Genomic DNA, 56,758 nt, shown 5'->3' with positions numbered 1-56,758 from the left:
CTCATCTGCCTCGCCCGACGCCGCTGCGACGTCCTATACGCCATGCTCCGCGACAAGATCCCCTACCAACCCCGCCCCACCAGCCCCGTCCCCGCTTGACGAAACCCATAGGGACACCCCCCCCGCAAGATCGTGCTCGAACCTGGTTGTAGTGGTATCCGTCGTTTCGGAGGCCACTACAACCAGGAAACAGTGCGATCTTGCGGCGCGGGGTGTGGGCGCTCGGCCGGAGGGCGGCCCCGGTCCGGACGGCAAGCGGAGTGGAGAGACGCCGGGGCGCGGTGAGCCGCCAGGTGCCGAAGGTGAATAGCGGCCGGAAGGCGGCCGACGAGCGGCCGAAACGGAAGTTTTATGGCTTGGTGTCCGGATTTGGATCACCAATGGGTGACGTTGCCAACTCTCTCCGTTCGGGGGGTTTGATCATGAGTTCTTGACCGATCGGCCTTCCGAGACCTAGCCTCGCCATACAGGCTCACTTTGCCCGACCAGCGCAGGCTAAGCGCACAACATAGATCTCGTAACAGAACAGCATCACTTTGGCCAGCTCCACCGGCCTTGACGGTCGTTCCGGACAGCCGGTCCGGAGCCGACCCGACAACTGCACCCGGCTGTCGGCGATGCCGCATGGGCACCGCCGACGGAGAGCTATCCCCACGGCCAGCCGCTCGGTCGGGCGTCCAGAGCCGCAGAGGTGCGTGCCCGTCGGCACGGTTCCCCTGCGGCGTAGACGTTTGGGGAGGCACGACCATGGCGGGTCGGCACAGGGACCGGGGGTCCCCAGCAGGCGGTGGCGAGCGCGGGTGCGCCGACGCGGTGTGGCGGCCCACCGGCCCCGGTGACGGGACACCGGCATGAACACCTTCGACGTGGTGCTCCTGATCGTCGTCGGGGTCCTCGCCCTGGTCGTGGTCGGCGCCGTCCTGATCGGCGTACGGGCGCTGCGTCGCATCGGTGCCGCCCCCGCCCCGGAGGACCCCGCCTTCATCGCCGAGAAGGACCGCCAGGAACAGTCCCTGGCCGCCCTGCGGACCGCCGCCGACGAGGTGAACAGCACCATCGACGTGGCGAAGTCCGCCGCCTCCGCAGCCCGTGCCGAGGCGGCCGGGGCCAAGGCGGAGGCGAAGTCGGCCCGGGCGGAGGCCCGCCGGGTCCTCGACGACGCCCGTGCCGAGGCGGACACCGTCCTGGAACGCGCCCACAAACAGGCCGAGGCGGACGCGGAGCAGCTGCGGGCCAGCGCCCGGCGCAGCGGTGAGCGTGAGGTGGCGGTGCTCGCCGCGACGACACGGGAGCAGGCGGCCGAGGTGGAACGCCGGGCCGCCCGGATGGACGAGCGGGAGCGGCTGCACACCGAGGAGGTGGAGCGGCTGGCCGAACGCGAGCGGCAGCTCACCGCCGCCAGTGCCGCGCTGGCCGAGCGGGAGGCGGCGATCAGTGCCCGGGAGGCCGCGCTGACCGTGGCCGAGGAGCAGCGCCGGCGGGAGCTGGAACGCGTCGCCGGGCTGACCGCCGAGTCGGCCCGCACGGAGCTGATCGAGGTGATCGAGACCCAGGCGAAGCGGGAGGCGGCGCTGCTGGTGCGGGACATCGAGTCCGACGCCCGCAACACCGCCGAGCAACGTGCCCGGCACATCGTGGTGGACGCCATCCAGCGGGTGGCCAGCGAGCAGACCGCCGAGAGCGTGGTCAGCGTCCTGCACCTGCCGGGGGACGAGATGAAGGGGCGGATCATCGGCCGGGAGGGGCGCAACATCCGCGCCTTCGAGTCGGTGACCGGAGTCAACCTGATCATCGACGACACCCCCGAGGCGGTGCTGCTGTCCTGCTTCGACCCGGTACGCCGGGAGGTCGGTCGGCTCACCCTGGAGAAGCTGATCCTCGACGGGCGGATCCACCCGCACCGGATCGAGGAGGTGCACGACCTCGCCCGGCAGGAGGTGGAGGAGCTGTGCCACCGGGCCGCCGAGGATGCCCTGGTGGAGGTGGGCATCACCGAGATCCACCCCGAGCTGGTCACCCTGCTCGGCCGGCTGCGCTACCGCACGTCGTACGGGCAGAACGTGCTCAAGCACCTGGTGGAGACCGCGCACATCGCCGGGATCATGGCCGCCGAGCTGCGGTTGGACGTGCCGACCATCAAACGGTCGGCGTTCCTGCACGACATCGGCAAGGCGCTCACCCACGAGGTGGAGGGCAGCCACGCCATCATCGGCGCCGACCTGGCCCGCAAGTACGGCGAGAGCGAGGACGTGGTGCACGCCATCGAGGCGCACCACAACGAGGTGCCGCCGCAGACCATCGAGGCGGTCCTCACCCAGGCGTCCGACGCCTGCTCGGGCGGGCGGCCCGGGGCCCGGCGGGAGAGCCTGGAGGCGTACGTCAAGCGGCTGGAACGGATCGAGGAGATCGCCGCCGGCAAGCTCGGCGTGGAGAAGGTCTTCGCGATGCAGGCGGGCCGGGAGATCCGGGTGATGGTCAAGCCGGACGACGTCGACGACATCGGCGCGGCGGTCCTCGCCCGGGACGTGGCCAAGCAGATCGAGGAGGAGCTGACCTACCCGGGGCAGATCCGGGTGACCGTGGTCCGGGAGTCCCGGGTCACCGAGATCGCCCGGTGACCGGCCACCGGATGGCGGCACCGGCCGCACCGGGCGACGAGGGGAACCCGCGACCACGGTGACCACCGAACGACACGGCACGAGGGCCGGCCCGGATCTCCGGGCCGGCCCTCGTGCCGTGCGGGGTGGTTCAGATGCCGCCCGCGCCCTCCGCCTGGGAGGTGAGCGCGGCGGCCGGGGGCGGCGGGGCCGCCTTCCCGACGGACTTGCGGCCCCGGGACAGCCGCCGCTGGACGAACTGGGCCAGCTTGGACAGCGAGTAGTTGGCCAGGATGAACAGCGCGGCGATCACCACGTAGACCTGGATCGGGTTGTCCAGCACGCCGATGAGCTGCTTGCCGATGTTGAGGGTCTCCTCGTAGCTGATGATGAAGCCCAGCGAGGTGTCCTTGAGTACCACGACGAGCTGGCTGATCAGCGCCGGCAGCATGATCCGGAACGCCTGGGGCAGCAGGATCATCCGGGTGGTCTGGGCGGGGGAGAGGCCGATCGCGGCGGCGGCCTCGGCCTGCCCGCCGGGCAGCCCCTCCATGCCGGAGCGCAGGATCTCGGCGATGACCACGGAGTTGTAGACGGTCAGGCCGATGACCAGGTACCACAGCGAGTCGAAGGAGATGCCGAACTCGGGGAAGCCCCGGGCCACGAAGAAGATGGTGAGCACCACCGGCAGGCCCCGGAACACCTCGACGCAGACCCGGGTGACCGCCGAGAGGGTGGCGCTGAGCCCGCGCAGCAGGTAGGCCACCGGGGTGGCCATCCCGGTGAAGCGTCGCCGGGTGAGGCTCTTGAGCTGGATGCGGAGGATCGCGAGCAGGGTGCCGACCACCAGCGACGCGACGATGGCCAGCACGGCGGCGGTCAGGGTGTTCTTCAGCCCGAAGCCGATCCGGTCCCACACCTGGGAGAAGTTCTCGTGGGAGGGGTCGACCAGCGGACCCCACAGCTCCATCGAGAACTGACCCTTGTCGTCCAGCGGACGGTAGATCAGGAAGTACGCGCCGACGGCCAGCAGCACGGTGGCGACGATGCTGCTGATCAGGGTGATCCGGCGTTGGCGCGGGCCGGGGACGTCGTACAGGACGCTGGTCTGCTGACTCATCGGGCCACCGCCTGTCGCTTCTCCAGCCGGTCGAGCAGTGCGCCGAGCGGCACGGTCATGATCAGGTAGCCGATCGAGATGCCGATGGCGACCGGGATGAAGGCGTAGCCCTCGGCGGAGGTGAGCTGGTCGGCGCTCTGGGACAGGTCGCCGACCACGCCGAAGAAGCCGACCAGCGCCGAGTTCTTGATCATCGCGATGATCACCGAGCCGAGCGGCACCACCGACGCCTTCCAGGACTGCGGCAGCACCACGTGCCGCAGGTTCTGGCCGAAGGTCAGGCCGAGCGACCGGGCCGCCTCGGCCTGACCCGGCGGCACCGCGTTGACCCCGGAGCGCAGCGCCTCACAGACGAACGCGGCGGTGTAGAGCACCAGGGCGATCAGCGCGAACCGGAAGTACGGCAGGTCGGTGCCGAGCCGGGTGAACAGCGAATCCAGCACGGGGATGCGCAGGAAGTCGGCGTTGGAGCCGAGCGCCGGCAGGCCGAATGCGGCGAAGAACATCACCACGGTCAGCGGCATGTTCCGGAAGATGTTCACGTACGCGGTGCCGACGGCGCGTAGCGGCGGCACCGGCGAGATGCGCAGCACCGCCAGGACGGCACCCAGGATCAGGGCGCCGACCGCGGCGAGGACGCAGATCTGGAGGGTGAGCCAGAAACCACCCGCGAAGACGTCGAACTTGTCGATGAGCACACTCACGGGCCGGTGTTCCTCCCCACCCTCCAGATCGAGGTCAGATCAGTAACGGTTGACGGTGGGCGCGGTGCCCAGCTCCGCGCCGAACTTGCCGGCGGTGTCGTCCCACGCCTTCTTCCAGCTGCCGTCGTTGAACGCCTTCTCCAGCGTGTCGTTGACGAAGTTGCGGAAGTCGTTGTCCTCCTTCTTCACCCCGATGCCGTACGGCTCCTTGGTGAAGTTCTCGCCGGCCAGCTTGAACGACGACTCGTCCTTGGCGATGTAGCCGAGCAGGATCACGTTGTCGGTGGTGACGGCGTCGACCTGGCCGCCCTTGAGGGCGTCGCGGCACTTGTCGTACGTGTCGAAGAGCACGAGCTGGGTGCCGACGTCCTTGACGTACTTCTTGATCTCCTCGGCCGGGGTGGACCCGGTCACCGAGCAGACCTTCTTGGTGCCGTCCTTGAAGGAGTCCGGCCCGGTGATGGTGGCGTCGTCCTTCTTGACCAGGATGTTCTGGCCGGCCTCGTAGTACGGCCCCGCGAAGGCGATCCGCTCCTTGCGCTTGTCGTTGATCGTGTAGGTCGCCGCGACCAGGTCGACGGTGCCGTTGACGATGACGTCCTCGCGGACCTTCGACGGCGTCTCGACGTACTCGATCTTGTCGGCGGGGATGCCCAGCTCCTTGACGATGAGCTTGGCCACCTCGACGTCGAAGCCCTCCGGCTTGCCCGACAGGCCCTTCTGGCCGAAGCCGGGCTGGTCGAACTTGGTGCCGATCTTGATCTTCTGCGCCTTGTTGAGCTTCTCCATGGTGCTGCCGGCGGCGAAGGACTTGCTGCCGGAACCGGTGCCCTCGTCGGCGTCGTCGCCGCCGCAGGCGGCCAGGCCGAGCGCCAGAGTAGCCGCCGCGGCGACTGCCGCCACGCGCTTCATACGCATACTGATCTCCTTCTTCGTCGGAATGCACCGGTGACCGGCACGCTCCACTACGGACGCCTAGTGCGTGAGGATCTTGGAGAGGAAGTCCCGGGCCCGCTCGCTGCGCGGGTTGGCGAAGAACTCCGTCGGCGGGGCGTCCTCGACGAGCTGCCCGTCGGCCATGAAGATCACCCGGTTGGCGGCGTGCCGGGCGAAGCCCATCTCGTGGGTCACCACCACCATGGTCATGCCCTCGCTCGCCAGTGAGGTCATCACATCCAGCACCTCGCCGACCATCTCCGGGTCGAGGGCGCTGGTCGGCTCGTCGAAGAGCATCGCCTTGGGCTGCATGGCCAGCGCGCGGGCGATCGCCGCCCGCTGCTGCTGGCCGCCGGAGAGCTGGGCCGGGTACTTGTCGGCCTGGTTGGCGATGCCGACCCGGTCGAGCAGGGCCAGGCCGCGCTCGCGGGCGGCGGCCGGCTTCTCCTTGCGGACCTTGACCGGCCCGAGGGTGACGTTCTCCAGGATGGTCTTGTGGGCGAAGAGGTTGAACGACTGGAAGACCATGCCGACCTCGCTGCGCAGCTTCGCCAGCGCCCGCCCCTCGGCCGGCAGCGGCTGGCCGTCGAAGGTGATCGTCCCGTCGTTGATCGGCTCCAGCCGGTTGATCGTCCGGCAGAGTGTCGACTTGCCGGAGCCGGACGGCCCGATCACCACCACGACCTCGCCCTTGCCCACCGAGAGTGACACGTCGTCGAGCACGTGCAGTGGGCCGAACCACTTGTTGACCTTGTCCAGCACGATCAGCGGTTCGCCGGTCGCCACGTCGTCCACCGTCCCTGTCGTCGTACCGGAAAGCGGGGTCGGTCGACCCCCGGTTGGGCCACTGTAGGCGGGGCGACGTGGCGGATCGCAACCCAACGGGTCACGGAGAGGTAACACCGGTGTCGGGTGTGCTCCGGCGTCCGAATTTCGGCACCCGACGGGCCGGTCGGGTGGCGGGTGGACCGGGTGACGGAGATCATGGGGCGATGACCGAGCGGATCCGGCTGACCGAGTACGCGCGTGGTGGCGGCTGCGCCTGCAAGATCCCACCGGGGGAACTGGAGGCGATGGTCGCCGGCCTCGGGCCGGCCACCGGCACCGCCGAACTGCTGGTCGGTCTCGACCACGGCGACGACGCCGCGGTGGTCCGGCTGGACGAGCGGACCGGCCTGGTCACCACCGCCGACTTCTTCACCCCGGTCGTCGACGACGCCTACGACTGGGGGCGGATCGCCGCCGCGAACGCCCTCTCCGACGTGTACGCCATGGGCGGCACCCCGCTGGTCGCCATCAACCTGCTCTGCTGGCCCCGGGACACCCTCCCGCTGGAGCTGGCCCGGGAGGTGCTGCGCGGCGGTCAGGACGTGGCCCGGGAGGCCGGCTGCCACCTGGCCGGCGGGCACAGCGTCGACGACGACGGCCCCAAGTACGGGCTGGCCGTGACCGGGCTGGTCCACCCCGAGGAGCTGATCACCCTGGACGCCGGGCGGGCCGGGCTGCCGCTGTCGCTGACCAAGCCACTCGGCGTCGGGGTGCTGAACACCCGGCACAAGGCCACCGGTGAGGTGTCCGCCGAGGCGGTGGCGTCGATGACCACCCTCAACCGGGACGCGGCCCGCGCCGCCGTCGCGGCGGGTATCCGCTGCGGCACCGACGTGACCGGTTTCGGGCTGCTCGGGCACGCCTCGAAGCTGGCCCGGGCGAGCGGCCTGACGGTGGCCATCGACGCCGCCCGGGTGCCCTACCTGCCCGGTGCCCGCCAGGCGGTGCGCGACGGGCACGTCAGCGGCGGCACCCGCCGCAACCTGGACTGGGTGGGCCCGTGGACCGGGTTCGGGTCGACCGGGGAGGCGGACCGGCTGCTGCTGGCCGACGCGCAGACCTCCGGGGGGCTGCTGCTGGCCGGCGAGGTGCCCGGCGGCACGGTGATCGGCGAGCTGCTGCCCCGGGGCGAGTCGATGGTCGTCATCCGCTGACGCGTGCCGTTGATGCCTAACCGCTGACGGCTGACCGCCGCCCCCTGACCGCTGACTGCCGCCCCCTGGCGCCGGTGGCGGGCCCGGGCTTCCGACGCCGCGCCGGGTGGGCTGGGCCGTCGGTCGGCCGGTTCGGCGGGGCACCGTACCCGATAAACTGTCATCTTCCCGCTACTCCGGGCAATGCGGCGCTAGGAAATTTTGCCCGGAATGGTCACAGACCGGTAACTTGCCCCCGGCCGTGGGCAAATGCCCCCCACCATCGTGAGTAAGGCCCGATCCGGAGGCCGGTGGGACTAACGCAGCGAGGAGGCGGCATGACCGAGCTGTGGAACTGGAGAATCGACCGGGCCGCACCCGTGGAGGTGTACCCGGCCCTGGCCGAGGCGCTCGGACGGGTGGTGATGCCCCTGGCCGTGGCCGACCCGGCCCGGCTGCCCACGTACGCGGTGATCTGCGACGTGTGGGAGGCCCCGGGGGAGTTCGGGACGATCGTCGACTGCTACGGCGTACCCGAGTCGCTGCACGAGCTGAGCGCGGTCGCCGCGCTGGCCCGGCTGCTCGACCGGGACTGCCTGCTGGCCGACGACACCCTCGACGCCGGCCGGCACCTGCTGGTCGCCCCGGGAGGCACGATCCGCCCGGTGCACTTCGAGGTCACCGAGACCGACGACGGTGAGGTGCTCTCCGCGCGCCGGCTCTGCACCCTGGCGCACCCGGGCTGTCGGGGCTGGTCGCGGTGCTGCCGTTCGCGCTGGGCACCCGACTCGGTCAACCCGGCCCTGGCCGCCGCCTGACCGACCCCCGCCCGACGGCCCGTGCACCCAGGGCCACCGCCCGGTCCGTGGCGGTGCGGCCGGGGCCCGGCGGGTCAGACGGCGACGGCCCGGGGCCCGGTGGGTCAGGGGGCGACGGCCCGGGGCGCGGCGGGTCAGGGGGGCGACGGCCCGGGGCCCGGCTGTCAGGGGGCGACGGTGGGGCGGGTGCCCCGGACCTGCAACTGGTCCAGCAGGGTCGCGGTGGCGGCGGTCACCGCGCTCACCGCCGCCTCGAACGCCGCGGCGTTGTGCGCGGCCGGGGCCCGGAAACCGGACACCTTGCGGACGTACTGCAACGCCGCCGCCTCGATGTCGGCCGGCGTGACCGTCGGGACGTACGGCTCACGCAGGGTCTTGATGCTCCGGCACATGGTTCCTCCTCGTCGGGGTCTTCCCGGTCGGCCCCGGTCGGGCGGCCCGGATACGCTGTGCGTGTCATGACTACCGCAGCCGTGGGCAGCCCGCGCACCTACCAGGTGCGCACGTACGGCTGCCAGATGAACGTGCACGACTCCGAGCGCATCTCCGGCCTGCTCGAACAGGCCGGTTACGTGCGGGTCGCCGACGCCGACGACAACCCGGACGTGGTGGTGTTCAACACCTGCGCCGTCCGGGAGAACGCCGACAACCGGCTCTACGGCAACCTCGGTCACCTGCGCCCCGTCAAGGCCCGGCACCCGGGGATGCAGATCGCCGTCGGCGGCTGCCTGGCCCAGAAGGACCGGGGCGACATCGTCCGCAAGGCACCCTGGGTGGACGTGGTGTTCGGCACCCACAACATCGGCTCGCTGCCGGTGCTGCTGGAACGGGCCCGGCACAACACCGCCGCCGAGGTGGAGATCCTCGAATCCCTCGACGTCTTCCCGTCCACCCTGCCGACCCGGCGCGAGTCGACGTACGCCGGCTGGGTGTCGATCTCGGTGGGCTGCAACAACACCTGCACGTTCTGCATCGTGCCCGCCCTGCGCGGCAAGGAGAAGGACCGCCGCCCCGGCGACGTCCTCGCCGAGGTGCGCGCCCTGGTCGCCGAGGGCGTGCTGGAGGTGACCCTGCTCGGGCAGAACGTCAACTCCTACGGCGTCGAGTTCGGTGACCGGTACGCCTTCGGCAAGCTGCTGCGCGCGACCGGTGAGATCGACGGGTTGGAACGGGTCCGGTTCACCAGCCCGCACCCGAAGGACTTCACCGACGACGTGATCGCCGCGATGGCCGAGACCCCCAACGTCTGCCACTCGCTGCACATGCCGTTGCAGTCCGGCTCGGACGACGTGCTGAAGGCGATGCGCCGGTCGTACCGGTCGGAGCGCTACCTCGGCATCATCGAGAAGGTCCGGGCGGCGATGCCCGACGCGGCGATCACCACCGACATCATCGTCGGCTTCCCCGGCGAGACCGAGGCCGACTTCGAGCAGACCCTCGACGTGGTCCGCGCGGCCCGCTTCTCGTCGGCGTTCACCTTCCAGTACTCCAAGCGCCCCGGCACCCCGGCCGCGACCATGCCCGACCAGCTGCCCAAGCAGGTCGTGCAGGAACGCTACGAACGGCTGGTCGCCTGCGTCGAGGAGATCACCTGGGCGGAGAACAAGCGTCTGGTCGGCGAGACCGTCGAGGTGCTGGTCGCCGTCGGTGAGGGCCGCAAGGACGACCGCACCGGCCGGCTCTCCGGCCGGGCCCGCGACGGCCGACTGGTGCACTTCGCCACCGGGGCGGCCGGTGAGCCGGGCGCGGCCGGCACCATCCGACCGGGCGACATCGTGCACACCACCATCACCTACGCCGCCCCGCACCACCTCAACGCCGACGGTGCCCCGCTGGCACACCGCCGCACCCGGGCCGGTGACGCCGCCGAGGCCGGCCGCGCCCCGCGTACCCCCGGGGTGCTGCTCGGGTTGCCCACGGTCGGTGCGCCGGCCGCGACGCCCGCGCCGACGACCGGCTGCGCCGCGCACTGACCTCCCGGTCGGGGCCCGCCACCGGCGGACCCCGACCGGTGCGCGGTCAGACCGAGATCCGGCCCGCGCCGGCACCCGCCGTCACGATGGACTTCACGCTGCTCGCGCTGTCCAGGGTGTACTGGTACGGGATGCCGGCGACGCTGCCGCCGGTCTGCCCTGCGGGCGAGTTGACGAAGTGGTTGTTACGGGCCACCAGGCTGCCCGGCCCGGAGTCGGCCTCGCCGAGGTGGTAGGTGTCCTTGACGTTCTCGAAGTAGTTGCCCTCGACGAGCACCCCGGCGCTCATCGTGGACGCCACGCCGTAGCCGGCGTTGTTGTAGTAGTAGTTGTTGTAGACGTGCACCGGGTTGCCGAAGCGGACCCGGGGGTTGCGCTGCTTGCTGCCGTCGTACCAGTTGTGGTGGTAGGTCACCCGCAGGTGCCCGATGTCCTGGCTGCCGTTGTCGTCGCTGTGCCCGAGCAGCATCGTCTTGTCGTGGCTGTAGACCCGGTTCCAGGAGACGGTGACGAAGTCCGAGCCGCGCTTGATGTCGACGGTGCCGTCGTAGCCGTTGCTGAAGGTGTTGTGGTCGATCCAGATGTTGGTGGCGGAACTCTCCACGTTGATCGCGTCGTCGCTCCAGTTGCGGAACGTCAGGTTCCGGATGATCACGTTGCGGTCGCCGTTGACGGTGAACCCGCAGCCGACGATCGTCGCCCCGGCGTTGCCGAGCACGGTCTTGTTGGAGCGGACCCGCAGCATGCCCGAGCAGTTGATGGTGCCGGAGACCCGGATCACCGCCGCGCCGGTGGCGTTCAACGCGCTGGTCAGCGCCGAGGCGGTGGAGACGGTCGTCGCGCCCGCGCTGCCGCCGCCGGTGGTGCCGCCGTTCTGGGTGGCCCAGCCGACCAGGCCGGTCTGCGGCACGCTGGGCGGCGGGGTGGTCGCCGGGGGCGTCATCGGCGGGGGTGTGGCCGACGGCGGGGTGGTCGGCGCACCGGTGGGGGCGGTGCTCCCGGTGCAGGTCACCCCGTTGACGGTGAAGCTGGTCGGGACCGGGTTGCTGGAGTTGTTCCAGGTGCCGTTGAAGCCGAACGAGACGCTGCCGCCGGTCGGCACGCTCCCGTTGTAGCCCACGTTGGTGGCGGTCACCGTGCTGCCGCTCTGGGCCACGGTGGCGTTCCAGGCGTCACTGACCGTCTGGCCGGCCGAGTACGACCAGCGCAGGCTCCAGCCCGACAGCGGGTCGCCGAGGTTGCTGATGGTGATGTTGCCGGTGAATCCGCCCTGCCACTGCCCGCCGACGGTGTAGCTGACCGCGCAGCCGGGGGCGGCGTGGGCGGCGACGGCGGTGAGCGTACCGGTGGCGAGCAGGGCGACGGTGGTGGCGGCGATCAGCGTCGTACGACGCCGGGGTGTGCGCATGCTGCGTCCCTTTCGGGTGGGACAGGCTGCCGTCGACGGGAGAGCCACCGGTGGATGCCGGTGACCCGGGACGTCGCCGATCGGCCCCTGCCGAGGGGGTCAGGTCGGTACGAGGTGGATCCCGTGCGGTGCGCCCGCAGCCCGGACAAGCGCTTTCCCGAGCAAAGCATAGACAGTGGCAGATGTAAATCGGCGTGCCGGACGCGCGGCGGCGGTGATCCGGCAGGCGGGTCGCCGGTCGACGGGCAACGTCGACCGGCGACCCGCCGGTGGCCACTACGGACGGTCCCCGCTCAGCAGGCGGTGCCCTTGAGCTTCACCGTGGCCGGGGCGGCGGCCGTACCGTTGGCGGTGAAGCCCACGGTGACCGACGCGCCCGCCGCCAGCGACGGCGCGTAGGCCGGCCCGGCGGCGGTCACCGTCGTGCCGGACTGGGTGACGGTGGCGTTCCAACCGCTGACCAGGGTGACCCCGGCCGGCCAGGCCCAGGTCACCGACCACGGGTTGACCGCCGACGAACTGGTGTTCTTCACCGTCAGCTCACCCTGGAAACCACCCTGCCACGCGCTGACCTGCTTGTAGGTGGCGGTGCAGCCACCGGTCGGCGGCGGCGGGGTGGTGGTCGGCGGGGGCGTGGTGGTCGGCGGCGGCGGAGTGGTGGTCGGCGGCGGCGTCGTCGGGCCGGTGGTGGTCGGCGTCGGCGTCGGGGTGCCGGTCGGGTCGGTCCCGCCACCCACCGGCGGGATCAGGTACGGCTGGAGGATCGCCTGCTTGGCGGTGTTGACGTTGGTCCAGTCGTCCAGCGCGATGCCTCCCGTGTCACCCGAGTTCGGGTTCCACGACCAGTAGGTGAAGGACATCCCGTTGACCCCGGTGCCGGTGTATGCCATCAACTTCTCCAGCCACACCTTGTCCCGGGGGTCGGCCAGGGTGCTGCCGAACTCGCCCATCATGATCGGGGCGATGTTCTGCTTGTAGAGGTAACCCCAGTACCTGTCCCAGATCGCCGGCAGGTTCGCCGGGAAGTCGGCGGCCTTGAACCAGTTCTGCTCGTAGACGCTGGTGGCGTACTCGTGTGGCGAGTAGACCAGCCGGTTGGCCACGTTCAGCCGGACCGGGAACTGCCCGGCCTTGGACAGGTTGCCACCCCACCAGCCGCAGTCCTCGTCGTTGCTGGTGTCGTTGTCCCAGACGTTCGACAGGCCACCGCTGGGGCAGCTCACCCCCTCCACGAAGATCAGCCAGTTCGGCTGCACCCCGAGGATGGCGTTACCGGCCCGCTCGGCGGCCAGCCGCCAGTCCCGGGTGGTGTCGCCGCAACCCCAGCAGGCGCCGGTCGCGGCCGGGTTGGTGCCCTCGGCGTGCGGCTCGTTGTGCAGGTCCGCGCCGATGACCGTGGTGTTGCCGGCGTACCGCTGGGCCAGCATCTTCCAGTCGGCGAGCCAGGTCGCCTCGGAGACCGTCGGGGTGTACCAGAGCGGCGACTGCCCGGCCGCCGTCGGCCGGTGCCGGTCCAGGATGACCCGCATGCCCTTGCTGCCGGCGTAGGCGATCACCTTGTCGAGGATCTGCAACGGCGAGAGCCCGACCAGGTCGGGGTTGACGAAGTCGTTGATCCCGCTGGCCGTCGCGCCCGGCTTCACCGAGTCGTTCGAGTACGGGACGCGCAGCGTGTTGTAGCCCAGGCTGGCCATCTTGTCGAGCTGCCCGCGCCACGGGTTGTTCGACCACAGGCCGTGGAACGTCCGGTTGTCGGTCTCCATGCCGAACCAGTTGATGCCGGTCAGCCGGACCGTCGCGCCGGTCGCGTCGACGATCTTGCTGCCGTTCGTGTGCAGGTAACCGGTGCCGGTGCCGCCGACTGCGGCGGCGGCCGGCGTGGTGCTGACGGCCGTGGCGACGAGCACGCCGGCCGCGGCGGTGGCGAGCGCGGTGAGCGCGGCGCCGACGATGCGGGGTCGGTACATACGGGCTCCACTTCGAATGCCCGGCGTCGCGACGGCGACGCGGGCGGAAAACCAGGGATTCACCGGCCGCCGCCCGCCCGTCCCGCTCCTGCGGGGGTACGCGGACAGTGCGCGGCACGCCGGGTCACGTGGACGCGGCCACTCGCTGCGGTGCACCGGCGACTCCCGACGACGGTGTCCGTCGTCGGTGCCCTCGCGCCGGCGGGATCGACCTGGCTCTGCCGCCCATTCTGATCAGCCGGCCTCGATGCGTCAACCGCAGCCCCTGCGCTCACCACCGGGCGGGCGTGCCGGTACCCGACCTGGTGGGGCTGAGCCCGGTTGTGCTGGTGGGCCTGATCCTGGTTGTAGTGGCATCGCATCGTCGGGATACCACTACAACCACGATCGAGCACGATCTCGCCCGCCGGGTTCGGCGGGCGTGCCCGGCGGGGGCCGCCCGGCGGGGTGGGCCGTGCCCGGCGGGGTGGGGCGTGCCCGGCGGGGCGGGGGTGCCCGGCGGGGCGGCGGTGCCCGGCGGGGCGGGGGTGCCCGGCGGGGCGGGTGGGGTGGGCTCGGGTGGGGTGGGTTTCCGGGGTGGGGCATGGGGAAGCCCCCGGTCCCGAGGGGAGCGGGGGCTTCCGGGGCGTTCGGGGTCAGCCGGCCTGCTCGGCGAGCTGAAGGAACTGCCGCTTGGAGGCGAGCGCCTGCTCGGCCTCCTTGACCCGACGGGCGTCCCCGGCGGCCTGGGCCCGGGCGAGCCGCTCCTCGGCCTCGGCGACCTGCGCCCGCATCTGCGCGAGCAGCGGGTTGTCCTCCTTGGTGGTCCGCCGCCAGGCCGAGTCCATCACCTCGCGGACCTTGTCGTCGATGGCCCGCAGCCGCCGCTCCAGGCCGGCAGCCGCCTCCCGGGGCACCCGGCCGGCCTCGTGCCACTGGGCCTGGATCTCCCGCAGCTTGGCCTGGGCGCCCTTCGGGTCGCCGTCGACGTCCAGCGCCTCGGCCTCGACCAGCAGCGCCTGCTTGCGCTCCAGGTTGGCCCGCTGCTCGTTGTCCCGGGCCGAGAAGACCTCACTGCGCCGGCTGAAGAAGGCGTCCTGGGCGGCGCGGAACCGTTCCCAGAGCTTCTGCTCCGACTCCTTGGAGGCGCGCGGGGCGGCCTTCCACTGGTTCATCAGCTCCTTGAGCTGGTTGGCGGTGGCCGCCCAGTCGGTGGAGTCGGAGAGCTTCTCAGCCTCGGCGACCAGCTCTTCCTTGGCCGTGTGCGCCTGCTTGCGCTGCTGGTCGAGGGAGGCGAAGTGGGCGCCCCGACGCCGGGTGAAGCCGTCCCGGGCGGCGGCGAACCGCTTCCACAGCTCACCGTCGGCCTTCTTGTCGACCCCCCGGATGGTCTTCCACTCGTCGAGGATCTCCTTGAGCCGGTCACCCGCGGTCTTCCAGCCGGTCGACTCGGCGGCCAGCTGTTCGGCCTCCTCGACCAGGGCGGTCTTGCGGGCGAGCGCTTCACCCCGGGCGGCCTCCCGGGCGGCACGCGCCTCGGCGGCCTTCTCCTCGGCCACGACGGCGAGCTTGTCCAGGCGCGCGGCGAGGGCGTCGATGTCCCCGACGACGTGCGCCTCGGCCAGCGAGCCACGGATCCGCCGGACCGTGCTCAGCGAACCACCCGCGTCGGCGGCACCCGAGTTGAGCCGGGCCTCGGTCAGGTCCACCTCGGTGACCAGGTCGGCGAAGCGACGGGCGAAGTGGGTCAACCCCTCCTCGGGGGCGCCCGCCTGCCAGGATCCGACCACCCGCTCGCCCTCGCTGGTCTTCACGTACACGGTGCCGTCCGCGTCCACCCGTCCGAAGGCAGTCCAGTCGCTCATGTGCACATCCTCGTTCTCCCGGCGTCGACGGGAAACCCCGCACGATCGCCGCCACGGCGCAGCCAACTTGCTCCCGGCATTGTCACAGGTCCGCCCCCGTCCGCGTCGAGCGCCTGTCTCTGACCGTGACCATACGGTGTCCTAGCACCCACACACAGACTCCGTGGGGGGAGTGTCGCATTCCGCCGTACGCTGTACGGTAGGCCGTACGAGATGCTGCCGCCCTATCGACGGGCGGACGAGGAGGAGCAGGATGACCCAGTCCCACACCCGGATGACGCCCCCGGCCGACCCCGGTTTCGTGCCCGACGCGGCCGATCTCGCCGAGCTGGACGCGTGGTTCCGCCACTACGACGCCCTGGCCGAGGCGGGTGACGTCGCCGGCACCGCCGAGCTGGCGATGTTCCCGCTGAACACCGTCACCGACGACGCCTCGGGGGAGGGCTCCGCCCGCCAGCTCGACCGGGCGGCCTACCTGGAGATGATGGGCGGCGTGCTCGGCAGCGGTGGCGACCTGCGGATGGAGAGCCGCCGCACGCCCTACTTCCTCACCCGGAGCCTGGCCGTGGTGCTCACCGAGGCCGAGTTCACCCTCGACGGCGAACGCCAACGGGTGCGCTACGCCGACCTGATGGTCCGCACCGGCGGGCGGTGGCGGTTCCAGACCATGGTCCAGGGCGGCTGGGGCGGCCCACCGGCCTGATCCCGCCCCGCGGCCTGCCGAACCGGCTGGTTCCGGCGTCGGACGCCGGGCGGGTCGCTCCCGGTGTCGGGCCGTCGGCCGGGTCGTCCCCAGGCTGCCGACCGACTCGGTTCGGCGGTCAGCCTGCTGGGGCAGGCGGGTTGGGCGGTGCCGGGGCGCTGAGGTCGGGCTGCTGACCGACTCGGTTCGGCCGTCGGGCTGCTGCAGTGGTGGGGCAGGCGGGTTGGGCGGTGCCGGGGCGCTGAGGTCGGGCTGCTGACCGACTCGGTTCGGTGGTGGGGCTGCCGTAGTGGTGGGGCAGGCGGGGCGGGCGGTGCCGGGCCGCTAACGTTGCCTGGTGCCTCTGGTCGCCGCCGCCGTCTGCCCGCACCCGCCGCTGATCGTGCCCGAGCTGGCCGGGGCCGCCGCGCCCGAGCTGGCGGAGCTGCGCGCCGCCTGTACCGCCGCCGTCACCGCCCTCCACACCGCCGGGGCGGGCACCGTCGTGCTGGTCGGCGCCGGAGAGCTCACGGTCGAACTGGACCTGCCCCGCCAAGGCAGCTTCGCCCCCTGGGGCCTGCCCCTGGCGGTACGCCTCGGCGGGGGACCGGCCCCCGCCGACCCCGGCAGCGGCGACGATCGGCTGCCGCTGAGTCTGCTGGTCGGGGCCTGGCTGGTCGACCGGGTCGTCCCCCCGGCATCGGTGGCCTGGCGGATGGTGAGCATCGGGTCCGACGAACCGGTCGACCGGTGTGCCGCCCTCGGGGCCGGCCTACGGGTGGACGGGCCGTGGGCCCTGCTGGTGCTGGGCGACGGCTCGTCCTGCCACGGGCCGAAGGCACCCGGCTACGACGACCCGCGCGCCGGGGCGTACGACGAAGGGGTTGCCCGGGCCCTGGCCGACGCGGACACCGACGCGCTGCTCGGCCTGGACCCGGTGGTCTCGGCGCAGCTGGGGGCCGCCGGCCGGCCCGCCTGGCAGGTGCTGGCCGGCGCGGTGAGGGAGGCCGGCGGCGACTGGCGCGGCGAACTGCGCCACCACTCGCATCCCTACGGGGTGGGCTACCTGGTGGCCTCCTGGTCCCGGCCGGCCGGGACGGGCGGGGTGGGCACGGGCGGGGCGGCGCGGTGAGCGGCACGGTCGTCGCCGTGGTCGGGCCGACCGCGGCGGGCAAGTCGGCGCTGAGCATCGCCCTCGCGCACGCCCTCGGCGGGGAGGTGGTCAACGCCGACTCGATGCAGCTCTACCGGGGGATGGACATCGGCACCGCCAAGCTCACCCCGGCGGAGCGGGACGGGGTGCCGCACCACCTGCTGGACATCTGGCCGGTCACCGAGCCGGCCAGCGTCGCCGAGTACCAGCGGCTGGCCCGCGCGGCGGTCGACGACATCCTGGCCCGGGGGCGGGTGCCGCTGCTCGTCGGCGGCTCCGGCCTGTACGTGCGGGCGGTGCTCGAACAGTTCGAGTTCCCCGGCACCGACCCGGCGGTACGCGGACGGCTGGAGGCGGAACTGGCGCAGCTCGGCCCGGCCCCGCTGCACGCCCGACTGGCCGGGGCGGACCCGGTCGCGGCGGCCGGCATCCTGCCCGGCAACGGCCGACGCATCGTCCGGGCCCTGGAGGTGATCGAGCTGACCGGGGCGCCGTTCACCGCCTCGCTGCCCGACCCGACCCCGTACTACCCGGCGGTGCAGCTGGGCGTCGACCTCGACACCGCGCTGCTCGACGAGCGGATCGCGGCGCGGGTCGACCGGATGTGGGCCGACGGGCTGGTCGCCGAGGTCCGTACGCTGTGCGGGCACGGCCTGGCCGACGGCCGGACGGCCAGCCGGGCCCTCGGCTACCAGCAGGTGCTGCGGTTCCTGGCCGGGGAGACCGACGAGGCGCAGGCCCGCGACGAGACGGTCCGGGCCACCCGGCGGTTCGTCCGACGGCAACGCTCCTGGTTCCGCCGTGACCAGCGCATCCAGTGGCTGGACCCGACCGCGCCGACGTTTGTCGACACTGCGCTGCAGGTCGTCGCCGGGCATCGGCCATGATGGGGGCGTGGAGTTCACCAAGGGGCACGGCACCGGCAACGACTTCGTCATCCTGCCCGACCCGGACGGCGCCCTCGACCTGACCCCCGACCTGGTCGCCGGGCTCTGCGACCGACGGCGCGGCCTCGGCGGCGACGGCGTGTTACGGGTGGTACGCGCCGCGAAACACCCCGACGGGGTGGCCCTCGCCGATGAGGCCGAGTGGTTCATGGACTACTGGAACGCCGACGGCTCGTTCGCCGAAATGTGCGGCAACGGGGCCCGGGTCTTCGTCCGCTACCTGCTCGCGACCGGCCTTGCCGCCCCCACCGGCGGAACCCTGCCGGTGGCCACCCGCGCCGGCCTGGTGCGGGCCCGGGTCGACGGCGACACCATCGCCGTCGAGATGCGCCGCCCCCGGTTGTACGACGCGTCGCATGCCGCCCTGAGCGGGCTCACCCTGCCCGGCACGGCGGTGGACGTCGGCAACCCGCACCTGGTCTGTGCCCTGCCGGCCGGCATCGACCTGACCGACCTGGACCTGACCCGCGCGCCCGAATTCGACCCCCGGGTCTTCCCGCACGGGGTGAACGTCGAGTTCACCACCCCCGGTGCCCCGCTGGACGGCACCGACGGCCACGTGCTGATGCGGGTCTACGAACGTGGCTCGGCGGAAACCCTCTCCTGCGGCACCGGCGCCTGCGCGGTCGCCGCCGTGGCGCTACGCGACGCCGCCCGGGACACCGGCGTCGTGGCGGTCGACGTCCCCGGTGGCCGCCTCACGGTCACGGTGACCACCGACTCGTGCTGGCTCGCCGGCCCCGCCATCCTCGTGGCCACCGGCACCCTCACCCTCCCCTGACCCCACCCCCACCGCCCACCCCACCCCGCTCTGCCTCGCCTCACCCCGTCTCGTCTCGTTGATCAAGAGGTTTGCGTCAGAACCGGCGTGGCAGATGACGTAAACCTCTTGATCACCCGGTCCTGACGAGGTGACGTGCGGTGATCAAGAGGTTCGGGTCAAAGATGGCGGGCGGAGTGACGTAAACCTCTTGATCACCGGGGCCGGGCGGGGAGGGTGCGTGGTGATCAAGAGGTTTGCGTCATGGGTGGCGGGCGGATTGACGTAAACCTCTTGATCACCGGGGCGAGCCGAGCCTGGGGCGAGCCGAGTCGGGCCGGCCGGCCGGCCGGGGAGTGGGGCTCGCGGGGGAGGGGAGGGGGTCAGGGGGTGGCGCTGGCGGTGGCGGCTACCTCGGGGAGGTCGGCGGGGCCGGGGTCGGCGGCCGGGGGTGGCGTCGCAGCCGGGTTCTGGGCGGCGGCGCGGACTGCGGCGGCGACCGCCGGGGCGACCCGGGAGTCGAAGACGCTCGGCACGATCACCGTCGGGTTGATCTTGTCTTCGCCGACCACGTCGGCGATGGCCCGGGCCGCCGCGATCGCCATCTCCTCGGTGAACTCCTCGGCGTGCGCGTCGAGCATGCCCCGGAACACGCCCGGGAAGGCGAGCACGTTGTTGATCTGGTTCGGCTGGTCGGAGCGGCCGGTGGCGACGATCGCGGCGTGCTTGCGGGCCTCCCGGGGGTCGACCTCCGGGTCGGGGTTGGCCAGCGCGAAGACGATCGCGTCCTTGGCCATGGTGGCGACGTCGTCGCCGGTGAGCAGGTTGGGGGCGCTGACCCCGATGAAGACGTCCGCGCCCCGGACCGCACCGGCCAGGTCGCCGGCGTAGTTGTCCCGGTTGGTGTTCTCGGCCAGCCACTGCCAGGCCGGGTTGAGGCCGGTCAGCCCACGGTGCAGGGCGCCCTGCCGGTCGTACGCGATGATGTCGCCGACGCCCTGGCGCAGCAGCAGTTTCATGATCGCGGTGCCGGCCGCGCCGGCCCCGGAGACGACCACCCGGACGTCCGCGAGCTGCTTGCCCACGACGCGCAGTGCGTTGGTCAGCGCGGCCAGCACGCAGATCGCGGTGCCGTGCTGGTCGTCGTGGAAGACCGGGATGTCCAGCAGCTCCCGCAGCCGGGCCTCGATCTCGAAGCAGCGCGGCGCGGCGATGTCCTCCAGGTTGATCCCGCCGTACGCGGGGGCGATGGCCTTGACGATCGCCACGATCTCGTCGGTGTCCTGGGTGTCCAGCACCACCGGCCAGGCGTCCACCCCGCCGAAGCGCTTGAACAGCGCCGCCTTGCCCTCCATCACCGGCAGCGACGCCGCCGGGCCGAGGTTGCCCAGGCCGAGCACGGCCGAGCCGTCGCTGACCACGGCGACCGTGTTGCGCTTGATGGTCAACCGCCGGGCGTCCGCCGGGTTCTCCGCGATCGCCATGCAGACCCGGGCCACCCCCGGGGTGTACGCCCGGGACAGCTCGTCGCGGGTCCGCAGCCCGACCTTCGAGTGCACCTCGATCTTGCCGCCGAGGTGCAGCAGGAACGTCCGGTCGGACACCTTGCGCACGTCCACCCCGTCGAGCGCGGTGAGCGCCTCGACGACCTGGTCGGCGTGGCCGGCGTCGGCGGTGTCGCAGGTGAGGTCGACGATCACGTGGGTCGGGTCGGAGTCGACCACGTCGAGCGCGGTGACGATCGCCCCGGCCTCGCCGACCGACGTGGTCAGCCGGCCGATCGAGGAGGCGTCCGCGGGGACCGCGATCCGGATCGTGATCGAGAATCCGGCACTCGGCAGTCTGGTGATGGCCACGGAAATACCTCCGTCGTCGCTGGCGGCTCGTCGCCATTTCTACTCGCCCACCGGGCCACGGCGGCAGCCGCCCCCGCGTTCGGCGACCTCCACCACGGGCATATAGCAGTCGCGTTCCGCGTTGACCCGTGTCAGGATTACTCGGTACATGCACAGAACGGACAGGAGACGCAGCTTGCGCGACCAGGAGACCCACACCCCCTTCTCGGACGACGACCTCGACGCCACGACCGGTGAGTACGAGCTGTCGGAGCGGCAGGCGTTGCGGCGGGTCCCCGGCCTCTCCACCGAGCTGACCGATGTCACCGAGGTCGAATACCGCCAGCTCCGGCTGGAGCGGGTCGTCCTCGTCGGCGTCTGGACCGAGGGCACCCAGCGCGACGCCGACAATTCGCTGACCGAGCTGGCCGCCCTGGCCGAGACCGCCGGTTCGCAGGTGCTCGAAGGGCTGATCCAGCGCCGCAGCCGCCCCGACCCGGCCACCTACGTCGGCCGGGGCAAGGTCGACGACCTCAGCGCGGCGGTGCTCTCCACCGGGGCCGACACGGTGATCTGCGACGGTGAGCTCTCCCCGTCCCAGCTGCGCAACCTGGAACAGCGCACCAAGGTCAAGGTGGTCGACCGCACCGCGCTGATCCTCGACATCTTCGCCCAGCACGCCAAGAGCAAGGAGGGCAAGGCGCAGGTCGAGCTGGCCCAGCTCGAATACCTGCTGCCCCGGTTGCGTGGCTGGGGTGAGTCGCTGTCCCGGCAGAGCGGTGGCTCCGGGCGCGGCGGCGGCGCCGGTGGCGGCGTGGGTCTGCGTGGCCCCGGTGAGACCAAGCTGGAGACCGACCGGCGGCGCATCCGCCACCGCATCGCCCGGTTGCGCCGGGAGATCAAGGCGATGAAGACGGTACGCCAGACCAAGCGCGCCCGTCGGTCCCGTAACGCCGTTCCCGCGGTCGCCATCGCCGGTTACACCAACGCCGGCAAGTCGAGCCTGCTCAACCGGCTCACCGGCGCGGGCGTGCTGGTGGAGAACGCGCTCTTCGCCACCCTGGACCCGACCACCCGCCGGGCCACCACCTCGGACGGGCGGCTCTACACGCTGTCCGACACGGTGGGTTTCGTCCGGCACCTGCCCCACCAGATCGTCGAGGCGTTCCGTTCGACGCTGGAGGAGGTCGCCGAGGCCGACCTGGTGGTGCACGTGGTCGACGGCACCCACCCCGACCCCGAGGAGCAGGTCCGCGCGGTGCGGGAGGTGCTCTCCGAGGTCGGCGCCGACCGGCTGCCCGAGCTGCTGGTGGTCAACAAGACCGACGCCGCCGACGAGGAGACCCTGCTGCGGCTCAAGCGGCTCTGGCCGGACGCGGTCTTCGTCTCCGCGCACAGTGGGCGTGGCCTCGAAGGGTTGCGCGAGGTGATCGAGCAGCGGTTGCCGCGTCCGGCCGTGGAGGTCCGCGCGGTCCTGCCGTACGACCGGGGTGACCTGGTTGCCCGGCTGCACCGGCAGGGTGAGGTGCTGAGCACCTCCCACCTCCCGGAGGGCACCCTGCTGCACGTGCGGGTGGGGGAGGCGCTCGCCGCCGAGTTGACTCCGTTCGTGGCGGCGGGTGACCCTGCGGTGGCCGGCAGTCGGTGAGCGCTGCGGTGTGACCTGAGGTTCATGGCGGCATGCGACACTGACGCCATGCGCCGCGCTGTCTCCTCGGTCACGGTTGCCCTCGCCCTGTTCGGCGTGGCCGTGGCACCCGCTGCTGCCGCAGCGGCACCGGTCTCCGCTGCCACCTCCGGGGCGGCGTCGGTCCTGGCCACCCCCGTCGGGACGGTGCCGCTGGCCGGTGCGGTGCCGTTGACCGGTGCGGTGCCGTTGACCGGTGCAGTGCCGTTGACCGGTGCGGTGCCGTTGGTCGGGGTGGCGCCGTTGGCCGTCGCCGGCAAGAAGAAGTGCACCGTCACGGACGAGCGGCTGCGGGAGCTGTCCGGCCTGGTCGCCACGAAGACCGGCTATGTCGTGATCAACGACGGCACCCTCCAGGAGAGCCGCAAGCGGGTCTTCTTCCTCGACACCAAGTGCAAGATCGCCAGGGAGCCGGTCAAGTTCTCCGGTGACGGCCCGTTCGACACGGAGGACCTGGCCCTCTCCCCGGACGGCAAGACGCTCTGGATCGCCGACACCGGTGACAACGTGACCAGCAGGGAACGGCGTACCCGGGTCGCGGTCTGGACGATGCCGGTGACCGGGTCGAAGCAGCCGGTGCTGCACCGGCTGTCGTACCCGGAGCGCAAGCCGCACGACGCCGAGGCGCTGCTGATCGGCGCGGACGGGTCGCCCCTGGTGATCACCAAGGTGCCCAGTGGCAAGGCGGAGATCTTCACCCCGGAGACGAAGCTCGACAGCGGCGGCAACGCCGATCCGGTGCCGATGAAGAAGGTCGGCGAGATCACCCTGCCCAAGACCACCACCGACAACCCGCTCAACATCATCGGTCGGGTGGCCATCACCGGGGCGGCCCGCTCGCCCGACGGCAGCCGGGTGGTGCTGCGCACCTACGCCGACGCCTTCGAGTACGACGTCAAGGGCGACGACATCGTGGCCGCGTTGACCATCGGCACCCCCCGGGTCACCCCGTTGGCGGACCCTTTCGGCGAGGCCATCTCGTACACCCCGGACGGCACCGGGTTCGTCACCGTCTCCGACGGCGGGGAACTCTCCCCGGAGGACCCGATCGACATCCTCGGCTACACCCCGTCCACCAAGGGCGCGGAGGCGGTCGAGGGCGCGGCGGGGGCCAAGCCGGCGGCGGACAAGTCCTGGTACGACAACCTGAGCCTGGACCAGATCACCTACCTGATCGGTGCGGTCGGGGTGGTCGGCGCAGTGCTGGTCGGGGCCGGCATCGTCGGGATCGTGCGGTCGCGCAGGCGGGCCGCGGCGGCCGGCGAGATGCCTGACGATCCCGACGACGAGGTCTTCACCTCCGGCGCGGTGTCCCGGGTCGAGGGCTTCCCGGCCGGTGAGTCTCCCCCTGCCGCCGAACCGGCCCCGGACCGGCCGCGTACCGGCGGTGTCTACGGTGCTGCGGCGGGTGGTGGCCCCGCCCGGCCGGCCGGCGGCGCGGTCTACGGCGGAGGTCGGCCCCCAGCGGCAGCCGCAGCGGTCCCCTCCGGCGGTCCGGGAGGTGGCAGCCCTGCGGGCGGCGGACGTCCGGCGGGTGGTGGTGTCTACGGCGGCGGTCGCCCTTCCGGCGGTGGTGTCTACGGTGCCACCCCGGCCGGCGGTGCCGGTCCGCGCGGTGGCGCCCCGGGTGTCGGCCCGCGTGGTGGTGCTTCGGGCGGTGGTGCCCGGGGTGGTGCGCCGGCCGCCGCCGACCCGCGCGGTGGTGCGCCGGCCGGTGGACGCGGTGGTGTGCCGGCCGATGGGCGTGGTGCGCCGCCCGGGGCCCGTGGTGGTGCCCCGGTGGCCGGGCGTGGCACCCCGCCGGGTGGCCGTGGCGGTACCCCGCCGGGTGGCCGTGGCGGCCCGCCACCGGAGGGGCGCGGTGGTGCGCCGGTCGGTGCCCGTGGCGGCCCTCCGCCGGGTGGGCGGGGCGGCCCTCCGCCGGGTGGGCGTGCTGCGCCGGCGGCCGGTGGGCGTGGCGGTGCTCCGGTGGGTGGTCCCGGTGCTCCTCCCGCCGGTGGGCGTGGCGGTGCTCCCGCCGGTGGTCGTGGTGCCGGCCCGGCGGGCGGGCGGGGTGGCGCTGCGGGTGGTGGGGACGGTGTCTACGGTGCCGGGCGGGCCGAACCGCCACGGCGTGAGGGTGGGCCCCGGGAGCCGCGTTCCGGTCCACGCCGGGACGACGACCACGACGACCGGCGGGGCGGCCAGTACGGCCCACCGCCCGGCCGCAGCGGCGAGCGTTACTGACTTCTCCCCAGATCGCGGGCGTGCGCAGTCGACCAGGCACCTGCCACGGCCGTTGCGGGGCGGGGCACGGTCACCGGGGGCGGCACCGGCAGCCTCCGCCGGAGGCTGCCGGGCGGGACGAGGTCAGATCCGGCGGAGCACGGCCACGACCCGGCCCATGATGGTGGCGTCGTCACCGGGGATCGGGTCGAAGGCCGGGTTCTGCGGCATCAGCCAGACGTGACCGTCGCGTCGCCGGTAGGTCTTGACGGTCGCCTCACCGTCGAGCATGGCGGCCACGATGTCACCGGCCTCGGCGATCGGCTGCTGCCGCACCACCACCCAGTCGCCGTCGCAGATCGCCGCGTCGAGCATCGAGTCGCCCTTGACCTGGAGCATGAAGACCTCGCCCTCGCCGACCAGTTCGCGGGGGAGCGGGAACACGTCCTCGACCGCCTGCTCGGCCAGGATCGGCCCACCGGCCGCGATCCGGCCCAGCATCGGCACGTACGCCGGGGTGGGGCGCTGGGCTCGGCTCAGCTCGTCGTCGGCGTCGACGGGGGCGCGGACGTCAACCGCGCGGGGGCGGTTGGGGTCGCGGCGCAGGAAGCCCTTCTTTTCCAGCTCCTTGAGCTGGTAGGCGACGCTGGACGGGGAGACCAGGCCGACCGCCTCGCCGATCTCGCGGACGCTCGGCGGGTAGCCGTGCCGCTCCACCCAGCTGCGGATGAATTCGAGGATGCGGCGCTGGCGGGCGGTGAGGTCGACGGCGGCCGGGTCAGGGAAGCCGCTGACCACCGGCGTGACCTGGCGGACGGCCGGTTGGCCGGTCCGGCTGCGGGCGGCGCGGGGACGCCGAGTGGCCGGGGGACCCGCCTCGGCGATCGGCTGCGGGTTCTTCTGCCGGTTGGCCCGGTCCTCGGTCACGTCCGTCCTCCCTGGTCGGCGCTGGGTGCCTTGGCGGCTCGTGGTGCGCGCGGGGTGTCGCGGTGCCGGACCGACGTGGTGCGCCGTGCCCGGTCGTTCATGACCGTATAGGTGAGATCGGTCATTTTCAAACATCTGTACGACGCGTCTCGGCGTGTCGGGTGGAAAACCTGGTAACTCGTACGCCTGTTCTGGTAGATGGTACGTCCTCCTCGAACCCGTGTTCGAGGGGTTCGGTGGCCCGCCGGGTCGGTCAACCGTCCGGGTCGGGCTGGCCGGACGGCCGGTAACCTCCCCGGCGTCCGGTCGGTTGGAGCTGTCGACCCCCGGGAGCGGCGACGGGCCCGGGGTGGTGGGTCCGGGGGTGTTGGGCCCGGGGTGGTGGGGCGGTTCGGGCGTGACGCGCCGGACAGTCGGGCAACTTGACCCGACCCGGCCGGCGGCCTACGGTCGACCCCTAGATGTAGTAGTCACACGGGCGTAAGTTGCCCACAGGTTGGGTTCGACTACCCACCGCACTCCCGTATCGTCGACCACGGCGAGACCGGCGACACCGGTTGCGCCGGGTCGACGCGTGCCCGGAGGCGGGCGGGCAGGCGGCCCCACAGTCGATCAAGGAGGTCGGGCGATGCGGTGTCCGTACTGCCGGCACGCCGACTCCCGGGTGGTCGACTCGCGCGAGGCCGACGACGGCCAGCTGATCCGGCGGCGGCGCTCCTGCCCGGAATGCGGCAAGCGGTTCACCACGGTCGAGGAGGCCGTCCTCGCGGTGGTCAAGCGCAGCGGGGTGACCGAGCCGTTCAGCCGGACGAAGATCATCGGCGGGGTACGCAAGGCGTGCCAGGGCCGGCCGGTCGACGAGGACTCCATCGCGCTGCTGGCGCAGAAGGTCGAGGAGACCGTCCGGGCCAAGGGAGCTGCCGAGTTGCCGAGCCACGACGTGGGACTGGCGATCCTGGGCCCACTGCGCGACCTGGACGAGGTGGCCTATCTGCGCTTCGCCAGCGTCTACCGCTCGTTCGACTCGCTGGCCGACTTCGAACGGGAGATCGAGACCCTCCGGGCCGCCGCACAGGCCCGCGTCGACGCGGCCGGGGCCGCCGACCGTACCGACTGAGTCTTTTACCAAGTGACGACCTGGATTTCGACAGTGACGACGCGTGGCGGGTGGCCGCGCAGACGAGGGGGCCGATGAGATGGCGGGGGACGGCGTGACAACAAGCCGGACGCGGGCGGCGAAGAACGGCGCGGCGACGGGGCTGAAGGTGCAGCGGGTCTGGACGACCGAGGGCGTGCACCCGTACGACGAGGTGGCGTGGGAGCGCCGCGACGTCGTCATGACCAACTGGCGGGACGGCTCGATCAACTTCGAGCAGCGCGGGGTGGAGTTCCCCGAGTCGTGGAGCGTCAACGCGGCGAACATCGTCACCACCAAGTACTTCCGGGGCGCGGTGGGGACCCCGCAGCGCGAGTGGTCGCTCAAGCAGCTCATCGACCGGGTGGTCAGCACCTACCGGGCCGCCGGTGAGCAGCACGGCTACTTCGCCAACCCGGCCGACGCGGAGATCTTCGCGCACGAGCTGACCTGGATGCTGCTGCACCAGGTGTTCAGCTTCAACTCGCCGGTCTGGTTCAACGTCGGCACCCCGTCGCCGCAGCAGGTCAGCGCCTGCTTCATCCTCTCGGTCGACGACTCGATGGACTCCATCCTGGACTGGTACAAGGAGGAGGGGCGGATCTTCCAGGGCGGCTCCGGTGCCGGGGTCAACCTCTCCCGCATCCGGTCCTCGAAGGAGCTGCTCTCCTCCGGCGGCACCGCCTCCGGCCCGGTCAGCTTCATGCGCGGCGCGGACGCCTCCGCCGGCACCATCAAGTCCGGCGGCGCCACCCGGCGCGCGGCCAAGATGGTCATCCTCGACGTGGACCACCCGGACATCGAGGAGTTCGTGGCGACCAAGGCGCGCGAGGAGGACAAGATCCGTGCGCTGCGGGACGCCGGCTTCGACATGGACCTCGGCGGTGCCGACATCGTCAGCGTCCAGTACCAGAACGCCAACAACTCGGTGCGGGTCTCCGACGAGTTCATGGCGGCGGTGGAGAACGGCGGCGGCTTCGACCTGCGGGGCCGCCTCGACGGGCAGACCATCGAGACCATCGACGCGCAGAAGCTGTTCCGTACCATCGCCCAGGCCGCCTGGGAGTGCGCCGACCCGGGCCTGCAGTACGACGACACCATCAACGACTGGCACACCTGCCCGGAGACCGGCCGGATCACCGCGTCGAACCCGTGCTCGGAGTACCTGCACCTGGACAACTCCTCGTGCAACCTGGCCTCGCTCAACCTGATGAAGTTCCTCCGCGCCGACGGCGGCTTCGAGGTGGAGAAGTTCGTCCGGTCGGTCGAGTTCGTCATCACCGCGATGGACATCTCGATCTGCTTCGCCGACTTCCCCACCGACAAGATCGGCGAGACCACCCGCGCCTACCGGCAGCTCGGCATCGGCTACGCCAACCTCGGCGCCCTGCTGATGGCCTCCGGCCTGCCGTACGACTCGGAGCAGGGCCGGTCGGTGGCCGCGGCGATCACCTCGCTGATGACCGGCACCGCGTACCGCCGTTCGGCCGAGCTGGCCGCGATCGTCGGCGCGTACGACGGCTACGCCCGCAACGCCGAGCCGCACAAGCGGGTGATGCGCAAGCACGCCGCCGCCAACGACGCCATCAAGCCGGCCGGCACCGTCGCCACCGCCATCGCGCGGGAGGCCACCAAGCAGTGGACCGAGGGCAACAAGGTCGGCGACCGGTACGGCTGGCGCAACTCGCAGGCCGCTGTGCTGGCGCCGACGGGCACCATCGGCCTGATGATGGACTGCGACACCACCGGGGTCGAGCCCGACCTGGCGCTGGTGAAGTTCAAGAAGCTGGTCGGCGGCGGCTCGATGCAGATCGTCAACCAGACCGTGCCGCGCGCCCTGCGCAGCCTCGGCTACCCCGAGGAGCAGGTCGAGGCGATCGTCGAGCACATCGCCGACCACGGTCACGTGGTGGACGCCCCCGGCCTCAAGCCGGAGCACTACCCGGTCTTCGACTGCGCGATGGGCGAGCGGTCCATCGCCCCGATGGGTCACGTGCGGATGATGGCGGCCGTCCAGCCGTTCATCTCGGGTGCCATCTCCAAGACGGTCAACATGCCGGAGCAGGCCACCGTCGCCGACGTCGAGAAGATCTACTTCGAGGGCTGGAAGCTGGGCCTGAAGGCGCTGGCGATCTACCGGGACAACTGCAAGGTCGGCCAGCCGCTCTCGGTGGCCAAGCCGAACAAGACCGCCGCCCCGGCCGCCGTCGAGACGCCGGCCCCGGCCGCCGTGGAGAAGGTCGTCGAGTACCGGCCGGTGCGTAAGCGGCTGCCGAAGAAGCGCCCGTCGGAGACGGTCTCCTTCTCCGTCGGCGGCGCGGAGGGCTACCTCACCGCCTCGTCCTACCCGGACGACGGGCTGGGCGAGGTCTTCCTCAAGATGTCCAAGCAGGGCTCGACCCTGGCCGGGGTGATGGACGCCTTCTCGGTGGCCATCTCCATCGGCCTGCAGTACGGCGTCCCGCTGGAGACGTACGTCAGCAAGTTCACCAACATGCGCTTCGAGCCGGCCGGCATGACCGACGACCCGGACGTGCGGATGGCCGCCTCGGTGATGGACTACATCTTCCGGCGGCTGGCGTTGGACTTCCTACCCTACGAGCGTCGTGCCGAGCTGGGCATCTTCACCGCCAAGGAGCGGGCCGCGCAGCTGCGGGCCGAGGCCGATGCGGAGATGAGCGGCACGGACCTGACCGCGATGGCGTCCTCGGCCCCGGTCGAGGCGGCCGAGCCGAAGACCGGCCCGCTGGCCCAGCCGGCCCAGGAGCTGGCCGAGGTGGCCGCCGCCAAGCCGGCACCCGCCGTCGGCTCCTCCACCGAACTGCTGGAGGCCGTGATCGGCAAGGCCGCCGACGCGCCGCTCTGCTTCACCTGCGGCACGAAGATGCGCCCCGCCGGCAGCTGCTACGTCTGTGAGGGCTGCGGCTCCACCAGCGGTTGCAGCTGACGTACGCGTCGAACGGGAGGGCCGGCACCCGACGGGTGCCGGCCCTCCCCGTCGATGGTGAGCGGCGCGACACCGCGCGGGGCCGCGTCGCAGGGGCGCAACGGGGATGATCGGGGCATGACCACCGCCGACCGGTACGTCGAGTTCGCCACCCGGGAGGCGCACGGTGTCTCACCGGCCTACGAGCGGTTGGCCCACGCGGTCGCCCGGGACGACGAGTTGCTGGCGCTGCTGGACGATCTGCCCCCGGCCAAGCGGCAGCCGCAACTGCTGCTCGGTGTCGTCCGCTGGCTCGGTGGTCCGGTCGACGACCCGGCCGCCTTCCGTGCCCACACCGTGGCGCACTGGGCCACCGTGCGGGCCGCGATGCTCACCCGGGCGGTGCAGACCAACGAGGTCGGCCGCTGCGCGGCGCTGCTGCCGGTGCTGGCCGCGCTGCCGCAGCCGCTGGCACTGCTGGAGGTCGGCGCGTCCGCCGGTCTCTGCCTCTATCCCGACCGGTACGCCTACCGCTACGGCGACCACCTGCTCGGCGCGGGCGACCCGGTCCTCGACTGCGCGCTGACCGGCACCGAGCCCCCGACCACCCGCCCCGAGGTGGTGTGGCGGGCCGGTCTGGACCTGAACCCGCTCGACGTCACCGACCCGGCCGACGTGGCCTGGCTCGACGCGCTGATCTGGCCGGAGCACACCCACCGCCGGTCCCGGCTGCGGGCGGCAGCGGCGGTGGCCGCCGCCGACCCGCCGGAGCTGGTCCGTGGCGACCTGGTGGACGATCTGCCGGCGTTGGCCGCGCGGGCACCGGCCGGCGCGACGCTGGTGGTCCTGCACACCTCCGTGCTCTACCAGGTGCCGTCGGCGCCTCGGGCGGCCTTCGTCGCGCTGGTCCGCGCCCTGCCCGGCCACTGGGTGTCCGCCGAGGCGGCCGACGTGCTCGCCCTCGACGGGCTGCCGGAACCGCCCGACGGGACGCTGCACAACGTGCTCGCCCTCGACGGGACGCCGCTGGCCTGGATGCGCTCGCACGGCCAGGCGGCCCACTGGTTCGGCTGACCGGTTCGGGCCGTGACCTTCCGTGCGGGTGACGGGACGGTGGATGACGGCAGTCGTCACTAGGCTGGGGTGCCGACAACTCCGGTTGAGGTGTCATGGCGAAGCCGTCGCTGTCCCAGTCCGCCCTTCTCACCCGTGCCACCCGGTCGGTCCGGTGGCTCGTCACCGGTGTCGCACCGCTCGGCTGGGGTCTGCTGGTCGGCTGGTGGACCCCGCGTGGTCCCGGCACCACCGCCGAGGCGGTGACGTCGATCCTGGTCAGCCTCGCGGTCGGTGGGCTCGCCGGCTGGGCGGGCCGGTCCCGGGCGGCGATGCTCGCGGCTCCGGTGTTCTTTGCCCTCGCCGTCGAGCTGGTCCGCTGGCCGCTGCGGGGGCCGACCGTGGACGCTCCGCACCTGACCGGCTTCGGTATCGGCGCGCTGCTGCTGGGCCGGGGCGTGCACGGGCTGCTGTCCCTGCTGCCGCTGCTGGTCGGTGCGGCCTACGGTGCGGGTCTGGCCCGGCGGGTCGCCCCGGCGACGGGCCGCCGTCCGGTGTGGACCTGGCTGGGACGGGCCGGGGTGGGGTTGCTCGCCGCGCTGGTCGCACTGGTGACGGTCGGGGTGGCACTGCCGGCGGTCACGGCCGCCGTACCGGGTGGGATCGCCGAGCTGACCACGGTGCGCGGTGGCGGCGACCGGGAGCTGGGGGTGCTGCTGCGCGGGGCCGACCGGCGTGCCCCGGTGCTGCTCTTCCTGCCCGGTGGGCCGGGCAGTTCCGAGGTGGGGGCGGTCCGTCGGCACCTCCCCGACCTGGAACGGCAGTTCGTGGTGGCGACGGTGGACCGGCGCGGCGCGGCCCGGTCCTGGGCGGCGTTCCCGCCCTCGTCGTCGCTGACCCTCGACAGCGAGGTCGCCGACCTGCTCGCCGTGGCCGACCGGCTGGGGCAGCGCTTCGGCCGATCGGACGTCTACCTGGTGGCGCACTCCGGCGGGTCGTTGGTCGCGGCCGTCGCCGTGCAGCGCCGCCCGGAGCTGTTCCGGGCGTACGTCGGGGTCGGCCAGGCGGTCGACCTGCGGGCCGCCGACCGCAGCCAGTACACCGACACCGTTGCCTGGGCAGGCCGTACCGGGCGGGCCGATCTGGTGCGGCAGTTGACCGATCTGGGGCCGCCGCTGTATCCGGACATGTACCACTACGAGCCGCTGCTGGCCAATGAGGCAGCCGCCTTCGACTTCGACCGCACCGGCAACCACGAGGGCCGGGGCGGGACGGGGGAGAACCTCGGCGTCGCCGAGTACACCCTGCTGGAGAAGGCGCACGTGCTCGGCGGCACCCTGGACGGCTGGGACGTGCTCTACCCGAAGGTCCAGCAGGTCGACCTGCGTACCCGGGTGCGGCAGCTGGCGGTGCCGGTCTACCTGGTCGACGGCGTGCACGAGGTGCCGGGCCGGCTGGCCCTGACCGCCCAGTGGTACGCCCAACTCCAGGCCCCGCACAAGGAACACGTGCTGCTGGACGCCGCCGGCCACCGGTCGCTCTTCCAACGACCCGGTCCCTTCGTGGACCTGCTGACCCGGGTACGCGCCGAGACCGCCGGCCCGGGGCAGTGAGCCCACCGGGTCCGTAGACTCGCCGTGGTGAGTGGGCAACGACGTCCGTTGGCGGGCCGGCCGCTGACCGAGCCGCACCCGTCCCGGCTGCCGCCTGAGCACCCCGACCGGGCGCGGATCCTGGCCGCGCACGCCGCCGCGCTCGCCGCCGGGGACGCCGGGTATCCCGACCCGGCCACCGGGCTGTTCGTCCTCAGCGCCGGGTTCCTGGCCCGGCGGGGCACCTGCTGCGGGCGTGGCTGCCGGCACTGCCCGTACGTAGACGACTAATTCGGCTGTCCCGGCGGCCCGCCCCACCTGCGCCGACTGATGACCGGCATGGCCCGGGTGAGCTGGGTGGTGATGGCGGTGCCGGGGCCGCTCCACTGCGGGCCAAGCGTGACCTCCCGCCCACCTGACGCCGCCGGGTGGCTGCCCGGGTCTTCCGTCCGGCAGTGCCAACCCGTACGGTTTCCGACGGACATCGGCGGATCTCCCGCCGACGATCACGGAGGTGTGCCCGTGCACGGGCGGATCTGGCTCGCCGGGGCGGGCGTGCTGCTGACCACGGGCTGCGGGGCGTCGGAGCCCGACCCGGTACGGCTGCCGGCGGGGGAACCGGTCGTCGTGGAGGTGGGTGCCGCCTCGTCCGGCGGGGCGTGCCGGCTGCTCGACTTCGCGGTGATCGAGGAGCACACCGGCGTCCACTTCGACGTGGCGGCGGCCAGCGAGCGGGGTGATACCCGTACCTGCGTGGTGCGGGCCACGGACACCACCTGGCCGGAGCTGACCCTGACTGTCACCGACACCTCGATCGACGTGCCCACCTTCACCGCCGACGTGCTGCCCGAGGGGGCGACGAAGGTGTCGAAGCTGGGCCAGGCCGGCTACCGGCGGACCGGCGCGAAGACCGCGAAGCACGGGCCGACGGCCGAGGTGGGTTGGTTGGCCGCCGAGGACCGGCTGGCCACGCTCCGCTGGACCTGCCCACCGGCCGAGGACCGGGCGACCGCCGGTGCGGTGGCCGGCCACCTGGTCGACCTGGCCAGGAAGCTCGACACCCGGTCCCTGTGACACCGGCCCGGCAGCCGGCGAGGTCGGCGCGCGGGTCGGGGCGCGGCCAACCAGGCGGCCCTTCGCGGGTCAGTGGGCGGCGACGAACACCCGGGAGGCGACCTCGCGGGGCAGCCGGACCCGTTCGCCGGAGCGGTCGATGAACACCCCGTCGCGTTCCTGGGCGACGGTGACCGTGGCGCCCGGGTCGACTCCGGCGGCGTGCAGTTGCCGCAGCACGTCGGCGTCGGTCTGCACACTTTCGCAGATCCGCCGGACCACCACCGGGCCGGTCAGCCCGGGGAAGGCGAGGTTGCGTTCGCCCTCGGCGTGGTCGGTGGCCTCGGTCTCCGGCGAGCCCAGCTCCTCCAGGCCGGGGATCGGGTTGCCGTACGGCGAGCGGGTGGGTCGGTTGAGCAGGTCGTAGACCCGCTTCTCCACCGCGTCGCTCATCACGTGCTCCCACCGGCAGGCCTCCTCGTGGGCCTCCTCGTAGGGCATCCCGATCACGTTGACCAGCAGCAGCTCGGCGAGCCGGTGCTTGCGCATCACCGATACGGCGGTGCCCCGGCCCAGGTCGGTGAGCGCCAGGTGCCGGTCGCCCTCGACGGTGAGCAGCCCGTCGCGTTCCATCCGGGCCACGGTCTGGCTGACGGTGGGCCCGCTCTGCCGCAACCGCTCGGCGATCCGGGCACGCAGCGGCGGCACCCCTTCCTCTTCGAGTTCGAGGATGGTGCGCAGGTACATCTCGGTCGTGTCCACTAAGTCATGGCTTTTCACATTCGCCCCTTTTGTCCGAAGGCGGCGAAGGTAGCTTCGCGCTCAGTGGTGTCGACCCGGTCATGCTTCACGTCAGCGGCCTCCCGGTGGTCGATGCTACCCCGGCCCACGAAGATCGACCTGCGCCGAATCGCGAGGTCGATGCCCCGATGGTGTTGACTGGACGTCATGTCCGGTACCGCTGCGCCCCTGATCGAGCCGGACCGGCTCGCCACCGAGCTGGCCCGCCCCGACCCGCCGACCCTGCTGGACGTCCGCTGGCGGCTGGTCGGCCCCCCGGGCCGCGACGACTACACCGCCGGCCACCTGCCCGGGGCGGTCTTCGTGGACCTGGACACCGTCCTGTGCGGTCCGCCCGGCCCGGCGGGCCGGCACCCGCTGCCCGAACCGGCCGCGCTCCAGGCCGCGCTGCGGGCCGCCGGTGTCCGCGCCGGTCATCCCGTGGTGGTGTACGACGACGGCGACGGCCTGGCCGCCGCCCGCGCCTGGTGGACGCTGCGCTGGGCCGGCCACCGGTCGGTACGGGTGCTGTCCGGCGGCTGGTCCGGCTGGCTCGCCGTCGGCCTGCCCGGCACCGTCGAGGTGCCCACCCCGCAACCCGGCGACGTGACCGTCACACCGGGTGGGCTGCCGGTGCTGGACGCCGACGACGCGGCCCGGCTCGGCGCGGCCGACGACGGCGTGCTGCTGGACGTCCGGGCCGCCCCCCGCTACCGGGGCGAGACCGAGCCGATCGACCCGGTCGCCGGGCACGTGCCGGGCGCGGTCAACCTGCCCGCCCCCGAGTACGTCACCGAGGGCCGCTACCTGACCGCCGAGGCGCTACGGGACCGGTTCGCCGCCGCCGGGGTGCGCGCCGACCAGCCGGTGGGGGCGTACTGCGGATCGGGGGTGACCGCCGCGCAGACGGTGCTGGCGTTGCACCTGGCCGGTCGGCCGGACGCCGCGCTCTACGTCGGATCGTGGAGCGGCTGGGTCGCCGACCCGTCCCGCCCGGTGGCCACCGGCCCGACACCAGCCGGTTGACCAGCACGCCTGGTGGGCGACCGGTGACCCGCGTGCGACGATGACCCCATGTCGGACGACACACTGGTGGTGTGGGACGAGTCCCTGCTCGACTACGACATGGGGGAGCACCCGCTCGACCCGGTCCGGGTCGAGCTGACCGTCGCGCTGGCCCGGGAGCTGGGCGTCCTGGACCGGCCGGGCGTACGGCTGATCCGGCCCGAGCCGGCCGACGACGCGACGCTGACCCGGGTGCACCTGCCCGACTACCTGGCGGCGGTCCGGACCGCCCCCCGCGATCCGCTCTTCGCCGGCTACGGACTGGGCACCTCGGACAATCCGGTCTTCGACGGGATGCACGAGTCCAGCGCGCTGATCGCCGGGGCGACGGTGGCCGCCGCCGAGGCGGTCTGGCGGGGCGAGGCTCGCCGCGCGGTCAACGTGGCCGGTGGGCTGCACCACGCCATGCCCGACCGGGCCGCCGGGTTCTGCGTCTACAACGACCCGGCGGTGGCCATCGCCCGCCTGCTCGACCTGGGCGCCGAGCGGGTCGCCTACGTCGACGTGGACGTGCACCACGGCGACGGTGTGCAGGAGGTCTTCTACCACGACCCCCGGGTGCTCACGGTGAGCCTGCACGAGACCCCGCTCGCGCTCTTCCCCGGCACCGGGTTCCCCGACGAGACCGGTGGCCCGGGGGCGCAGGGCAGCGCGGTCAACGTGCCGCTGCCACCGGGCACCGACGACGCCGGCTGGCAACGCGCCTTCCACGCGATCGTGCCGTCGGTGCTGCGGGCGTTCCGACCGCAGATCCTGCTCACCCAGTGCGGTGCCGACGGGCACCGGCTCGACCCCCTGGCCGACCTGCACCTGTCGGTGGACGGGCAACGGGCCACCTACCTGACGTTGCGGGCGCTCGCCGACGAGTTGTGCGACGGCCGCTGGGTGGCCACCGGCGGCGGCGGGTACGCCCTGGTGGAGGTGGTGCCCCGGGCCTGGACGCACCTGCTGGCGGTGGCCACCGGCGACCCGCTCGACCCGGCCACCCTCACCCCGCCCGACTGGCGTGCGCTGGCCGCCCACCGGCTGCCCGGCCGGGACGTCCCGCTGCGGATGACCGACGACGTCGACCCGTCACACCAGCCGTGGCAGCCGACCGGTGAGCCGAACTCGGTGGACCGGGCGGTGGCGGCCACCCGCAAGGCGGTGTTCCCGCTGCTCGGGCTGGACCCGTACGACCCGCGCGACTGAGCCGGGGACCTGGGGAGGGACCGGACGTGGTGACCACTGTCGACCAACCGGTGGACGTGCTGCTCAGCGACGGCAGCACCGTCGGCCTGCGACCGATCCGGCCGCAGGACGCCCCGGAGATCGTCGCCATGCACGGGCGGTTCTCGGAACGCACCCGCTACCTGCGCTACTTCTCGCCGTACCCGCGTATCCCGGAACGGGACCTGCGCCGCTTCGTCACCGTCGACCACCGGGACCGGGAGGCGTTCGTGGTGCTGGTCGGCGACCGGATCGTCGCCGTCGGCCGGTACGAGCGGCTGGGTCCGGCGGCCCCCGAAGCCGAGGTGGCGTTCGTAGTGGAGGACGCCCACCAGGGCCGGGGGATCGGTTCGGTGCTGCTGGAGCACCTGGCCGACGCGGCCGGCCGGGCCGGCATCGGGCACTTCGTCGCCGAGGTGCTCCCCACCAACGGGGCGATGCTGCGGGTCTTCGCCGACTTCGGCTACCAGGTGCAACGGCAGTTCGCCGACGGGGTGGTGCACCTGACGTTCCCGATCGCCCCGACCGAGGCGACCCTGGCCGTGCAGCGCGGCCGGGAGCACCGCACCGAGGCGCGGTCCATCGCCCGGCTGCTCACCCCGCGCGGGGTGGCCGTCTACGGGGCCAGCGCCACCGGGCAGGGTGTCGGCGCGGCCGTCCTCGGGCACCTGCGCGACGGCGGCTACCCGGGGGCGATCGTGCCGGTGCATCCGAGCGCGCGCACGGTGGCGGGGCTGCCCGCGTACCCGTCGGCAGCCGACGCCGGAGTGGACGTCGACCTGGCGGTCGTCGCGGTGCCCCCGGACGCGGCGGCGGGGGTGGTGGCCGACGCCGCCGCCGCCGGCGCGCACGGCCTGGTGGTCATCTCCGCCGGTTTCGCCGAGGCCGGACCGGCCGGCGCGGCGGCCCAACGGGCCCTGGTCCGGGCGGCGCACGCCGCCGGCATGCGGGTCGTCGGCCCGAACTGCCTGGGCGTGGCCAACACCGACGGGCGGGTACGCCTCAACGCCACCCTGGCCCCGGTGCTGCCCGCCCCCGGACGGGTGGGTTTCTTCAGCCAGTCCGGCGTGTTCGGGGTGGCGCTGCTGGCCGAGGCGCAGCGCCGGGGGCTGGGCCTGTCGAGTTTCGTGTCGGCCGGCAACCGGGCCGACGTGTCCGGCAACGACCTGCTCCAGTTCTGGCAGGACGACCCGGGCACCGACGTGATCCTGCTGTACCTGGAGACCTTCGGCAATCCGCGCAAGTTCGCCCGGTTGGTGCGCCGGATCGGCCGGGACAAGCCGGTGGTGGCGTTGGCTTCGCTGGCCCGCCCGGTCGGGTCCGGCGTCGCACCCACGCTCGACGAGGCCGCCGTGGGTGCCCTCTTCGCGCAGTCCGGGGTGATCCGGGTGGACACCGTCGCCGAACTGCTCGACGTCGGGACGCTGCTGGCCAACCAGCCGCTGCCCGCCGGTGGCCGGGTCGGCGTGGTCGGCAACTCGTCGGCGCTGACCGGCTTGGCGGCCACCGCCTGCGCGGGGCAGGGCCTCACGGTCGCCGCCGGCTACCCCCACGACGTCGGCCCGCACGCCGGTGCCGCCGCGTTCACCGCCGCGCTGGCCGGTGCCGCCGCCGACGACGGCGTGGACGCGCTGGTGGCGGTCTTCGCCCCACCCCTGCCGGGGCAGCTCACCGTCGAGGAGGCGGACTTCACCGCCGCCGTGGCGGCGGCGGTGACCGGCGGCAAGCCGACCGTGGTGACGTTCCTCGCCGGCCGGGTGCCGGTCGGGCTGCCCGCGTACCCGAGCGTGGAGGAGGCGGTGCGGGCGCTGGGCCGGGTCAGCCGGTACGCCGACTGGCTGCGCCGGGACCCGGGCACGCCACCGGAACCGACCGGGGTGGACCGGGCCGCCGGGCAGGCCGCGCTGCGCGGTGACGCCGCCGACGCGGCGGCGCTGCTCGCCGCGTACGGCATCGAGGTGGTCGGCTCGGCCCCGGCCGGCACCGTCGACGAGGCGCTCGCCGCCGCCGGGCGGCTGGGCTGGCCGGTGGCGTTGAAAGCCGCCGCGCCCGGCCTGCGGCACCGCCTCGACCTGGGCGCCGTCCGCCTCGACCTGGCCGACCCGGTCGCGCTACGCCGGGCGTACGCGGACCTGGCGGCGGCCTTCGGCGCGGACGTCCTGGTCCAACCGATGGTGCCGCCGGGGGTGGCCTGCGTGGTGGAGCTGCGCGAGGACCCGGCGTTCGGGCCGGTCGTCGGCTTCGGGCTCGGTGGGGTCGCCACCGAACTGCTCGGGGACCGGGCCTGGCGGGCGGTGCCGTTGACCGACCGGGACGCCGCCGAACTCGTCGACGAGCCCCGGGCGTCGCCGCTGCTGCACGGGCACCGGGGTGCCGACGCGGTGGACCGGGCGGCCCTGGCCGACCTGCTGCTGCGGGTGGGCCGGCTCGCCGACGAGCAGCCCCGGGTGCGGTCGCTCACCCTCAACCCGGTGCTGGCCCGCCCGGACGGCGTGTCGGTGCTGCACGCGGCGGTGGGGGTCGGCACGGCCGGGGCCCGCCCCGACACCGGCCCGCGCCGGCTCTGACCGTGCCCGCCGCCGGCTCCGGCGGTGACCGTGCCCTGCTGCCGGCGGCGCTGACCGTGCCCGCCGGGGGCGCTGACCGTGCCCGCCGGCGGCTCCGGCGGTGACGGGACCCCGGACAGCGGGCAGGCCCCCGGCGAACCGCCGGGGGCCTGCGCCGAACCGTCCCACTCAGCAGGCGTACGCCTCCAGCCGCTGCGCCCGCTCCGGGTCGCGCAACTTGAGCAGGGTGACCTTCTCGATCTGCCGGATCCGCTCCCGGGACAGGCCGAACTCCTTGCCGACCTCGTCGAGGGTGCGCTGCCGGCCGTCGTCCAGGCCGAACCGGAGCCGGATCACCGCCTGCTCCCGCTGGGAGAGGGTGGACAGCACGATGCGTACCTCGTTGCGCAGTTCGCCGTTGGCGGCCGCGTCACCCGGCTCGGTGCGCTGGTCCACCGAGGCGACGAAGTCACCGAGGGCGCTCTCGCCGTCCTCGCCGACGGCCTGGTCGAGGCTGACCGGCTCCCGGTCGTACGAGATCAGCTCGATGACCTGGAACTCGGGGATCTCCATCGCCCGCGCCACCTCGGAGACGATGGGCTCGCGACCCAGCGTGACCGACAGCTCCCGGCGGACCCGGACCATCCGGTTGACCTGCTCGACCATGTGCACCGGGATGCGGATGGTGCGGGCCTGGTCGGCCATCGCCCGGGTGATCGCCTGCCGGATCCACCAGGTGGCGTACGTGGAGAACTTGTAGCCCTTGGCGTAGTCGAACTTCTCGACCGCGCGGATCAGGCCGAGGTTGCCCTCCTGGATCAGGTCGAGGAAGGCCATCCCCCGCCCGGTGTAGCGCTTGGCGATGCTGACCACCAGCCGCAGGTTGGCCTCCAGCAGGTGGTCCTTGGCGGCGCGGCCCTCCCGGGCGATCAGGGCGAGGTCGGCGCGCAGGTCAGCGGAGACAGGGGTGCAGGTGGACAGCTTCTCCTCGGCGAACAGCCCGGCCTCGATCCGTCTGGCCAGCTCCACCTCCTGGGCCGCGGTGAGCAGCTTGGTCCGGCCGATGCCGTTGAGGTAGGCCCGGACCAGGTCGGTGGAGACCCCGCGCTCGTCGGTGGCGTCGAGGTCGGTGAGGGCTTCGGTGCCGTGCTCGGCGTCGATGGTGGTGGCCGGGCGCGTCTTGTTATCGATCATCTGCAGGGCCATCTCTGTGTCTCCCCGTGTCTGCTTTCGGTGTCGCCTACCGGCGCCATCGGCTCCGGTGATGGACAGCTTTCCAACCGGGACGTGAAACGGGGGTGAGGCGATCGGGGACCCGACAGCAATCTGGTCGGATGCGGGGTGGGTCGTCGGCGGTCTTGCCAGGTCCGGCTACCGTGCCAGCGTCGGCCATCGGGGTCGGCGATGCGACAGGCAATGGAGGACGTGGTGGTCTTCAAACGGCTCATGCAGTCGATGGGGGTGGGCGGTCCGTCGGTGGAGACCGTGCTCGCCAATCCGAACTGCCGTCCCGGCGGGGTGCTGGAGGGGCGGGTCCACGTGGCCGGCGGCGACCACGCCGCCGACATCGAGTACGTGGCGCTCGGCCTGGTCACCCGGGTCGAGGTGGAGAGTGCCGACTCCGAGTACGAGACCACCCAGGAGTTCGCCCGTCAGCAGGTCACCGGCCCGTTCCGGCTGGAGGCGGGGCAGCGCTACGACATCCCGTTCCGGTTCGCCGTGCCGTGGGAGACCCCGCTGACCGACCTGTACGGCCACCGGCTGCACGGGATGACGATGGGGCTGCGTACCGAGCTGGAGGTGGCCCGCGCAGTCGACAAGGGTGACCTGGACGCGGTGTCGGTGCACCCACTGCCGGCTCAGGAGCGGCTGCTGGAGGCGCTGCTGCGGCTGGGCTTCCGGTTCGCCCGCGCCGACGTCGAGCGCGGCCACATCTATGGCGTACGGCAGAGCCTGCCGTTCTACCAGGAGATCGAGTTCTACCCCGCCCCGCAGTACGCCGGGGCGATCAACCAGCTGGAGGTCACCTTCGTCACCGACCCGCACCAGGTGCAGGTGGTGCTGGAGATGGACAAGCGGGGTGGCCTGTTCACCGAGGGTCGGGACGCCTTCGGCCGGTTCACCGTCGACCATGCCACCGCCGACCGCACCGACTGGGCCGCCCAACTCGACGGCTGGCTCCGCCAGTCCCTCCAACGCCGAGGCCTCTTCTCCTAACCCACCCCACCCCACCCCACCCCACCCCGCTCACCCCCACCCAACTCGCCCCGCCCCGCTCGCCCAGCCCCGGTGATCAAGAAGTTTGCGTCACTTTGAAGATCGAACTTGACGCAAACTTCTTGATCACCGGGGCTGGAGATGAGGGCTGGGGGCTGGGGTGGGGGTGGAGGGGAGGGGAGAGGGGGGATGGGAGGAGGGGGCAGGGTCAGAGGTCTAGGAGGAGGGTGCGGGGGCCGGTGTTGGTGCTCTCGACGAGCATGTGGGTGCGGAAGCGGCCCGTCTCGACCGTCGCGCCCCGGGCGCGGAGCGCCTCGACCACGGCGGTGACCAGCGGTTCGGCCACCTCGGCGGGGGCGGCGGCGAGCCAGCTCGGGCGGCGGCCCTTGCGGGTGTCGCCGTAGAGGGTGAACTGGCTGACCAGCAGGATCGGGGCACCGGTGTCGGCGGCGCTGCGTTCGCCGTCGAGGATGCGCAGCTCGTGCACCTTGCGGGCCATCGTCCGGGCCAACTCGGGGGTGTCGGTGTGGGTGATGCCAAGCAGCACCAGCAGGCCGTCGGTGATCGCGCCGACCACCTCGCCGTCGACGGTGACGCTGGCCCGTTCGACCGTCTGCACCACCGCCCGCATCAGCCGGTCACCGCTTTGACGATGCCCCGCTCGACCGCCCGCAGCGGGGTGCCTCGCTCGACCGCCCGCATCAGTTGGTCACCGGTTCGACGATGCCTCGCTCGACCGCCCGCTTCGACGATGCCTCGCTCGACCGCCCGCATCGGGGTGCCCCGTTCGACCGGGCGCATCAGTGGGTCACCGGTTCGACGAGGCCCCGCTCGATCAGCCGCGCCACGATCGGGCCGGCCGCCTCGGCCAGCTCGTCGGGGGTGACGTCGTGCGCGGCGGCGAGCAGGGCGAGCTGGTCGCGCAGCGGCAGCCGTCCGTCGCAGCCGCCGACCAGGGCCAGCACCAGCGGGTCGATCTCCTCGCTCCAGCGCAGCCCGTGCGGCATCGTCAGGACCTGCCGGTCCACCGCCCAGCCCTCGTCGCCGATCGTCGCCTCCTGGCGCAGTTGCAGCCCCGGGGCCGCCCGGTAGCGAAGGTCGAGCAGGCCGTCGGCGCCGTGGGCACGCAGGAGGTCCTGCCGGTCGAACCAGCCGGCGACCTGGTCGCCCAGGGGTGGCTCGACCCGCTGCCGCAGGTCCTCCACCCGGACGACCGGGTCTTCGTGACCGTTGCGGCGCAACGAGACGATGCCGAATCCGATCGACTCGACCTTGTGCGCGTCGAACCAGTCCAGCCAGGCTGCCGCCCGGTGCGGGTCGGTCGCCTCGCCGACGTCGGTCAGCCACAGGTGGACGTACGCCATCGGGTCGGCCACCTCGCGCTGGATCACCCAGGCGTCCAGGCCGGTGCCGGCGAACCAGCCGGTCACCCGTTCCGCCCAGTCCTCCCCGGCGACGTGCACCCAGTTGGCGAGGTACTGCATGGTGCCGCCCTCGGTGAGCAGGCCGGGGGCGGCGGCGGCCAGTTCAGCGCCGATCGCGTCGCCGACCCGGCCGGAGTCCCGGTAGACGTGGGTGGTGGTGCCCGGCCCGACCACGAACGGCGGGTTGCTGACCACCAGGTCGAACCGCCGGCCGGCCACCGGGGCGACCAGGTCGCCGCGCAGCAGTTCCCAGTCCTGCCCGTTGAGGGCGGCGGTGGTGGCGGCGAAGCGCAGCGCCCGTTGCGACACGTCGGTGGCGGTGACCCGCCGGGCGTGGGTGGCCAGGTGCAGGGCCTGCACCCCGGACCCGGTGCCCAGGTCCAGTGCGGTGTCCACCGGGTGGCGGACGGTCGCACCGATCAGGGTCTGGGTGGCCCCGCCGATGCCGAGCACGTGTTCGCTGTGCAGCGGTCGACCCGGGCGGGCGCTGGCCGGTACGTCGGCGAGCACCCACCAGGCGTCGCCGTAGGGTTCCAGGTCGACCCCGGCGCGCAGCCCGTCACCGTACGGCTCGACGAGGCCGGCGGCGACGGCGTCGGCGAGGTCGAGCGGGGCGAGCGCGGCGGCGACCGCCGGTTCCGGTTCGGTCTGGTCGCAGATGAACACCCGGATCAGGGTGCCCAGCGGGTCGCGGTCCTCGGTGGCGCGCAGCGCGGCCCGGAAGTCGTTGCGGGCCACCCCGCCGGTGGCCTGCGGGCCGAGTCGGCCGGCGATGCCGTTGGCGGTGAAGTCGGCGCTGGTGAGCGCGGCGCGTAGCGCCTCGACGCCGGCGGGGGAGAGCAGCATGTCGTCACGGTCCACCCCGTCATCCTGCCTGGCGTGGGGGCACCGGTGGCGGGCACCCGCTGACTTCCATAACGCCACCTCAATCCCCCGGCCGTTATCTCTGTTACGTACGTCGATGTCTCGTTAGCATTCCCTCCAACATCCGTCGATGGGACGTTCGGGCGGCCCCTGCCTGCCCGGTCGTACCCGGTAGGGAGTTCAGACGATGTCCGACGTGTCCGTCCCCCGGCGTCACGCGCTCCGCGCGGTCGCCGTCGCGGCCACCGCCGCGGCCCTCTCCGTCGCCGCTGGCGCCCCCGCCCTCGCCGCCCCCACCGGACAGATCCGCTACGCCTCCTCCCCGGACGCGATCAGCGGCAGCTACCTGGTCGTGTTGAAGGGCGACGCCGTCGGCACCGCCAACAGCCGGGCCGCCCGGACCGCCGTGCCGGACCGCGCCGCCAGCCTCACCAAGCGGTACGGCGGGAACGTCGCCGACGTCTACAGCGCCGCCCTCACCGGGTTCAGCGCGAAGATGAGCGCCAGCCAGGCCCGCCGGCTCGCCGCCGACCCGTCGGTGGCCTACGTCGAGCAGGACCGGGTGGTGACCGTCCAGGCGACCCAGACCAACCCGCCGTCCTGGGGTCTGGACCGCATCGACCAGCGCAACCTGCCGCTGAACTCCAGCTACACCTACCCGAACACGGCCACCAACGTGCGGGCGTACATCATCGACACCGGAATCCGGACCACCCACACCGACTTCGGCGGCCGGGCCACCTGGGGCACCAACGCGGTCGACTCCAACAACACCGACTGCAACGGCCACGGCACCCACGTCGCGGGCACCGTCGGCGGCACCAAGTACGGCGTGGCCAAGGGTGTGCAGTTGGTCGCGGTGAAGGTGCTCAACTGCCGGGGTCGCGGCAGCACCACCGCCGTGGTCAACGGCATCAACTGGGTGACCGCCAACGCGGTCAAGCCGGCGGTGGCCAACATGAGCCTCGGCGGCGGGGCCAGCACCGCCATCGACAACGCGGTGGCCAGCTCGATCAGCTCGGGCATCACGTACGCGCTGGCGGCCGGCAACTCCAGCGCCGACGCCTGCACCTCCTCCCCGGCACGGGTCGCCTCGGCGATCACCGTCGGCGCCACCACCAACACCGACGCGCGGGCCTCCTACTCCAACTTCGGCACCTGCGTCGACCTGTTCGCGCCGGGCTCGAACATCACCTCGTCCTGGAACACCAACGACACCGCCACCAACTCGATCAGTGGCACCTCGATGGCGTCCCCGCACGTCGCCGGTGCCGCCGCCCTGGTCCTGTCGGCGAACCCCTCGTACACCCCGGCGCAGGTCGCCAGCTCGCTGACCGGCAGCGCCACCCCGAACGTGGTGACCAGCCCCGGCTCGGGCTCGCCGAACCGGCTGCTCTTCGTCGTGAACTGACGCCCCACGGCACCGACGGCCCGGTGGACACCCGTGTCCACCGGGCCGCGCCGCGTCCGGACGCCTCCCGGCGGGGCGGACCGCACCGGATGTCGGCCGGGCGGGCGGCCGGGGCGGGCAGGATGGGGGCATGACGCTCTCGCTGCCCATCGACGGCGAGGCCAACCGGCTGCTGGAGCGCAGCCCACTGGCCCTGCTGACCGGGATGCTGCTCGACCAACAGGTGCCGATGGAAAAGGCGTTCTCCTCGCCGTACGTGCTCGCCCAACGGCTGGGGCACGACCCGGACGCCCGGGAGTTGGCCGGCTACGACCCGCAGGAACTGGTCGAGGTCTTCGCCCGGCCGCCTGCGCTGCACCGGTTCCCGAAGGCGATGGCCGGCCGGGTACAGCAGCTGTGCCGGATCCTGGTCGACCGGTACGCCGGCGACGCCGGCCGGCTCTGGGCGGACGTCGACGACGGACGGGAACTGCTGCGCCGCATCGCCGACCTGCCCGGCTTCGGCACCCAGAAGGCGCAGATCTTCGTCGCCCTGCTCGGCAAGCGGTACGACGTGCGCCCCGACGGCTGGCGGGAGGCCGCCGGCGGCTACGGCGACCCGGACACCTACCGGTCGGTCGCCGACGTCACCGATGCGGAGTCGCTGCGTCGGGTCCGCGAGTACAAGCAGCAGATGAAGGCGGCGGCGAAGGCGGACAAGGGCTGACGCAACCGGAGCCGGGTCGGCTCGTTGAGATCCGCGACAGCGGCGACGGGTGGACGATGGCGGACGAGCGGGGGGCGGCGCTGCTGCGCGGCGGGCTGAGCTCACCCCGGACCACCTTCCTGGAGCTCTTCTTCGACCTGGTGTTCGTCTTCGCGTTGACCCGGGTCTCCCAGCGGATCATCGACGACCTGAGCGTCGTCCGTCAGGATCTGCTGGCCGAGATCACCCAGACCCTGGTGATCTTTCTGGCCTTCTGGGCGGTCTGGACGTTCACCGCCTGGGTCACCAGCCGGTACGAGCCGGAGCGCCCGGAGATCCAGTTCGTGGTGGTCTACTCGATGCTGGGCAGCATGGTGATGGCGGTCGCCACCCCACGGGCCTTCGACAGCCGGGGGCTGGCCTTCGCCCTCGCGTTCGTGGCGGTGCAGGTGGGGCGACCGCTCTTCCTCACGCTGGCGTTGCGGGGGCACCCACGACGCCTGGTCACCATGCGGGTGGTGGCCTGGGCGGTGATGAGCGCGGTGCCCTGGGTGCTCGGCGCGGTGTTCACCGGGTCGTGGCGGCTGGCCTGCTGGTCGTTGGCCGTCCTCGTCGACTACGCGGGGTTGATGTTCGGCTGGCCGGTGCCCCGGCTCGGCGCGACCCGCACCTCCACCTGGGGGGTGCTGGGGGAACACCTGGCCGAGCGTTACCAGCAGTTCTTCCTGATCGCCCTCGGCGAGAACATCCTCATCATCGGGTTGTCCTTCAGCGGGTACAGCTTCTCCGGGGCCAGCTCGGGGGCCTTCCTGCTGTCCTTCGTCACCACCGTGCTGCTCTGGCGGATCTATTTCCACCGGGCGGGTCACCTGCTCACCGAGGCGATCCGGGTGGCCGACCGGCCCGGCCGGCTGGGGGAGTCGGTGAGCTGGACCCACCTGGTGATCGTCGCCGGGGTGCTGGCCACGGCCGTCGGCTACGAGCTGGCGATCGTGCACCCGTACCAGCGCACCGAACCGTCCTGGGCGGTCTTCATGATGGGCGGCCCGGCGATCTTCCTGGTCGCCCGCGCCCGCTTCGAGTACGAGATTTTCGGGCGGGTCTCCCGGTCCCGGGTCGTCGGGGTGCTCGCCCTGGCCGCGCTGGTGCCCGTCGTGACCCGGACGGCCACCGTGCTGGCACTGGCCGCGGCGGCCGCCGTGCTGGCGGCGATCACCGTCGCCGACTACCGCCGGGCGCTCGGGCACGCCCCGGAGCGGCCCCGGCCGGCCCTGTGAACCAGCTGCGTCAGTCGGCGCGTGATCGACCGGCGGTGGGGCGGGGGCGTCCGACGCAGGTCAGGCGGCGGTGGGGCGGGACAGCGAGGCGAGCGCCCGGCGTACGTCGGCCAGCGAGACGGTGGCCGAGTCGTCCAGGTCGGCCAGGCCGGCCTCGATCCACTGCCGCATCAGCGTGGTGACCCCGATACCCCGGGCCTCGGCCGCCGCCCGGACCCGCTCGTAGGTGTCCGTCGGCAGGCGTACCGAGCGGCTGACCATCGGCACGTCCGTGTCGGGGGTGGGCAGCTCGACCGGCGGGCTGTCGTCGATCAGGTCGGCGAACGCGTCGTCGCCGTGGAATCGCTTGATGGCCTCGTTACGGTTCATCGCCGTCGCCTCCTCATCGGCGCGTTCTCCGCACGGCCTCGTCGTAGCGCTTGGCCTCGACGTCGCTCAGGTCGCGGGCGGAGAGGACGTCCCAGTCGTGGTCGGTGCCGTCGGCCTCGGCGAGCAGGATGGCCAGCCGTCGGCCACGAGCGCCCGCCGCGTAGACGACCGTCAGGTCCTCACCGAGATGCCGGATCACCCGGCGGGTGCTGTGCAGCGCCTCCCAGACTTCCCCGGGGGTGACGTCGTAGACCCGCAGGTTGGCCAACGCCTCCTCGGTGAAGCTGAACCGGCTGCCCACCGCCGGAGCGTACCACGCGCGTAACACGATCCCGGTATGCGCCGATTTTCGCTGATCAAGGTGGTGCGGTGACAGGATGGGGGCAATCCCCTCAGGAGGTCCATGGTGAAGCGTCAGGCGTACCAGCCGATTCTGATCACCGACGCCTCGCGCAGCCAGGACGACCAACTCACCAGCCGACAGAAGCGGTACGTGCTGATGATGGGCATCCGGGTGGCCTGCGTGATCGCCGGAGCGGTCCTGGTCGGTACCAAGGCCCCGCTGCTCTGGCTCTGGCTGCCCCTGGTGGCGCTGGGCATGATCCTCATCCCCTGGCTGGCGGTGCTGCTCGCCAACGACCGGCCGCCCAAGGAGCAACACCGCCTCGCCACCAGGTTCCAGCCCCGCCACCGCGACGAGACCCCGCCGATGAGCCTCACCGCCGAGGAACGCCCGCACCGGATCATCGACGCCGAACCCTGACAGGCCCGGCCGGTGCGGGCGTAGCCGGCCCTGTCACCCGCCGGTCGCCGCCGGCCGCGTGTCACCCGCCGGTCGCCTCCGGTCGGGCACCCACCATCGAGACCGCCAGGGCACCCAGGTCGGCGGCCCGGGTCAACGCGGCCCTCGGGGTCGCACCGGTGATCCACGCGGTGAGCAGGCCGGCCGCGAAGGCGTCCCCGGCCCCGGTGACGTCCACCACGGCGACCCGCAGCGACGGGGTCACCCCGACGGTGGCCCGCCGGTCCACCCAGATCGCCCCCGCGCCGCCGCGTTTGACCACCACCCGACGGGCCGCCGCCGACAACGCGCGCGCCTGGGCCGCCGGGTCCAGCCCGCCGGCCAGCACCCCCGCCTCGTCCGCGTTGACCAACAGCAGGTCGACGTCGCGTACCCAGGACAGGAAAGCCGCCGCGCCGATCCGCCGCAGCGGCGCGGCGGAGGCGGCGTCGACGCTGGTGGTCAGCCCACGCTCGCGGGCGGCGGCCAACGCGCGCAGCCCGGCCGGTCGCGACCCGGCATCCAGCAGGCAGTACGCGGACAGGTGCAGGTGGGTCGCGTCGGGCACCGCCGCCAGGGCCCGGTCGACGTGCTCGGGGCTCAACCGCAGGTTCGCCCCCCGCTCGGTGACCATGGTCCGCTCGTCGGCGGTGGCCAGCACGATCACCGTCCCGGTGGTGGCCTGCGGATGCACCTCGACCGCGCAGTCCACCCCGGCCCGTTCCAGCTCGGCCACCCGGTCCCGACCGGCGCCGTCGTCGCCGACCGCGCCGACCAGCGTCACCGGTGCGTGCTGGGCGGCGATCCAGGCGGCGGTGTTGGCCGCCTGACCACCCCCGGTGACCTTGATGGTCGCCGGGGTGTCCGAACCGGTGGCCAGGGCTCCGGCCAGCACGGCGACCACGTCGGTGATCAGGTCGCCGACCACCACGATCCGACCGGGAGCGGTCATGCGGCGGGGTGTCCGGCCGCCGCGACCGCGATCCGCGCCGCCAGGTCGGCGTTGCGCAGGATGATCCGGACGTTGACCGCCAGGCTGGCGCCCTCGGTGGCCGAGTGGAAGTGGGCCAGCAGGAACGGGGTGACCGCCTTGCCGGTGACGCCGTCGCGGCCGAGCCGGGCCAGCCCCTCGGTGAGGGTGCGGTCGTGCAGCGCCGGGTCGAGCTGCTCGTCGACCGGGAGCGGGTTGGCCACGATCAGGCCGCCACCGTGCACCCCGTGCTGCTCGCGGGCGGCGAGCACTGCGGCGACCTGCTCGGGGGAGTCCACCGACCAGTCCAGGTCGAACCCGGAGTCGGTCAGGTAGAAGCCGGGGAAACGCCGGGTGCGGTAGCCGACCACCCCGACGCCGAGGGTCTCCAACCGCTCCAGGGTGGCCCCGACGTCGAGGATCGACTTGACCCCGGCGCAGACCACCGCGATCGGGGTACGGGCCAGGGTGACCAGGTCGGCCGACTCGTCGAAGGTCTGCGCGGCCTCCCGGTGCACCCCGCCCAGGCCGCCGGTGGCGAAGACCCCGATCCCCGCGGCGGCGGCCACCGCGCTGGTGGCGGCCACGGTGGTGGCGCCGTCCGCGCCGGTGGCCGCGGCCACGGCGAGGTCGCGGACGGAGAGCTTGGCCACACCGTCGACGGTGGCGAGGCGGGTCAGTTGGGCGTCGTCGAGGCCGACGACGAGTTCGCCGCCGACCATACCGATGGTGGCGGGCACGGCACCGGCGGCGCGGACGGTCTGCTCGATCTCCCGGGCGACCCGCAGGTTGTCCGGTCGGGGCAGACCGTGCGAGACGATGGTGCTCTCCAGGGCGACGACGGGACTGCCGTCACGCAGGGCTTCGGCGACCTCGGTTCCGGGTCGGAGGTGAAAAGTGGTCACGTCAGCTACCGTAACTGGCCGCCGACGGGGTGGGCTGCGGTGGACCGGACCCGGTCGACCTGCCAAACTTGTGCAGTTGGAGGTGTGACTGTGAGTACAGAGGTTCTTGAGCGTCCCGAGTTGAAGGACGCCGACACCGGTCCCGAGATGTTCCATTACGTACGCAAGGAGAAGATCGCCGAGAGTGCCGTGATGGGCACCTACGTGGTGGCGCTCTGCGGCGAGACGTTCCCGGTGACCAAGGCCGCCAAGCCCGGCTCGCCGGTCTGCCCCAAGTGCAAGGAGATCTACGACTCGTACCGTGAGTGATCCAGGACGGTCCGGCGGGCCGCACCCGTACCCTTCGGCGGTGTGACCACCTCCACCGCGCTGCTCCTGGCCGACCTGACCGGGGTGGCCGTCTTCGCCGCCTCCGGCGCCTCCGCGGCGGTGGCCAAGCGGCTCGACCTGTTCGGCGTCGTCTTCGTCGGGTTCGTCGCCGCGCTGGGCGGTGGGATCTTCCGTGACCTGGTCATCGACGAGGTCCCGCCGCTGGCCTTCGCCGACTGGCGCTACGCCGCCACCGCCGCGGTCAGCGCCACCGCCGTGTTCTGGCTGCACCCGCAGTTCGCCCGGCTGCGCACCAGCGTGCTGGTGCTCGACGCCGCCGGTCTGGGCCTGTTCACCGTCACCGGCACACTCAAGGCGCTCGACGCCCGGGTCCCGGCGGTCGGCGCGGTGGTGATCGGCATGCTCACCGCGATCGGCGGAGGGCTGGGCCGGGACCTGCTCACCGCCGAGATCCCGGTGGTGCTGCGTCGGGAGATCTACGCCGTCGCCGCGCTCGCCGGATCGATCATGGTGGTGCTGCTGGCGGCGCTCGGGTACGCCGGGGTGGGCGGGCTGACCGCGGCGGCACTGCTGGTCTTCGTCCTGCGCCTGGTGGCGCTGCGCCGGCGGTGGTCGGCCCCGGTTGCCACCATGCGCCCCCCGCAGACCGGGCCCGGCCACCCCGGCTTCTGATCCACCTCGCCCACCCCGCCCCGTGCCCCACTTCTCGCGACGGCGCTGGTCGGGGCGGCGGGCGTGGTGTCGGCTGGGGTTGCCGGGCCCGGCTGGTTATGCTGGGCCGGCCTTCGCGGCAGGCCCTGCGCGGAGGCGTTTTCATGGGCGGCGGAACCGTGGCCCTCGGCCCGGATCCGCCTCGTGCGGTCGGAGAGGAGCCTCGGGTGGCACCCCGGTTGCCGGCGTTGGAGACGTTCCCACCCCTGCGTGCCTGGCAGCGCAAGGCGATGGTGGAATACCTGCGCCGTCGTACCGACGACTTCACCGCGGTCGCCACCCCCGGCGCCGGCAAGACCACCTTCGCCCTGCGGATCGCCGCCGAGCTGCTGGTCGACGGCACCGTCGAGGCGGTCACCGTGGTCGCCCCGACCGAGCACCTCAAGACCCAGTGGGCGCAGGCCGCCGCCCGGGTCGGCATCCAGCTCGACTCCGCGTTCCGCAACGCCGACCTGCACTCCGCCGCCGACTTCCACGGCGCGGTCGTCACCTACGCCCAGGTCGGGATGGCCCCGCAGGTGCACCGGCGGCGCACCATGACCCGCCGCACCCTGGTCATCCTCGACGAGATCCACCACGCCGGGGACTCCCGCTCCTGGGGCGACGGGGTCAAGAACGCCTTCGAACCCGCCGTACGCCGGCTGATGCTCACCGGTACGCCGTTCCGCTCCGACGACAACCCGATCCCGTTCGTCAGCTACGAGCGCGGCGGTGACGGGCTGCTGCGGTCCCGCGCCGACTCGGTCTACGGCTACGCCGACGCGCTGCGCGACGGCGTCGTACGCCCGGTGCTGTTCCTGGCGTACTCGGGGGAGACCCGGTGGCGCACCAACGCCGGCGACGAGTTGGCGGCGCGGCTCGGTGAGCCGATGACCCAGGACCTGATCGCCCAGGCCTGGCGGACCGCCCTCGACCCGGCCGGGGACTGGATGCCGCAGGTGCTGCGGGCGGCCGACGCCCGGCTGACCGTGCTGCGTAACGCCGGGATGGCCGACGCCGGTGGCCTGATCATCGCCAGCGACCAGCAGACCGCCCGTTCGTACGCCAAGCTGATCGAGCAGGTGACCGGGGAGAAGGCCACCGTGGTCCTCTCCGACGACCAGGGGGCGTCCGCGCGGATCGCGTCGTTCGCGGCGTCCACCCAACGGTGGCTGGTGGCGGTCCGGATGGTCTCCGAGGGCGTCGACATCCCCCGGCTGGCCGTCGGGGTGTACGCCACCAGCGCCAGCACCCCGCTCTACTTCGCCCAGGCCATCGGCCGGTTCGTCCGGGCCCGTCGCTCCGGCGAGACAGCCTCGGTGTTCGTGCCGAGCGTGCCGCACCTGCTGGGCCTGGCCAGCGAGATGGAGGTCGAGCGGGACCACGTGCTCGGCAAGCCCAAGGACCGGGAGGGCTTCGACGACGAGCTGCTGGAGCGCGCCCAGCGCGACGACCAGGCCAGCGGCGAGCTGGAGAAGCGGTTCACCGCGCTGTCCGCGACCGCCGAACTGGACCAGGTGATCTTCGACGGGGCGTCCTTCGGTACCGCCGCCCAGGCCGGCACCCCCGAGGAGGAGGAATACCTGGGGCTGCCCGGCCTGCTCACCGCCGACCAGGTGTCGCAGCTGCTGACCAAACGCCAGGCCGACCAGCTCGCCGCGCAGCGCCGCCGGGCAGCCACCCGGGCCGCTGAGCCGGCCGCTGCGCCCCCCGCCGCCCCCGTGGTACCCCTGAGTGCCGCCCAGCGCCGCGTGGCGTTACGGCGTCAACTGAACGCCCTGGTGGCCGCCCGGCACCACCGCACCGGCCTGCCCCACGGCAAGATCCACGCGGAACTCCGCCGACTCTGCGGCGGCCCCCCCAGCGCCCAGGCCACCATCGAACAACTCGAAGAACGCATAGCCACCCTCCAAACCCTCTAACTCACCCCCGCTGCCCCGCTCCCCCCGTCCCCGGGTCTTCCCGGTGGTCCCGCTCCCTCCGTCCCGTGGTTTCCCCGGGGGCCCCGCGGGTCCCGTCCCGCTCCCTCCGTCCCGTGGTCTCCCCGGTGATCAAGAGGTTTGGGTCAGGAACGGGCGCTTCGGTGACCGAAACCTCTTGATCACCGGGGCGGCGGCCGGGTTACGGGGGAGCGGGCCTGGTGGCGGGAGGGGGCGGGGTGGGTAGTGGGGTGGGTGGGTAGCGGGGTGGGGGTGGGGTGGGTAGCGAAAAGCTGGGCGGGAGCACCCTGAGGGTGCTCCCGCCCAGCTATGTCGTCGTAGGGGTTACCGGGTCAGTTCGCCATCAGATCGGCGCCTCGCCAGCTGAACTCCGGGTCCGTCGCGAACTTCACCGTGATCTTCACGAGATCCTCGGCGTACTTGTTCGCGTGGTGCCCACAGAACACCAACTCGCTCCCACCCGCCAGAGTGATACGGAGCTTGCCGGCAGCATTGCAGCGGTCGCACCGTTCATCGGCGGCTGGGGGAGCCACCGTTTCGGGCGGCGGCGTGAGGGTCGGGGTCATCGCCTTCCTCCTCTGGTCGTCACCGATGAACACTCTCTTCGGTCGTTGCTCACTCATCGTGCAACACCCTTACCGGGCCCCGCCTTCCCAGTGTGCCCGCGGGGGACCGAGGTCACACCTGACGGGAAGGACAGTGTGCCGTGCTACCAGGGTGCCACGTCAACGATCACAAACGCGTGTTGGACCGGTCACCTTCGCATGTTCTACGCCTGGTGATCAATCCGACACGACGGGTTGACGTGAACGGCTCAGTCCAGGTAGTCCCGGAGCACCTGGGAGCGCGACGGGTGCCGGAGCTTGGACATCGTCTTGGACTCGATCTGCCGGATCCGTTCCCGGGTCACCCCGTAGACCTGGCCGATCTCGTCGAGGGTACGCGGCTGGCCGTCGGTCAGGCCGAAGCGCAGCCGTACCACCCCCGCCTCGCGCTCGGAGAGCGTCTGCAGGACCTGCTGGAGCTGGTCCTGCAACAGCGAGAACGAGACGGCGTCGACGGCGACCACGGCCTCCGAGTCCTCGATGAAGTCACCGAGCTGGCTGTCGCCCTCGTCACCGATGGTCTGGTCGAGCGAGATCGGCTCCCGAGCGTACTGCTGGATCTCCAGCACCTTCTCGGGTGTGATGTCCATCTCCTTGGCCAGCTCCTCCGGGGTGGGCTCGCGACCCAGGTCCTGGAGCAGCTCGCGTTGGATCCGGCCGAGCTTGTTGATCACCTCGACCATGTGCACCGGGATGCGGATGGTGCGGGCCTGGTCGGCCATCGCCCGGGTGATCGCCTGCCGGATCCACCAGGTGGCGTACGTGGAGAACTTGTAGCCCTTGGTGTAGTCGAACTTCTCGACCGCGCGGATCAGGCCGAGGTTGCCCTCCTGGATCAGGTCGAGGAAGGCCATCCCCCGCCCGGTGTAGCGCTTGGCCAACGAGACGACCAGCCGGAGGTTCGCCTCCAGCAGGTGGTTCTTGGCGCGCTCGCCGTCCCGGGAGATCCACAGCAGGTCGCGCTGCATGTCGCGGGTGAGCTTCTCCTCGCCGTCGTCGGCGGCGCGCAGCCGCTCGGCGGCGTAGAGTCCGGCCTCGATCCGCTTGGCCAGCTCGACCTCCTGCTCGGCATTGAGCAGCGGAACCTTGCCGATCTGCTTGAGGTACGCCCGGACGGAGTCGGCGGAGGCGGTGAGTTCCGCGTCCCGCCGCGCCTGCTTGAGCGCCTCGGACTCCTCGTCGTCCCACTCGAAGTCGTTGTCGGTGGCGGAGGCGGCGGCATCGGTCTCGGCGGCCCGGGTCAGCTCGGCCGGCTCCTCGACCACCACGTCCTCGATCTCGGCGGCCAACTGCTCGGGATCGATCTCGCCCTCGGGGCCCTCGCCCTTGGTGGCGACCTTGCCGGCACCGGCACCGGCGGCGGCCACCGTGGCCTTGGTGGCCCGGGTGGACTTGGTCGCCTTGGCGGCCGGCGCGGCGGCCTTGGCGGCCACCCCCGCCGTGGTGGCCGCCTTGCGGGGGGCCACCTTGCGCGGGGTGGGCGCGGTGGCCTCGTCGGCGGCGGGCGCCTGCTTCGGAGCCGGCGCGACGGCCTTCTTGGTGGTCTTGGCGGTGGTGGCGCGCGAGGCCGGGGTGGCCGACCGGGCGGCGGCCACCCGACGGGGGCGGGTGCTGGCGGAGCCGTCGACCACCACGGTCACGCCCGCCTCGGAGAGCGCCCGCAGGATCTTCTTGGCCTGGGCCGGGGTCACCTCGGCGGACTCGACGGTGCGCGCGAGCTGGGCCGACGTCAGCTGACCACCGGCGCTCTGGGCGTGGGCGATCAGGGTGTCGGTGAGCGAGCGAACGTCGGCGCCGGGCTGGCGGGGTTCTGTCACGAATGACCTTCCGGAGGCGAAGAGCGAGCACGGCCGGGGTCGTCCGGCGCAGCGTGGCGTGCCGTGCCGTGCGATGTCGTTGAGTGACCCCCGTGTCCCGGGCCGGCTGTGCGGCTGCGGTCCGTGGCGCGTGGGCAGGGTGAATTGTAACCCCGGTTGCCGCGATCATCCTGCGGCGCACGGCAACCGGCCGTCTGTACCGCCGGTTCGGCCCGGATGTCGACTTTGTGGCCACCCGCTCGGCCCGGGTCGGACGGCCCGTCGATCGGGGCCCGGACCTGCTGCCACACCGGCGGGGTCCGGGCGTGACGCGGGCTGCCTATGCTGTCCGGAGGAGATCGACGATGCGCGGTGGGGCGCGCGTGTCGCACCGGACGGCAGACGCGGCGGCCGGTGGGTCCCCGGCCGTGGGGGCCCGGTTGGTACGTCCGGTGCCGCAGGGCGGCGCGAGAGGGGCAGTTTCGATGACCGGTTCGACACCGACACCGCAGGATCTGCTCGAGATCGCGATCCCGGTGGCCCGGGACGCCGCCACGACCGCCGCCCGGATGCGGGTCGAGGGGGTCTCGGTCGCGGCCACCAAGAGCACCGTCACCGACGTGGTCACCGCCGCCGACCGGGCGGTGGAGCAGCAGGTCCGCGACGCCCTGCGAGCGGCCCGGCCGGACGACGCGGTGCTCGGCGAGGAGTACGGCGGCGGGCAGGCCGGTGCGGTCGGGGCGGGTGGGGTGCGCTGGATCGTCGACCCGATCGACGGCACGGTGAACTACCTCTACGGGTTGCCGTACTGCGCGGTGTCGCTCGCCGCCGAGGTGGACGGCGAGGTCGTCGCCGGGGTGGTCCGCAACGTGTCGACCGGCGAGGAGTGGACCGCCACCGCGGGGGGCGGCGCCTGGCGGGACGGCACCCGGCTGCGTTGCTCCACCGAAACCGACCTGGGGCAGGCGCTGGTCGCCACCGGATTCGGCTACGACGCCGGTCGCCGCCGGCACCAGGCCGGGGTGGTCGCCGCACTGATCGGGGAGGTCCGGGACATCCGGCGGATGGGGGCGGCGGCACTGGATCTCTGCCTGGCCGCCGAGGGGCGGGTGGACGCCTACTTCGAGAAGGGGCTGGCCGCCTGGGACCTGGCCGCCGGGGGACTGGTCGCCGCAGAGGCCGGGCTGCGGGTGACCGGGCTGAACGGCCGGCCCGCCGGCCCCGACCTCGTCCTCGCGGCCCCGCCGGCGCTGTTCGCGCCCCTGCACACCCGGTTGGCCGCCCTGAACGCCTCCGGCGGCCCCTGACCCCCGCCGGCCCGGCGGTCGGTCGTCCCCGACCGGGGTCGGTTACCTGTTCTCGACCGGTGGTCGGTTACTGGTTCCCGACCACCGGTCGGCCGGTCGTCCCCGACCACCGGGTGGTCACCTGGCGCTGACCGGTGGTCGGTTACTTGTTCTCGACCGGCATCGGGCAGGAGCCCTCCGGCGCGGTCGGCGCACCTAGGTCGCCGAGGGACTGGTTGACCTCGGTGGTGGTGGCCAGCTGCTGGAAGCCGTCGCCCAGCACCACGTCGACCGTGTCGTCCTGGCGCTTCGCGTCGTAGTCGCG

General features: G+C 72.7%; 48 protein-coding genes and 1 pseudogene (1 of these 49 only partly in view). 28 read left to right on the top strand and 21 right to left on the bottom strand.

Annotated features, from left to right (window positions below):
• Positions 1-851 precede the first annotated feature (851 nt).
• Positions 852-2,618, top strand: a complete 1,767-nt coding sequence (gene rny / locus JQN83_RS24910) for a ribonuclease Y (RefSeq protein ID WP_208569577.1) — start codon at positions 852-854, stop codon at positions 2,616-2,618.
• 130 nt (positions 2,619-2,748) lie between these two features.
• On the opposite strand, the gene JQN83_RS24905 is transcribed toward rny, so the two are convergent.
• From JQN83_RS24905 to JQN83_RS24890, 4 genes are read right to left on the bottom strand one after another with little or no spacing between them, the layout of a single operon-like run.
• Complete coding sequence (locus JQN83_RS24905) at positions 2,749-3,717, bottom strand: amino acid ABC transporter permease (protein WP_208569576.1); 969 nt, start codon at positions 3,715-3,717, stop codon at positions 2,749-2,751.
• Complete coding sequence (locus tag JQN83_RS24900; protein ID WP_208569575.1) at positions 3,714-4,421, bottom strand: amino acid ABC transporter permease; 708 nt, start codon at positions 4,419-4,421, stop codon at positions 3,714-3,716. Before JQN83_RS24900 ends, JQN83_RS24905 begins: the two co-directional genes overlap by 4 nt.
• Before the next feature lie 39 nt (positions 4,422-4,460).
• Positions 4,461-5,339, bottom strand: a complete 879-nt coding sequence (locus JQN83_RS24895; RefSeq protein ID WP_208569574.1) for a glutamate ABC transporter substrate-binding protein — start codon at positions 5,337-5,339, stop codon at positions 4,461-4,463.
• A 57-nt stretch (positions 5,340-5,396) separates the two neighbouring features.
• A complete protein-coding gene (locus JQN83_RS24890; RefSeq protein WP_281899615.1) occupies positions 5,397-6,152 on the bottom strand; it encodes an amino acid ABC transporter ATP-binding protein in 756 nt (251 codons plus the stop codon).
• 197 nt (positions 6,153-6,349) lie between these two features.
• On the opposite strand from JQN83_RS24890, the gene selD reads away from it, so the two are divergent.
• Together selD and JQN83_RS24880 are read left to right on the top strand one after the other, a co-directional pair.
• Positions 6,350-7,339, top strand: a complete 990-nt coding sequence (gene selD / locus JQN83_RS24885; protein ID WP_208569573.1) for a selenide, water dikinase SelD — start codon at positions 6,350-6,352, stop codon at positions 7,337-7,339.
• A 317-nt stretch (positions 7,340-7,656) separates the two neighbouring features.
• Positions 7,657-8,136 carry a hypothetical protein gene (locus JQN83_RS24880; protein ID WP_145918479.1) on the top strand — a complete coding sequence of 160 codons (480 nt, stop codon included), beginning with the start codon at positions 7,657-7,659 and terminating at the stop codon, positions 8,134-8,136.
• 164 nt (positions 8,137-8,300) lie between these two features.
• Here the strand turns inward: JQN83_RS24880 and JQN83_RS24875 are convergent, their stop codons facing one another.
• Positions 8,301-8,528 (bottom strand): DUF2277 family protein, encoded by a 228-nt coding sequence (locus JQN83_RS24875; protein ID WP_208569572.1) that lies wholly within the window; start codon positions 8,526-8,528, stop codon positions 8,301-8,303.
• 66 nt (positions 8,529-8,594) lie between these two features.
• Here JQN83_RS24875 and miaB point away from each other — a divergent pair, with 66 nt between their 5' ends.
• A complete protein-coding gene (miaB, locus tag JQN83_RS24870) occupies positions 8,595-10,109 on the top strand; it encodes a tRNA (N6-isopentenyl adenosine(37)-C2)-methylthiotransferase MiaB (protein ID WP_208569571.1) in 1,515 nt (504 codons plus the stop codon).
• A 46-nt stretch (positions 10,110-10,155) separates the two neighbouring features.
• Here the strand turns inward: miaB and JQN83_RS24865 are convergent, their stop codons facing one another.
• The 3 genes from JQN83_RS24865 to JQN83_RS24855 form a co-directional block, all read right to left on the bottom strand.
• The gene (locus tag JQN83_RS24865; RefSeq protein WP_208569570.1) at positions 10,156-11,517 is read right to left on the bottom strand and encodes a pectate lyase family protein; all 1,362 of its coding nucleotides are present in this window, start codon (positions 11,515-11,517) and stop codon (positions 10,156-10,158) included.
• A 293-nt stretch (positions 11,518-11,810) separates the two neighbouring features.
• Positions 11,811-13,484, bottom strand: coding sequence for a cellulase family glycosylhydrolase (locus JQN83_RS24860; protein ID WP_208569569.1), 1,674 nt, complete (start codon positions 13,482-13,484; stop codon positions 11,811-11,813).
• 635 nt (positions 13,485-14,119) lie between these two features.
• Positions 14,120-15,328 (bottom strand): DUF349 domain-containing protein, encoded by a 1,209-nt coding sequence (locus tag JQN83_RS24855; protein WP_208569568.1) that lies wholly within the window; start codon positions 15,326-15,328, stop codon positions 14,120-14,122.
• Positions 15,329-15,581: 253 nt separating this feature from the next.
• On the opposite strand from JQN83_RS24855, the gene JQN83_RS24850 reads away from it, so the two are divergent.
• The 4 genes from JQN83_RS24850 (at position 15,582) to dapF (ending at position 18,891) form a co-directional block, all read left to right on the top strand.
• The gene (locus JQN83_RS24850) at positions 15,582-16,031 is read left to right on the top strand and encodes a hypothetical protein (RefSeq protein ID WP_244253123.1); all 450 of its coding nucleotides are present in this window, start codon (positions 15,582-15,584) and stop codon (positions 16,029-16,031) included.
• Positions 16,032-16,368: 337 nt separating this feature from the next.
• Positions 16,369-17,142 carry a class III extradiol dioxygenase subunit B-like domain-containing protein gene (locus tag JQN83_RS24845; RefSeq protein ID WP_208569567.1) on the top strand — a complete coding sequence of 258 codons (774 nt, stop codon included), beginning with the start codon at positions 16,369-16,371 and terminating at the stop codon, positions 17,140-17,142.
• Entirely contained in the window at positions 17,088-18,050 is a 963-nt protein-coding gene (gene miaA, locus JQN83_RS24840; protein ID WP_244253154.1) for a tRNA (adenosine(37)-N6)-dimethylallyltransferase MiaA, read from the top strand. Before JQN83_RS24845 ends, miaA begins: the two co-directional genes overlap by 55 nt.
• A 7-nt stretch (positions 18,051-18,057) precedes the next feature.
• Entirely contained in the window at positions 18,058-18,891 is an 834-nt protein-coding gene (gene dapF / locus JQN83_RS24835; RefSeq protein ID WP_208569566.1) for a diaminopimelate epimerase, read from the top strand.
• 362 nt (positions 18,892-19,253) lie between these two features.
• On the opposite strand, the gene JQN83_RS24830 is transcribed toward dapF, so the two are convergent.
• On the bottom strand, positions 19,254-20,726 hold the full coding sequence (locus tag JQN83_RS24830; protein WP_208569565.1) for an NAD-dependent malic enzyme: 1,473 nt from the start codon (positions 20,724-20,726) through the stop codon (positions 19,254-19,256).
• A gap of 175 nt (positions 20,727-20,901) precedes the next feature.
• Here JQN83_RS24830 and hflX point away from each other — a divergent pair, with 175 nt between their 5' ends.
• Together hflX and JQN83_RS33895 are read left to right on the top strand one after the other, a co-directional pair.
• A complete protein-coding gene (gene hflX / locus JQN83_RS24825) occupies positions 20,902-22,353 on the top strand; it encodes a GTPase HflX (RefSeq protein WP_208569564.1) in 1,452 nt (483 codons plus the stop codon).
• A 192-nt stretch (positions 22,354-22,545) separates the two neighbouring features.
• Positions 22,546-24,258, top strand: a pseudogene (locus tag JQN83_RS33895) (hypothetical protein); the annotation flags it as partial.
• Positions 24,259-24,741: 483 nt separating this feature from the next.
• On the opposite strand, the gene lexA reads toward JQN83_RS33895, so the two are convergent.
• On the bottom strand, positions 24,742-25,524 hold the full coding sequence (gene lexA, locus JQN83_RS24815; protein ID WP_208569562.1) for a transcriptional repressor LexA: 783 nt from the start codon (positions 25,522-25,524) through the stop codon (positions 24,742-24,744).
• A gap of 628 nt (positions 25,525-26,152) precedes the next feature.
• Between lexA and nrdR the strand changes: the two genes are divergently transcribed.
• The 6 genes from nrdR to JQN83_RS24785 all read left to right on the top strand — a co-directional run bounded on the left by nrdR (position 26,153) and on the right by JQN83_RS24785 (position 33,304).
• Positions 26,153-26,641 carry a transcriptional regulator NrdR gene (gene nrdR, locus JQN83_RS24810; RefSeq protein WP_208569561.1) on the top strand — a complete coding sequence of 163 codons (489 nt, stop codon included), beginning with the start codon at positions 26,153-26,155 and terminating at the stop codon, positions 26,639-26,641.
• A 79-nt stretch (positions 26,642-26,720) separates the two neighbouring features.
• On the top strand, positions 26,721-29,606 hold the full coding sequence (locus JQN83_RS24805) for a vitamin B12-dependent ribonucleotide reductase (RefSeq protein WP_208569559.1): 2,886 nt from the start codon (positions 26,721-26,723) through the stop codon (positions 29,604-29,606).
• Positions 29,607-29,723: 117 nt separating this feature from the next.
• Positions 29,724-30,659 (top strand): DUF2332 domain-containing protein, encoded by a 936-nt coding sequence (locus tag JQN83_RS24800; RefSeq protein ID WP_208569558.1) that lies wholly within the window; start codon positions 29,724-29,726, stop codon positions 30,657-30,659.
• A 95-nt stretch (positions 30,660-30,754) separates the two neighbouring features.
• Positions 30,755-32,251, top strand: coding sequence for an alpha/beta fold hydrolase (locus tag JQN83_RS24795; protein ID WP_208569557.1), 1,497 nt, complete (start codon positions 30,755-30,757; stop codon positions 32,249-32,251).
• 27 nt (positions 32,252-32,278) lie between these two features.
• The gene (locus JQN83_RS24790; RefSeq protein ID WP_208569556.1) at positions 32,279-32,521 is read left to right on the top strand and encodes a DUF5522 domain-containing protein; all 243 of its coding nucleotides are present in this window, start codon (positions 32,279-32,281) and stop codon (positions 32,519-32,521) included.
• Positions 32,522-32,752: 231 nt separating this feature from the next.
• Positions 32,753-33,304, top strand: coding sequence for a hypothetical protein (locus tag JQN83_RS24785; RefSeq protein WP_208569555.1), 552 nt, complete (start codon positions 32,753-32,755; stop codon positions 33,302-33,304).
• 69 nt (positions 33,305-33,373) lie between these two features.
• Here JQN83_RS24785 and JQN83_RS24780 read toward each other — a convergent pair whose 3' ends face one another.
• Positions 33,374-34,063 (bottom strand): iron-dependent transcriptional repressor DtxR, encoded by a 690-nt coding sequence (locus tag JQN83_RS24780; RefSeq protein ID WP_208569554.1) that lies wholly within the window; start codon positions 34,061-34,063, stop codon positions 33,374-33,376.
• Positions 34,064-34,231: 168 nt separating this feature from the next.
• On the opposite strand from JQN83_RS24780, the gene JQN83_RS24775 reads away from it, so the two are divergent.
• The 3 genes from JQN83_RS24775 to JQN83_RS24765 are packed head-to-tail and all read left to right on the top strand — an operon-like array spanning position 34,232 to position 38,904.
• Complete coding sequence (locus JQN83_RS24775; protein ID WP_208569553.1) at positions 34,232-35,089, top strand: sulfurtransferase; 858 nt, start codon at positions 34,232-34,234, stop codon at positions 35,087-35,089.
• A gap of 48 nt (positions 35,090-35,137) precedes the next feature.
• A complete protein-coding gene (locus JQN83_RS24770) occupies positions 35,138-36,319 on the top strand; it encodes an acetoin utilization protein AcuC (protein WP_208569552.1) in 1,182 nt (393 codons plus the stop codon).
• Entirely contained in the window at positions 36,316-38,904 is a 2,589-nt protein-coding gene (locus tag JQN83_RS24765) for a bifunctional acetate--CoA ligase family protein/GNAT family N-acetyltransferase (protein WP_244253148.1), read from the top strand. The genes JQN83_RS24770 and JQN83_RS24765 overlap by 4 nt, the downstream gene beginning before the upstream one ends.
• A gap of 168 nt (positions 38,905-39,072) precedes the next feature.
• On the opposite strand, the gene sigB is transcribed toward JQN83_RS24765, so the two are convergent.
• The gene (gene sigB / locus JQN83_RS24760) at positions 39,073-40,089 is read right to left on the bottom strand and encodes an RNA polymerase sigma factor SigB (protein WP_372444120.1); all 1,017 of its coding nucleotides are present in this window, start codon (positions 40,087-40,089) and stop codon (positions 39,073-39,075) included.
• A 222-nt stretch (positions 40,090-40,311) separates the two neighbouring features.
• Here sigB and JQN83_RS24755 point away from each other — a divergent pair, with 222 nt between their 5' ends.
• Positions 40,312-41,100 carry a sporulation protein gene (locus tag JQN83_RS24755; RefSeq protein WP_208569586.1) on the top strand — a complete coding sequence of 263 codons (789 nt, stop codon included), beginning with the start codon at positions 40,312-40,314 and terminating at the stop codon, positions 41,098-41,100.
• A gap of 208 nt (positions 41,101-41,308) precedes the next feature.
• On the opposite strand, the gene dtd is transcribed toward JQN83_RS24755, so the two are convergent.
• Together dtd and JQN83_RS24745 are read right to left on the bottom strand one after the other, a co-directional pair.
• Positions 41,309-41,731 carry a D-aminoacyl-tRNA deacylase gene (gene dtd, locus JQN83_RS24750; RefSeq protein WP_208569550.1) on the bottom strand — a complete coding sequence of 141 codons (423 nt, stop codon included), beginning with the start codon at positions 41,729-41,731 and terminating at the stop codon, positions 41,309-41,311.
• 169 nt (positions 41,732-41,900) lie between these two features.
• Entirely contained in the window at positions 41,901-43,385 is a 1,485-nt protein-coding gene (locus JQN83_RS24745; RefSeq protein WP_208569549.1) for a DUF7782 domain-containing protein, read from the bottom strand.
• A 190-nt stretch (positions 43,386-43,575) separates the two neighbouring features.
• Between JQN83_RS24745 and JQN83_RS24740 the strand changes: the two genes are divergently transcribed.
• From JQN83_RS24740 to JQN83_RS24730, 3 genes are all read left to right on the top strand, one after another.
• Positions 43,576-44,799 (top strand): S8 family peptidase, encoded by a 1,224-nt coding sequence (locus JQN83_RS24740; protein WP_208569548.1) that lies wholly within the window; start codon positions 43,576-43,578, stop codon positions 44,797-44,799.
• Between the two features lie 130 nt (positions 44,800-44,929).
• On the top strand, positions 44,930-45,505 hold the full coding sequence (locus JQN83_RS24735) for an HhH-GPD-type base excision DNA repair protein (protein WP_208569547.1): 576 nt from the start codon (positions 44,930-44,932) through the stop codon (positions 45,503-45,505).
• A gap of 56 nt (positions 45,506-45,561) precedes the next feature.
• Positions 45,562-46,761 carry a low temperature requirement protein A gene (locus tag JQN83_RS24730; RefSeq protein WP_208569546.1) on the top strand — a complete coding sequence of 400 codons (1,200 nt, stop codon included), beginning with the start codon at positions 45,562-45,564 and terminating at the stop codon, positions 46,759-46,761.
• A 60-nt stretch (positions 46,762-46,821) separates the two neighbouring features.
• Here the strand turns inward: JQN83_RS24730 and JQN83_RS24725 are convergent, their stop codons facing one another.
• Positions 46,822-47,130 carry a YlcI/YnfO family protein gene (locus JQN83_RS24725; protein WP_208569545.1) on the bottom strand — a complete coding sequence of 103 codons (309 nt, stop codon included), beginning with the start codon at positions 47,128-47,130 and terminating at the stop codon, positions 46,822-46,824.
• 13 nt (positions 47,131-47,143) lie between these two features.
• On the bottom strand, positions 47,144-47,431 hold the full coding sequence (locus JQN83_RS24720) for a hypothetical protein (protein ID WP_307799665.1): 288 nt from the start codon (positions 47,429-47,431) through the stop codon (positions 47,144-47,146).
• A 102-nt stretch (positions 47,432-47,533) separates the two neighbouring features.
• Here JQN83_RS24720 and JQN83_RS24715 point away from each other — a divergent pair, with 102 nt between their 5' ends.
• Positions 47,534-47,893: a DUF3099 domain-containing protein gene (locus JQN83_RS24715; RefSeq protein ID WP_204923972.1), complete on the top strand. Its 360-nt coding sequence runs from the start codon at positions 47,534-47,536 to the stop codon at positions 47,891-47,893.
• Between the two features lie 61 nt (positions 47,894-47,954).
• Here JQN83_RS24715 and JQN83_RS24710 read toward each other — a convergent pair whose 3' ends face one another.
• The gene (locus JQN83_RS24710) at positions 47,955-48,863 is read right to left on the bottom strand and encodes a carbohydrate kinase family protein (protein ID WP_208569543.1); all 909 of its coding nucleotides are present in this window, start codon (positions 48,861-48,863) and stop codon (positions 47,955-47,957) included.
• Positions 48,860-49,786, bottom strand: coding sequence for a pseudouridine-5'-phosphate glycosidase (locus JQN83_RS24705; RefSeq protein ID WP_208569542.1), 927 nt, complete (start codon positions 49,784-49,786; stop codon positions 48,860-48,862). The genes JQN83_RS24710 and JQN83_RS24705 overlap by 4 nt, the downstream gene beginning before the upstream one ends.
• Positions 49,787-49,870: 84 nt before the next feature.
• On the opposite strand from JQN83_RS24705, the gene JQN83_RS24700 reads away from it, so the two are divergent.
• The 3 genes from JQN83_RS24700 (at position 49,871) to JQN83_RS24690 (ending at position 52,728) form a co-directional block, all read left to right on the top strand.
• The gene (locus JQN83_RS24700) at positions 49,871-50,095 is read left to right on the top strand and encodes a DUF3039 domain-containing protein (protein WP_176739083.1); all 225 of its coding nucleotides are present in this window, start codon (positions 49,871-49,873) and stop codon (positions 50,093-50,095) included.
• A 42-nt stretch (positions 50,096-50,137) separates the two neighbouring features.
• On the top strand, positions 50,138-50,788 hold the full coding sequence (locus JQN83_RS24695; protein ID WP_208569541.1) for a trimeric intracellular cation channel family protein: 651 nt from the start codon (positions 50,138-50,140) through the stop codon (positions 50,786-50,788).
• Positions 50,789-50,994: 206 nt separating this feature from the next.
• The gene (locus JQN83_RS24690) at positions 50,995-52,728 is read left to right on the top strand and encodes a DEAD/DEAH box helicase (protein WP_208569540.1); all 1,734 of its coding nucleotides are present in this window, start codon (positions 50,995-50,997) and stop codon (positions 52,726-52,728) included.
• Between the two features lie 350 nt (positions 52,729-53,078).
• Here the strand turns inward: JQN83_RS24690 and JQN83_RS24685 are convergent, their stop codons facing one another.
• A complete protein-coding gene (locus tag JQN83_RS24685) occupies positions 53,079-53,312 on the bottom strand; it encodes a DUF7455 domain-containing protein (protein WP_088646450.1) in 234 nt (77 codons plus the stop codon).
• A 248-nt stretch (positions 53,313-53,560) separates the two neighbouring features.
• Positions 53,561-55,168, bottom strand: coding sequence for an RNA polymerase sigma factor (locus tag JQN83_RS24680; protein WP_208569539.1), 1,608 nt, complete (start codon positions 55,166-55,168; stop codon positions 53,561-53,563).
• Between the two features lie 464 nt (positions 55,169-55,632).
• On the opposite strand from JQN83_RS24680, the gene JQN83_RS24675 reads away from it, so the two are divergent.
• Positions 55,633-56,454: an inositol monophosphatase family protein gene (locus JQN83_RS24675; protein ID WP_208569538.1), complete on the top strand. Its 822-nt coding sequence runs from the start codon at positions 55,633-55,635 to the stop codon at positions 56,452-56,454.
• 142 nt (positions 56,455-56,596) lie between these two features.
• Here JQN83_RS24675 and JQN83_RS24670 read toward each other — a convergent pair whose 3' ends face one another.
• Positions 56,597-56,758, bottom strand: partial view of a LytR C-terminal domain-containing protein gene (locus JQN83_RS24670; protein ID WP_208569585.1) — the 3' end only. Its footprint extends 354 nt past the window's final position; 162 of the gene's 516 nt are visible here — the last part of the coding sequence; the start codon falls outside the window, past its right edge; it ends in the stop codon at positions 56,597-56,599.

The organism is Micromonospora antibiotica (genome assembly GCF_017599305.1).
In the GTDB taxonomy this organism is placed as follows: Bacteria; Actinomycetota; Actinomycetes; order Mycobacteriales; family Micromonosporaceae; genus Micromonospora; species Micromonospora antibiotica.
Note: the sequence above shows the minus strand (reverse complement) of the source record. Positions and strands in the feature narration are given on the sequence as shown.

What these genes read in the sequence shown, in the direction of transcription:
- rny (WP_208569577.1), top strand. Translation starts at nt 852, where the DNA reads ATGAACACCTTCGACGTGGTGCTCCTGATCGTCGTCGGGGTCCTCGCC.
- JQN83_RS24905 (WP_208569576.1), bottom strand. Translation starts at nt 3,717, where the DNA reads ATGAGTCAGCAGACCAGCGTCCTGTACGACGTCCCCGGCCCGCGCCAA.
- JQN83_RS24895 (WP_208569574.1), bottom strand. Translation starts at nt 5,339, where the DNA reads ATGCGTATGAAGCGCGTGGCGGCAGTCGCCGCGGCGGCTACTCTGGCG.
- selD (WP_208569573.1), top strand. Translation starts at nt 6,350, where the DNA reads ATGACCGAGCGGATCCGGCTGACCGAGTACGCGCGTGGTGGCGGCTGC.
- JQN83_RS24880 (WP_145918479.1), top strand. Translation starts at nt 7,657, where the DNA reads ATGACCGAGCTGTGGAACTGGAGAATCGACCGGGCCGCACCCGTGGAG.
- JQN83_RS24875 (WP_208569572.1), bottom strand. Translation starts at nt 8,528, where the DNA reads ATGTGCCGGAGCATCAAGACCCTGCGTGAGCCGTACGTCCCGACGGTC.
- miaB (WP_208569571.1), top strand. Translation starts at nt 8,595, where the DNA reads ATGACTACCGCAGCCGTGGGCAGCCCGCGCACCTACCAGGTGCGCACG.
- JQN83_RS24865 (WP_208569570.1), bottom strand. Translation starts at nt 11,517, where the DNA reads ATGCGCACACCCCGGCGTCGTACGACGCTGATCGCCGCCACCACCGTC.
- JQN83_RS24860 (WP_208569569.1), bottom strand. Translation starts at nt 13,484, where the DNA reads ATGTACCGACCCCGCATCGTCGGCGCCGCGCTCACCGCGCTCGCCACC.
- JQN83_RS24855 (WP_208569568.1), bottom strand. Translation starts at nt 15,328, where the DNA reads ATGAGCGACTGGACTGCCTTCGGACGGGTGGACGCGGACGGCACCGTG.
- JQN83_RS24850 (WP_244253123.1), top strand. Translation starts at nt 15,582, where the DNA reads ATGACCCAGTCCCACACCCGGATGACGCCCCCGGCCGACCCCGGTTTC.
- nrdR (WP_208569561.1), top strand. Translation starts at nt 26,153, where the DNA reads ATGCGGTGTCCGTACTGCCGGCACGCCGACTCCCGGGTGGTCGACTCG.
- JQN83_RS24805 (WP_208569559.1), top strand. Translation starts at nt 26,721, where the DNA reads ATGGCGGGGGACGGCGTGACAACAAGCCGGACGCGGGCGGCGAAGAAC.
- JQN83_RS24800 (WP_208569558.1), top strand. Translation starts at nt 29,724, where the DNA reads ATGACCACCGCCGACCGGTACGTCGAGTTCGCCACCCGGGAGGCGCAC.
- JQN83_RS24795 (WP_208569557.1), top strand. Translation starts at nt 30,755, where the DNA reads ATGGCGAAGCCGTCGCTGTCCCAGTCCGCCCTTCTCACCCGTGCCACC.
- JQN83_RS24775 (WP_208569553.1), top strand. Translation starts at nt 34,232, where the DNA reads ATGTCCGGTACCGCTGCGCCCCTGATCGAGCCGGACCGGCTCGCCACC.
- JQN83_RS24770 (WP_208569552.1), top strand. Translation starts at nt 35,138, where the DNA reads ATGTCGGACGACACACTGGTGGTGTGGGACGAGTCCCTGCTCGACTAC.
- sigB (WP_372444120.1), bottom strand. Translation starts at nt 40,089, where the DNA reads ATGGCCCTGCAGATGATCGATAACAAGACGCGCCCGGCCACCACCATC.
- dtd (WP_208569550.1), bottom strand. Translation starts at nt 41,731, where the DNA reads ATGCGGGCGGTGGTGCAGACGGTCGAACGGGCCAGCGTCACCGTCGAC.
- JQN83_RS24740 (WP_208569548.1), top strand. Translation starts at nt 43,576, where the DNA reads ATGTCCGACGTGTCCGTCCCCCGGCGTCACGCGCTCCGCGCGGTCGCC.
- JQN83_RS24735 (WP_208569547.1), top strand. Translation starts at nt 44,930, where the DNA reads ATGACGCTCTCGCTGCCCATCGACGGCGAGGCCAACCGGCTGCTGGAG.
- JQN83_RS24730 (WP_208569546.1), top strand. Translation starts at nt 45,562, where the DNA reads ATGGCGGACGAGCGGGGGGCGGCGCTGCTGCGCGGCGGGCTGAGCTCA.
- JQN83_RS24725 (WP_208569545.1), bottom strand. Translation starts at nt 47,130, where the DNA reads ATGAACCGTAACGAGGCCATCAAGCGATTCCACGGCGACGACGCGTTC.
- JQN83_RS24715 (WP_204923972.1), top strand. Translation starts at nt 47,534, where the DNA reads ATGGTGAAGCGTCAGGCGTACCAGCCGATTCTGATCACCGACGCCTCG.
- JQN83_RS24710 (WP_208569543.1), bottom strand. Translation starts at nt 48,863, where the DNA reads ATGACCGCTCCCGGTCGGATCGTGGTGGTCGGCGACCTGATCACCGAC.
- JQN83_RS24685 (WP_088646450.1), bottom strand. Translation starts at nt 53,312, where the DNA reads ATGACCCCGACCCTCACGCCGCCGCCCGAAACGGTGGCTCCCCCAGCC.
- JQN83_RS24675 (WP_208569538.1), top strand. Translation starts at nt 55,633, where the DNA reads ATGACCGGTTCGACACCGACACCGCAGGATCTGCTCGAGATCGCGATC.